57 protein-coding genes and 1 pseudogene (1 of these 58 running past the window's edge) are annotated in these 55,578 nt (G+C 61.1%); 26 read left to right on the top strand and 32 right to left on the bottom strand.

All coding sequences use genetic code 11. The features are described 5' to 3' along the window. Window positions 1-2,616 carry the 5' portion of an excinuclease ABC subunit UvrA gene (gene uvrA, locus U367_RS0118485; protein ID WP_028618130.1) on the bottom strand. The gene continues 219 nt to the left of window position 1, outside the view, so the window shows 2,616 of its 2,835 coding nt (coding positions 1-2,616); it begins with the start codon at window positions 2,614-2,616; its stop codon lies off the left edge, out of view. Window positions 2,617-2,794: 178 nt separating this feature from the next. On the opposite strand from uvrA, the gene U367_RS0118480 reads away from it, so the two are divergent. Further along, entirely contained in the window at window positions 2,795-4,189 is a 1,395-nt protein-coding gene (locus tag U367_RS0118480) for an MFS transporter (RefSeq protein ID WP_010206876.1), read from the top strand. 9 nt (window positions 4,190-4,198) lie between these two features. Continuing rightward, the gene (locus U367_RS0118475) at window positions 4,199-4,714 is read left to right on the top strand and encodes a single-stranded DNA-binding protein (protein ID WP_003232445.1); all 516 of its coding nucleotides are present in this window, start codon (window positions 4,199-4,201) and stop codon (window positions 4,712-4,714) included. Between the two features lie 56 nt (window positions 4,715-4,770). Here U367_RS0118475 and U367_RS0118470 read toward each other — a convergent pair whose 3' ends face one another. Continuing rightward, window positions 4,771-5,691 (bottom strand): LysR family transcriptional regulator, encoded by a 921-nt coding sequence (locus tag U367_RS0118470; RefSeq protein ID WP_028618129.1) that lies wholly within the window; start codon window positions 5,689-5,691, stop codon window positions 4,771-4,773. A 101-nt stretch (window positions 5,692-5,792) separates the two neighbouring features. Here U367_RS0118470 and tam point away from each other — a divergent pair, with 101 nt between their 5' ends. Continuing rightward, the gene (gene tam, locus U367_RS0118465) at window positions 5,793-6,554 is read left to right on the top strand and encodes a trans-aconitate 2-methyltransferase (protein ID WP_028618128.1); all 762 of its coding nucleotides are present in this window, start codon (window positions 5,793-5,795) and stop codon (window positions 6,552-6,554) included. 33 nt (window positions 6,555-6,587) lie between these two features. On the opposite strand, the gene U367_RS0118460 is transcribed toward tam, so the two are convergent. Then, complete coding sequence (locus tag U367_RS0118460) at window positions 6,588-7,139, bottom strand: cysteine hydrolase family protein (protein ID WP_028618127.1); 552 nt, start codon at window positions 7,137-7,139, stop codon at window positions 6,588-6,590. Window positions 7,140-7,235: 96 nt separating this feature from the next. On the opposite strand from U367_RS0118460, the gene U367_RS0118455 reads away from it, so the two are divergent. From U367_RS0118455 to U367_RS0118445, 3 genes are all read left to right on the top strand, one after another. Next, a complete protein-coding gene (locus U367_RS0118455; RefSeq protein WP_028618126.1) occupies window positions 7,236-8,195 on the top strand; it encodes a GlxA family transcriptional regulator in 960 nt (319 codons plus the stop codon). Window positions 8,196-8,366: 171 nt separating this feature from the next. Further along, window positions 8,367-9,476: a DUF3182 family protein gene (locus tag U367_RS0118450; protein WP_028618125.1), complete on the top strand. Its 1,110-nt coding sequence runs from the start codon at window positions 8,367-8,369 to the stop codon at window positions 9,474-9,476. Then, the gene (locus U367_RS0118445) at window positions 9,466-10,221 is read left to right on the top strand and encodes an alpha/beta hydrolase family protein (protein WP_028618124.1); all 756 of its coding nucleotides are present in this window, start codon (window positions 9,466-9,468) and stop codon (window positions 10,219-10,221) included. Before U367_RS0118450 ends, U367_RS0118445 begins: the two co-directional genes overlap by 11 nt. A gap of 5 nt (window positions 10,222-10,226) precedes the next feature. On the opposite strand, the gene U367_RS0118440 is transcribed toward U367_RS0118445, so the two are convergent. The 3 genes from U367_RS0118440 to U367_RS0118430 are packed head-to-tail and all read right to left on the bottom strand — an operon-like array spanning window position 10,227 to window position 13,202. Continuing rightward, on the bottom strand, window positions 10,227-11,174 hold the full coding sequence (locus U367_RS0118440; protein ID WP_028618123.1) for a lysylphosphatidylglycerol synthase domain-containing protein: 948 nt from the start codon (window positions 11,172-11,174) through the stop codon (window positions 10,227-10,229). Beyond that, the gene (gene clsB, locus U367_RS0118435; RefSeq protein ID WP_028618122.1) at window positions 11,164-12,426 is read right to left on the bottom strand and encodes a cardiolipin synthase ClsB; all 1,263 of its coding nucleotides are present in this window, start codon (window positions 12,424-12,426) and stop codon (window positions 11,164-11,166) included. The genes U367_RS0118440 and clsB overlap by 11 nt, the downstream gene beginning before the upstream one ends. Continuing rightward, entirely contained in the window at window positions 12,423-13,202 is a 780-nt protein-coding gene (locus U367_RS0118430; protein ID WP_028618121.1) for an endonuclease/exonuclease/phosphatase family protein, read from the bottom strand. Before U367_RS0118430 ends, clsB begins: the two co-directional genes overlap by 4 nt. 170 nt (window positions 13,203-13,372) lie before the next feature. Between U367_RS0118430 and U367_RS0118425 the strand changes: the two genes are divergently transcribed. Continuing rightward, window positions 13,373-15,457 (top strand): mechanosensitive ion channel family protein, encoded by a 2,085-nt coding sequence (locus U367_RS0118425; RefSeq protein ID WP_028618120.1) that lies wholly within the window; start codon window positions 13,373-13,375, stop codon window positions 15,455-15,457. Between the two features lie 86 nt (window positions 15,458-15,543). Further along, the gene (locus tag U367_RS0118420; RefSeq protein ID WP_028618119.1) at window positions 15,544-16,428 is read left to right on the top strand and encodes a sugar nucleotide-binding protein; all 885 of its coding nucleotides are present in this window, start codon (window positions 15,544-15,546) and stop codon (window positions 16,426-16,428) included. Window positions 16,429-16,541: 113 nt separating this feature from the next. On the opposite strand, the gene U367_RS0118415 is transcribed toward U367_RS0118420, so the two are convergent. The 5 genes from U367_RS0118415 to U367_RS0118395 all read right to left on the bottom strand — a co-directional run bounded on the left by U367_RS0118415 (window position 16,542) and on the right by U367_RS0118395 (window position 20,457). Next, window positions 16,542-17,240 carry an OmpW/AlkL family protein gene (locus U367_RS0118415; RefSeq protein ID WP_028618118.1) on the bottom strand — a complete coding sequence of 233 codons (699 nt, stop codon included), beginning with the start codon at window positions 17,238-17,240 and terminating at the stop codon, window positions 16,542-16,544. A gap of 94 nt (window positions 17,241-17,334) precedes the next feature. Beyond that, window positions 17,335-17,856 (bottom strand): DUF3299 domain-containing protein, encoded by a 522-nt coding sequence (locus tag U367_RS0118410; protein ID WP_028618117.1) that lies wholly within the window; start codon window positions 17,854-17,856, stop codon window positions 17,335-17,337. Between the two features lie 11 nt (window positions 17,857-17,867). After that, the gene (locus U367_RS0118405; protein ID WP_028618116.1) at window positions 17,868-19,133 is read right to left on the bottom strand and encodes an ABC transporter permease; all 1,266 of its coding nucleotides are present in this window, start codon (window positions 19,131-19,133) and stop codon (window positions 17,868-17,870) included. A gap of 1 nt (window position 19,134) precedes the next feature. Then, entirely contained in the window at window positions 19,135-19,845 is a 711-nt protein-coding gene (locus U367_RS0118400) for an ABC transporter ATP-binding protein (protein ID WP_028618115.1), read from the bottom strand. Window positions 19,846-19,851: 6 nt separating this feature from the next. Then, window positions 19,852-20,457 (bottom strand): DUF2796 domain-containing protein, encoded by a 606-nt coding sequence (locus U367_RS0118395; RefSeq protein ID WP_028618114.1) that lies wholly within the window; start codon window positions 20,455-20,457, stop codon window positions 19,852-19,854. Between the two features lie 130 nt (window positions 20,458-20,587). Here U367_RS0118395 and U367_RS0118390 point away from each other — a divergent pair, with 130 nt between their 5' ends. After that, window positions 20,588-20,929: a hypothetical protein gene (locus tag U367_RS0118390; RefSeq protein WP_028618113.1), complete on the top strand. Its 342-nt coding sequence runs from the start codon at window positions 20,588-20,590 to the stop codon at window positions 20,927-20,929. On the opposite strand, the gene trxA is transcribed toward U367_RS0118390, so the two are convergent. From trxA to U367_RS0118375, 3 genes are all read right to left on the bottom strand, one after another. Next, window positions 20,926-21,798, bottom strand: coding sequence for a thioredoxin (gene trxA / locus U367_RS0118385; RefSeq protein WP_028618112.1), 873 nt, complete (start codon window positions 21,796-21,798; stop codon window positions 20,926-20,928). The two genes, U367_RS0118390 and trxA, sit on opposite strands and share 4 nt — an antisense overlap. Before the next feature lie 151 nt (window positions 21,799-21,949). Then, window positions 21,950-22,606 carry a class I SAM-dependent methyltransferase gene (locus U367_RS0118380; RefSeq protein ID WP_028618111.1) on the bottom strand — a complete coding sequence of 219 codons (657 nt, stop codon included), beginning with the start codon at window positions 22,604-22,606 and terminating at the stop codon, window positions 21,950-21,952. Beyond that, window positions 22,603-23,058: a YbaY family lipoprotein gene (locus tag U367_RS0118375; protein ID WP_028618110.1), complete on the bottom strand. Its 456-nt coding sequence runs from the start codon at window positions 23,056-23,058 to the stop codon at window positions 22,603-22,605. Before U367_RS0118375 ends, U367_RS0118380 begins: the two co-directional genes overlap by 4 nt. Before the next feature lie 140 nt (window positions 23,059-23,198). Between U367_RS0118375 and nrdR the strand changes: the two genes are divergently transcribed. From nrdR to U367_RS0118320, 11 genes are all read left to right on the top strand, one after another. Then, window positions 23,199-23,663, top strand: coding sequence for a transcriptional regulator NrdR (gene nrdR, locus U367_RS0118370; protein WP_010206843.1), 465 nt, complete (start codon window positions 23,199-23,201; stop codon window positions 23,661-23,663). Further along, window positions 23,660-24,796: a bifunctional diaminohydroxyphosphoribosylaminopyrimidine deaminase/5-amino-6-(5-phosphoribosylamino)uracil reductase RibD gene (ribD, locus tag U367_RS0118365; protein WP_016978539.1), complete on the top strand. Its 1,137-nt coding sequence runs from the start codon at window positions 23,660-23,662 to the stop codon at window positions 24,794-24,796. Before nrdR ends, ribD begins: the two co-directional genes overlap by 4 nt. A gap of 45 nt (window positions 24,797-24,841) precedes the next feature. Next, the gene (locus tag U367_RS0118360) at window positions 24,842-25,504 is read left to right on the top strand and encodes a riboflavin synthase (RefSeq protein WP_028618109.1); all 663 of its coding nucleotides are present in this window, start codon (window positions 24,842-24,844) and stop codon (window positions 25,502-25,504) included. Between the two features lie 15 nt (window positions 25,505-25,519). After that, window positions 25,520-26,611, top strand: coding sequence for a bifunctional 3,4-dihydroxy-2-butanone-4-phosphate synthase/GTP cyclohydrolase II (ribBA, locus tag U367_RS0118355; protein WP_016978541.1), 1,092 nt, complete (start codon window positions 25,520-25,522; stop codon window positions 26,609-26,611). 90 nt (window positions 26,612-26,701) lie between these two features. Then, window positions 26,702-27,178: a 6,7-dimethyl-8-ribityllumazine synthase gene (ribH, locus tag U367_RS0118350; RefSeq protein WP_003176356.1), complete on the top strand. Its 477-nt coding sequence runs from the start codon at window positions 26,702-26,704 to the stop codon at window positions 27,176-27,178. After that, on the top strand, window positions 27,175-27,675 hold the full coding sequence (gene nusB, locus U367_RS0118345; protein ID WP_010206836.1) for a transcription antitermination factor NusB: 501 nt from the start codon (window positions 27,175-27,177) through the stop codon (window positions 27,673-27,675). Before ribH ends, nusB begins: the two co-directional genes overlap by 4 nt. An 18-nt stretch (window positions 27,676-27,693) precedes the next feature. After that, on the top strand, window positions 27,694-28,659 hold the full coding sequence (gene thiL / locus U367_RS0118340; protein WP_028618108.1) for a thiamine-phosphate kinase: 966 nt from the start codon (window positions 27,694-27,696) through the stop codon (window positions 28,657-28,659). Between the two features lie 66 nt (window positions 28,660-28,725). Beyond that, on the top strand, window positions 28,726-29,445 hold the full coding sequence (locus tag U367_RS0118335) for a substrate-binding periplasmic protein (protein WP_028618107.1): 720 nt from the start codon (window positions 28,726-28,728) through the stop codon (window positions 29,443-29,445). A gap of 230 nt (window positions 29,446-29,675) precedes the next feature. Then, entirely contained in the window at window positions 29,676-30,293 is a 618-nt protein-coding gene (gene ribA, locus U367_RS0118330; RefSeq protein ID WP_016978544.1) for a GTP cyclohydrolase II, read from the top strand. Beyond that, window positions 30,290-30,709 (top strand): nuclear FMR1 interacting 1 family protein, encoded by a 420-nt coding sequence (locus U367_RS0118325; protein ID WP_028618106.1) that lies wholly within the window; start codon window positions 30,290-30,292, stop codon window positions 30,707-30,709. Before ribA ends, U367_RS0118325 begins: the two co-directional genes overlap by 4 nt. After that, complete coding sequence (locus tag U367_RS0118320; protein ID WP_028618105.1) at window positions 30,706-31,491, top strand: cobalamin-binding protein; 786 nt, start codon at window positions 30,706-30,708, stop codon at window positions 31,489-31,491. The genes U367_RS0118325 and U367_RS0118320 overlap by 4 nt, the downstream gene beginning before the upstream one ends. Here U367_RS0118320 and U367_RS0118315 read toward each other — a convergent pair. The 6 genes from U367_RS0118315 to U367_RS0118290 form a co-directional block, all read right to left on the bottom strand. Continuing rightward, window positions 31,488-33,377, bottom strand: coding sequence for a TonB-dependent receptor domain-containing protein (locus U367_RS0118315; protein ID WP_028618104.1), 1,890 nt, complete (start codon window positions 33,375-33,377; stop codon window positions 31,488-31,490). The two genes, U367_RS0118320 and U367_RS0118315, sit on opposite strands and share 4 nt — an antisense overlap. A 118-nt stretch (window positions 33,378-33,495) precedes the next feature. Then, a complete protein-coding gene (dxs, locus tag U367_RS0118310) occupies window positions 33,496-35,394 on the bottom strand; it encodes a 1-deoxy-D-xylulose-5-phosphate synthase (protein WP_028618103.1) in 1,899 nt (632 codons plus the stop codon). A 110-nt stretch (window positions 35,395-35,504) separates the two neighbouring features. Then, entirely contained in the window at window positions 35,505-36,392 is an 888-nt protein-coding gene (gene ispA / locus U367_RS0118305; RefSeq protein ID WP_028618102.1) for a (2E,6E)-farnesyl diphosphate synthase, read from the bottom strand. After that, on the bottom strand, window positions 36,389-36,631 hold the full coding sequence (locus U367_RS0118300; RefSeq protein ID WP_003176346.1) for an exodeoxyribonuclease VII small subunit: 243 nt from the start codon (window positions 36,629-36,631) through the stop codon (window positions 36,389-36,391). The genes ispA and U367_RS0118300 overlap by 4 nt, the downstream gene beginning before the upstream one ends. A gap of 158 nt (window positions 36,632-36,789) precedes the next feature. Continuing rightward, the gene (locus tag U367_RS0118295) at window positions 36,790-37,167 is read right to left on the bottom strand and encodes a MerR family transcriptional regulator (RefSeq protein ID WP_028618101.1); all 378 of its coding nucleotides are present in this window, start codon (window positions 37,165-37,167) and stop codon (window positions 36,790-36,792) included. After that, window positions 37,106-37,750 carry an NAD(P)H-dependent oxidoreductase gene (locus U367_RS0118290; RefSeq protein WP_028618100.1) on the bottom strand — a complete coding sequence of 215 codons (645 nt, stop codon included), beginning with the start codon at window positions 37,748-37,750 and terminating at the stop codon, window positions 37,106-37,108. Before U367_RS0118290 ends, U367_RS0118295 begins: the two co-directional genes overlap by 62 nt. 186 nt (window positions 37,751-37,936) lie before the next feature. Here U367_RS0118290 and U367_RS01000000130205 point away from each other — a divergent pair. Beyond that, window positions 37,937-38,968: pseudogene (locus tag U367_RS01000000130205) on the top strand (PDDEXK nuclease domain-containing protein). Window positions 38,969-38,983: 15 nt separating this feature from the next. Here the strand turns inward: U367_RS01000000130205 and U367_RS0118280 are convergent. The 3 genes from U367_RS0118280 to ycaC form a co-directional block, all read right to left on the bottom strand. Continuing rightward, on the bottom strand, window positions 38,984-39,418 hold the full coding sequence (locus U367_RS0118280) for a hypothetical protein (RefSeq protein WP_028618099.1): 435 nt from the start codon (window positions 39,416-39,418) through the stop codon (window positions 38,984-38,986). 29 nt (window positions 39,419-39,447) lie between these two features. Beyond that, window positions 39,448-40,014, bottom strand: a complete 567-nt coding sequence (locus U367_RS0118275) for a hypothetical protein (RefSeq protein ID WP_028618098.1) — start codon at window positions 40,012-40,014, stop codon at window positions 39,448-39,450. A 150-nt stretch (window positions 40,015-40,164) separates the two neighbouring features. Beyond that, on the bottom strand, window positions 40,165-40,797 hold the full coding sequence (ycaC, locus tag U367_RS0118270) for an isochorismate family cysteine hydrolase YcaC (protein WP_016978556.1): 633 nt from the start codon (window positions 40,795-40,797) through the stop codon (window positions 40,165-40,167). 453 nt (window positions 40,798-41,250) lie between these two features. On the opposite strand from ycaC, the gene U367_RS0118265 reads away from it, so the two are divergent. Then, window positions 41,251-41,487, top strand: coding sequence for a hypothetical protein (locus U367_RS0118265; RefSeq protein WP_028618097.1), 237 nt, complete (start codon window positions 41,251-41,253; stop codon window positions 41,485-41,487). Between the two features lie 274 nt (window positions 41,488-41,761). On the opposite strand, the gene U367_RS0118255 is transcribed toward U367_RS0118265, so the two are convergent. The 9 genes from U367_RS0118255 to exaC all read right to left on the bottom strand — a co-directional run bounded on the left by U367_RS0118255 (window position 41,762) and on the right by exaC (window position 51,014). Beyond that, window positions 41,762-42,538: a LexA family transcriptional regulator gene (locus U367_RS0118255; protein ID WP_028618095.1), complete on the bottom strand. Its 777-nt coding sequence runs from the start codon at window positions 42,536-42,538 to the stop codon at window positions 41,762-41,764. Between the two features lie 214 nt (window positions 42,539-42,752). Continuing rightward, entirely contained in the window at window positions 42,753-43,280 is a 528-nt protein-coding gene (gene ppa / locus U367_RS0118250; protein WP_003219382.1) for an inorganic diphosphatase, read from the bottom strand. 109 nt (window positions 43,281-43,389) lie between these two features. Next, on the bottom strand, window positions 43,390-44,205 hold the full coding sequence (locus U367_RS0118245) for a M90 family metallopeptidase (RefSeq protein ID WP_028618094.1): 816 nt from the start codon (window positions 44,203-44,205) through the stop codon (window positions 43,390-43,392). A 6-nt stretch (window positions 44,206-44,211) separates the two neighbouring features. Then, the gene (locus U367_RS0118240) at window positions 44,212-44,868 is read right to left on the bottom strand and encodes a DedA family protein (protein ID WP_028618093.1); all 657 of its coding nucleotides are present in this window, start codon (window positions 44,866-44,868) and stop codon (window positions 44,212-44,214) included. A 284-nt stretch (window positions 44,869-45,152) separates the two neighbouring features. After that, window positions 45,153-45,611 (bottom strand): GNAT family N-acetyltransferase, encoded by a 459-nt coding sequence (locus U367_RS0118235; protein ID WP_017735604.1) that lies wholly within the window; start codon window positions 45,609-45,611, stop codon window positions 45,153-45,155. 92 nt (window positions 45,612-45,703) lie between these two features. Further along, window positions 45,704-46,537 carry an ethanolamine ammonia-lyase subunit EutC gene (gene eutC / locus U367_RS0118230; protein WP_028618092.1) on the bottom strand — a complete coding sequence of 278 codons (834 nt, stop codon included), beginning with the start codon at window positions 46,535-46,537 and terminating at the stop codon, window positions 45,704-45,706. Then, window positions 46,534-47,928, bottom strand: coding sequence for an ethanolamine ammonia-lyase subunit EutB (locus tag U367_RS0118225; RefSeq protein ID WP_028618091.1), 1,395 nt, complete (start codon window positions 47,926-47,928; stop codon window positions 46,534-46,536). The genes eutC and U367_RS0118225 overlap by 4 nt, the downstream gene beginning before the upstream one ends. Before the next feature lie 52 nt (window positions 47,929-47,980). Further along, window positions 47,981-49,414, bottom strand: coding sequence for an ethanolamine permease (gene eat, locus U367_RS0118220; RefSeq protein WP_028618090.1), 1,434 nt, complete (start codon window positions 49,412-49,414; stop codon window positions 47,981-47,983). 79 nt (window positions 49,415-49,493) lie between these two features. Continuing rightward, window positions 49,494-51,014, bottom strand: a complete 1,521-nt coding sequence (gene exaC / locus U367_RS0118215) for an acetaldehyde dehydrogenase ExaC (protein WP_028618089.1) — start codon at window positions 51,012-51,014, stop codon at window positions 49,494-49,496. 271 nt (window positions 51,015-51,285) lie between these two features. On the opposite strand from exaC, the gene U367_RS0118210 reads away from it, so the two are divergent. The 4 genes from U367_RS0118210 to U367_RS0118195 are packed head-to-tail and all read left to right on the top strand — an operon-like array spanning window position 51,286 to window position 55,494. Further along, on the top strand, window positions 51,286-53,184 hold the full coding sequence (locus U367_RS0118210; protein WP_028618088.1) for a sigma-54-dependent Fis family transcriptional regulator: 1,899 nt from the start codon (window positions 51,286-51,288) through the stop codon (window positions 53,182-53,184). A 57-nt stretch (window positions 53,185-53,241) separates the two neighbouring features. Beyond that, window positions 53,242-54,591, top strand: coding sequence for a UDP-N-acetylmuramate:L-alanyl-gamma-D-glutamyl-meso-diaminopimelate ligase (gene mpl, locus U367_RS0118205; protein WP_028618087.1), 1,350 nt, complete (start codon window positions 53,242-53,244; stop codon window positions 54,589-54,591). Next, window positions 54,588-55,217 (top strand): flavin prenyltransferase UbiX, encoded by a 630-nt coding sequence (ubiX, locus tag U367_RS0118200; RefSeq protein ID WP_028618086.1) that lies wholly within the window; start codon window positions 54,588-54,590, stop codon window positions 55,215-55,217. Before mpl ends, ubiX begins: the two co-directional genes overlap by 4 nt. Continuing rightward, window positions 55,210-55,494, top strand: a complete 285-nt coding sequence (locus tag U367_RS0118195) for a YceK/YidQ family lipoprotein (RefSeq protein WP_028618085.1) — start codon at window positions 55,210-55,212, stop codon at window positions 55,492-55,494. Before ubiX ends, U367_RS0118195 begins: the two co-directional genes overlap by 8 nt. The last annotated feature ends 84 nt before the right edge of the window (window positions 55,495-55,578 follow it).

Raw genomic sequence — 55,578 nt, 5'->3', positions numbered from 1 at the left:
GTCAAGCAGTTGCTGGATGTCCGCGAAGTGCAGGCCGGTGGTCGGCTCATCGAGGATGTACAGGGTCTTGCCGGTATCGCGCTTGGACAGCTCGCGAGACAACTTCACCCGCTGCGCCTCACCACCTGACAGCGTGGTCGCCGACTGCCCCAGCTTGATGTACGACAAGCCCACGTCCATCAGCGTCTGCAGCTTGCGCGCCAACGCTGGGACCGCGTCGAAGAACACCCGCGCTTCTTCGATGGTCATCTCCAGGGTTTCGTGGATGCTCTTGCCCTTGTACTTGATCTCCAAGGTTTCGCGGTTGTAGCGCTTGCTCTTGCATACATCGCACGGCACGTAGATGTCTGGCAGGAAGTGCATTTCCACCTTGATCAGGCCATCGCCCTGGCACGCTTCACAGCGCCCGCCCTTGACGTTGAACGAGAACCGGCCCGGCCCGTAACCCCGTGAGCGGGATTCCGGAACCCCGGCAAAAAGTTCACGGATGGGCGTGAACAAGCCGGTGTAGGTCGCCGGGTTGGAGCGCGGTGTACGACCAATGGGGCTTTGATCAATATCGACCACCTTGTCCAGGTGTTCCAGTCCCTTGATGCTGTCGTGGGCAGCGGCTTCCAGGGTGGTCGCGCCGTTCAGGGCGGTGGCACTCAAGGGGAACAACGTATTGTTGATCAGCGTCGATTTACCCGAGCCGGAAACACCAGTCACGCAGGTCAGCAGACCCAGTGGAATTTCCAGGTCGACATTGCGCAAGTTGTTGCCACGCGCGCCCTTAAGGTGCAACGCCAGCTTCTTGTTACGTGGCGTGCGTTTGGCCGGCACTGCAATCTTCACACGACCAGACAAGTATTTGCCGGTCAGTGAGTCCGGATGAGCCATGACTTCGGCCGGCGTGCCTTCAGCGACTATATGCCCGCCATGCACACCCGCCCCCGGGCCAATGTCGACCACATAATCCGCCAGGCGGATTGCATCTTCATCGTGCTCGACCACGATCACCGTATTGCCGATATCCCGCAGGTGTTTCAAGGTGCCCAGCAGGCGATCGTTGTCGCGCTGGTGCAAGCCAATCGACGGTTCATCGAGGATGTACAACACACCCACAAGGCCAGCACCAATCTGGCTGGCCAGGCGAATCCGCTGGGCTTCACCGCCGGACAAGGTGTCGGCACTGCGATCCAGCGACAGGTAATCCAAGCCAACGTTGACCAGGAACTGCAAGCGCTCGCGGATTTCCTTGAGGATCTTGTCAGCGATTTCGCCACGGCGACCGGTCAGCTTGAGCACACCAAAGTACTCACAGGCATCGCCGATTGGCAGGTTGGTCACCGCCGGTAGTGTCTTCTCGCCCACCCACACATGCCGCGCCTCGCGACGCAGGCGAGTACCACGGCAATCCGGGCACGGCTGGGTGCTGAGGAATTTCGCCAGCTCTTCGCGCACGCTGGCCGATTCGGTCTCGCGGTAGCGACGCTCCAGGTTTGGCACAATGCCTTCGAACGGGTGGGAGCGCTTGACGATATCGCCACGGTCGTTCAGGTATTTGAAGTCGACGTTCTGCGAGCCGCTGCCATGCAGGATGACCTTCTGCTGATCCGCCGGCAGTTGGTTGAACGGCACTTCCAGGCTGAACTTGTAATGCGAGGCCAACGACCCGAGCATCTGGAAGTAATAGACGTTGCGCCGGTCCCAGCCGCGTATCGCGCCCTCCGCCAGCGTCAGGTCGCCATTGACCAAGCGCTTGATGTCAAAGAACTGCTTCACGCCCAGGCCATCGCAAGTCGGGCAGGCGCCGGCCGGGTTGTTGAAGGAGAACAGCTTGGGTTCCAGCTCGCTGATTGCATGGCCGCAAATCGGGCAGGCAAAGCGCGCGGAGAAGATGATCTCTTCGCCCGGCTCGTCGTCCATCGGTGCAACCAATGCAATGCCGTCGGCCAGCTTCAACGCGGTTTCGAAGGATTCCGCAAGGCGCTGCTGCAGGTCGGCGCGCACCTTGAAGCGGTCGACTACTACATCAATCGAATGCTTCTTTTGCTTGTCGAGCTTCGGCGCTTCATCCAGCTCATACAGCTTGCCGTTGATGCGTGCGCGCACAAAACCCTGGGCCCGCAGTTCTTCGAAGACGGAAAGGTGTTCACCCTTGCGCTCACGGATCACTGGCGCCAACAGCATCAGCTTGGCGCCCTCCGGCTGGGCCAGCACCAGGTCGACCATCTGGCTGACGGTCTGGGCTTCCAGGGGAATGTCGTGGTCCGGGCAACGCGGAATACCCACGCGTGCATACAGCAGGCGCAGGTAATCGTAGATTTCGGTAATGGTGCCCACGGTGGAGCGCGGGTTATGGGAGGTCGATTTCTGTTCGATGGAGATCGCTGGCGACAGGCCTTCAATGGTGTCGACGTCGGGTTTTTCCATCATCGACAGGAACTGGCGGGCGTAGGCCGACAGCGATTCCACATAGCGACGCTGGCCTTCGGCATACAGCGTGTCGAACGCCAGGGACGATTTGCCGGACCCGGACAAGCCGGTGATGACGATCAGTTTGTCCCTGGGCAGGGTCAGGTCGATGTTCTTCAGGTTGTGGGTTCTAGCCCCACGAATCAGGATCTTGTCCAAGATGGCCTCGCACGGCGGGCGTGAATAATGCCGGAGTATACGGCTAAAGACTGGATGAATATACACTGTCAAAAGGCCGCTTGCAGCCTTAGATGAAAGCTGCGCGGCAAAGCGCCGCATATACCCTCTCAATCGATGGGACTGGTAGAATCGCCGCCGGTTCACACGAGGTTTTTCCATGCACGATCCCCACAGCGAACGCATGAGTAGCGGCGAGACCCGAGCGGCAAGCGGTCTGGCCCTGGTGTTCGCCTTCCGTATGCTGGGCATGTTTATGGTGTTGCCGGTGCTGGCGACCTATGGAATGGATCTCGCAGGCGCGACCCCCGCATTGATCGGCCTGGCCATTGGCGCCTATGGCCTGACCCAGGCGATTTTCCAGATTCCGTTCGGGATCATTTCCGACCGCATTGGCCGTCGTCCGGTAATCTACCTCGGGCTGATCGTGTTCGCCCTCGGCAGCGTGCTCGCGGCCCAATCCGACTCTATCTGGGGTGTGATTGCCGGACGGATCCTGCAAGGCGCCGGCGCGATTTCCGCAGCGGTGATGGCCTTGCTATCGGACCTGACCCGCGAACAACATCGCACGAAAGCCATGGCCATGATCGGCATGACTATCGGTCTGTCGTTTGCCGTGGCCATGGTGGTCGGTCCCTTGCTGACCCGTGCGTTCGGCTTGCATGGCCTATTCCTTGCCACCGGCGGTATGGCGCTGTTTGGCATCGTGATCGTTGCCTTTATGGTGCCGCGCTCCACCGGCACGCTGCAGCATCGCGAGTCGGGCGTCGCACGCAAGGCGCTCTTGCCGACGCTCAAGCATCCTGACCTGCTGCGCCTGGATTTAGGTATCTTCGTATTACACGCGATGCTGATGTGCAGCTTCGTCGCCTTGCCCCTGGCGCTGGTTGAAAAAGCCGGCCTGCCCAAGGAGCAGCACTGGTGGGTCTACCTCACTGCGCTGCTGATTTCGTTCTTCGCCATGATCCCGTTCATCATCTATGGCGAGAAAAAACGCAAAATGAAACGAATCCTGCTCGGCGCCGTCACGACGCTGATGCTCACTGAGCTATTCTTCTGGCAGTTCGGCGACAGCCTGCGGGCGCTGGTAATCGGCACGGTGGTGTTCTTCACCGCGTTCAACCTGCTGGAGGCTTCATTGCCTTCGCTGATCAGTAAAGTTTCACCCGCTGGCGGCAAGGGCACGGCGATGGGGGTGTATTCCACCAGCCAGTTCCTCGGTTCTGCACTGGGCGGCATCATGGGGGGCTGGATGTTCCAGCATGGCGGTTTGTCGGTTGTGTTCCTTGGATGCGCCGGGCTGGCTGCACTTTGGCTGGCCTTTGCTGTTACCATGCGCGAACCTCCCTACGTCACGAGCCTGCGTTTGCCGCTATCGCCTGAGGCGATCCGCGAAAGTGGTCTGGTAGAGCGCCTCAAGGCAGTCGTAGGGGTAACAGATGCAGTCGTGGTCGCGGAAGAAGCGGCCATTTACATCAAATTGGACACCGAATTATTGGATCGCGCGACGCTCGAGCAACTGGTCAACCCAGTGCCGACAGCGCGCCCAGCCTAGGAGAACGTTATGGCCCGTGGGGTTAACAAAGTCATATTGGTCGGTACATGCGGCCAGGATCCCGAGGTTCGCTACTTGCCTAACGGTAACGCCGTGACCAACCTGAGTCTGGCGACCAGCGAACAGTGGACCGACAAGCAGACCGGCCAGAAGGTCGAGAAAACCGAATGGCACCGTGTGTCGATGTTCGGCAAGGTTGCTGAGATCGCTGGTGAGTACCTGCGTAAAGGTTCGCAGGTGTACATCGAAGGCAAGCTGCAAACCCGCGAGTGGGAAAAAGACGGCATCAAGCGTTACACCACTGAAATCGTGGTCGACATGCAAGGCACCATGCAACTGCTGGGCGGCCGTCCACAGGGCGACCAACAGGGCCAGGGCGGCATGTCCAACTCGGCACCGCGTCCACAGCAGTCGCGTCCACAGCCAAGCCAGCAGCCACAGCGTGAGTCGCGTCCAGCGCCACAGCAGGCCGCTCCGCAGCCGGCTCCGGATTTCGACAGCTTTGATGACGATATCCCGTTCTAGGATTCTAAAGTCCGGAACACGCAAAACCCCCGTTTGGCTCAGGCCTCGGGGGTTTTTTATTGGCCGTGATCAGCGTCAGTCGAAGCGGCGATGACAACCATATCCTTGAACCGGCCTAACACGGCCGAACCGTCATCGATACGCGTCGCCAAATGCAGCGGCGCCACCAGGCTCTGGCACTCCGTCAGCTCCCGATACACGATGCCGTCCCCGCGCAGCCGCTGCATCGACGCTGGCACGATGGACACACCAAGTCCTGCCGCCACTAGGCTCAATGTCGCCGTCATGCGCGGTGCTTCCTGGACCACCTGCGGGCTGAACCCCGCTTCACGACACGCCACCAGAATCGCGTCATACAACCCCAACCCCACGCGACGGCGATAGAGCACGAAGGATTCGGTCGCCAGTGCCTTCAAGGGTAGGGGAGAGCCTGCATCAAGCGCCAGCGGATGCTCGGTGGGCAGCGCCAGCAGCATCGGTTCCACCAGGATGGGTTCGTCCTGCAGCGACTGAGTCCCACTGAGAGGCGAGCGGATAAACGCCGCGTCGAGTTTTTCGTGTACCAAGGCATCCAGCAGTTCGCCGGTGCCAGCTTCCTCCAGCACCACTGTGACGCCGACAAAGGTTTCGCGAAACAGCCGCAGCACACTCGGCACAAAAGGATGCAGCGCCGCCGAACTGGTGAAGCCGATCGCCAGGCGCCCACGTTCACCGCGTGCGGCACGGCGTACCACCTCTGCAATCCCTTCAGCGTGCGCAAGGATCTCCCGGGCTTCATCCAGCAACGCGAGCCCGGCGGTGGTGGGGCGTACACCACGGGGCAGGCGCTCCATCAACACCACGCCCAACTCGGCCTCAAGGTTTTGCAACATCCGCGTCAACGGGGGCTGCTGCATGCCCAGGCGTTCCGCCGCGCGGGTGATGTAGCCTTCTTCAGCGATGGCAACGAAGGCCTTGAGTTGGCGAAGCTCCAGCATAGGAATACTTTTCAGGTATGGGAGGGCTTCAATCCTGGCATTTGTTCTCATGGCTCACAAGATTTACGCTGTGGCCAACCTCAAAAAGAAGGAAAGCCGTGATGACCTGGTCTGCCAAGCAATACACGATGTTTGAACAGCAGCGCACCCGTCCCGTTCGCGACCTGGTGGCGGCCATTCCAAACACTGACGTCCGCACCGCCGTGGACCTGGGCTGCGGCCCCGGCAACTCCACCGAGGTGCTGGCCGAACGCTTCCCGCAAGCCCACGTCACGGGCATGGACAGCTCCGACGACATGCTGGCCGACGCCCGCAAGCGGCTGCCGGCGCTGAACTTCGAGTTGGCGGATATCGGGGCCTGGAGCCCGGCGCAAGCATTCGATGTGATCCTGGCCAACGCGTCCCTGCAATGGCTACCGGACCACGCCACGCTTTACCCCCACTTGGTCCACCAACTGACGCCCGGCGGTACGCTAGCGGTGCAAACCCCGGACAACCTCGATGAGCCCGCCCACCGGCTTGCCCGCGAAGTCGCGGCAGAGGGTCCATGGGCGGCCAAGATCGGAACGGTCAAACACAACGAGCGCCACACCGCGAGCTACTACTACGAACTGCTGAGCAAGCATTGCAGTACGGTCGATGTGTGGCGCACCACCTATCAGCACCCGCTGGTGGATCACGCAGCCGTGGTGGAGTGGTTCAAGGCATCGGCGCTGAGACCGTTCCTCGCGCCTTTGACCGACAGCGAAAAAGCCGCCTTCCTGCAGGAATACCAGGCGCGGATTACACAGGCCTATCCAGCCCTAGCTGATGGCACGGTGTTGCTGCCGTTTCCGCGCCTGTTCATCATTGCCACTGCGTAGGCCGTGGTGACGCTATCGCCGGCAAGCCGGCTCCTACACGGGGGCGAGGAACTCATCGGTCGATACTACGGTTGCGTAGCCGAACGCCAGTGATGCCATGTAAGCGTCATGCACCTGAGCAGCCGGGATCACCTTGCCATTGAACTCCAGATCCCGCGTGGCGCAGGCGTCATGGATCAGCGTGACCTTATAGCCCAGGTCCGCTGCTGCACGTACCACCGCGTCGATGCACATATGGCTCATGCTACCGACCACCACCAGGTCCGTGATGCTGCGTTGTTCCAGCAGTGCGCGCAGGTTGGTTTCGCGAAACGCATTCACAAAGTGTTTAAGCACCACCGGCTCATTGCCTTCGTTCAGCACTTTGCTGTGCAGGTGCGCACCCTCGGAACCCGGCGTGAAGAATGGCGCGTCCTCGGAGGTGAACTCGTGACGCACATGAATCACCGCATCACCCGCCTGGCGAAACGCCTGCAGCACCTGCGCGGCCTTGTCTGCTGCGGCGTCCACGCCGTCGAGTGGCCACTTGCCCTGAGGGAAGTAGTCGTTCTGGATATCGATTAGGATGAGCGCTTGCTTGGCCATGTGTATTGCCTCGTGATGGGTTGATGGGCCCAGTATCTTAGCTGGCGCCTGCACCGGGGATTGGCTGCACCGACAATAACAGGGGGAAAACTGACAATGGCGGTCGTCGAGCTGGGCGTGTTGATCTACCAAGGTGCGCAGTTTGCGGCCGTGCATGGCTTGACCGACTTGTTCGGCGTGGCTAACCGCATCGCCGCCGAGCATCAGTCCGCGCAATTGCCGTTGCTGCGGGTCAGCCATTGGCAGGTGGATGTTACCGGCAAACCGGCGCGCGTATTCAGCAGCCATCCCGGCCCTGACCAGCCGATGATGGCCGTATTGGTGCCGCCGTCGATTGGTGAATTCACCGAAGACCAGGCGCCGCCCGCGTTGCTGGAATGGATCCGCCAGCAACACGCGGCAGGCACAGTACTGGGCGGTGTGTGCATTGGCTCGATCATGCTGGCGCGCAGCGGGTTGCTCGACGGACGCAGTGCCACGACGCACTGGTCTTCCGCCAAATCCTTCGCGGCCCGTTACCCGGCGGTGCGCCTGGAGGCGGATAAGCCCATCGTTGATGATGGCGACCTGATCACCACCGCCGGCTTGATGGCCTGGTCCGAACTCGGCCTGCGCCTGGTCGATCGCCTGATGGGCCCGAGCATCGCGGCCGATACCGCGCGTTTCCTGGTGATCGAGCACAGTGACAGCGCCAGCCAATGCGGCAGCAACTTCGCGCCGATACTCGGCCACGGCGACGCGGCCATCCTCAGGGTTCAGCACTGGCTTCAAGCCAGTGGCGCGGTGGATGTTTCCCTTACGGCAATGGCCCAGGAAGCGGGTTTGGAAGAGCGCACTTTCCTGCGGCGCTTTCGCAACGCGACGGGCTTGAAACCCACCGAGTACTGTCAGCACTTGCGGGTGGGCAAGGCGCGGCAGATGCTGGAGTTTACCAACGGCACCATCGACCATATCGCATGGACCGTGGGTTACCAGGACCCCGGTGCCTTTCGCGCCACCTTCAAGAAGATCACCGGCCTTTCGCCCAGCGACTACCGCAGCCGTTTCGGCGTGTGAATCGTGCAGAACGCCGCCGCGTTAACGCGTCGTCGTGCAGAATAAAACAGGCCAACTGCCATCGGTTTTTCGGCAACTGGTTGATTTGAATGCAATCCCGTGCGAACGCGCCTTGGCTTGATCTCTGCAACGTTCCGTCTACACACATGGCGGGATGGCCAAGGGGGACGCATGACCCCGACTCAACGCAAGAAGCTGGTGGTAGCTCACTCCACACGTGAGGGGGCGCCGCTACATGAGGTCGAAACCAACCGCGCCCTGGCGCGCTGGTTGGCGCAGATTCTCGGGCTCAAATTCGGCGGCAGCTACGACCCTGATCTGCACGCGGGGCGGGCGCTGTACCTGCTGCCCACACAAACCCTGGTCGGTCAGGCCCAGGCGCGAGCGCTGAATATCAAAGGCCCGGAGGATTTGTGGGGCGGTTACGTCGACCACGACTTTATTTGCACCAAAGCCATCAGTCATGGCTTGCTCGGCCCTGACGCTAAAGCGCCGGAAGGTTGGTCGGCGTTGTTCTGCGAGCGTGTACGCAATGTCGTGCTGGACGGCTTGAGCGTCTTCGCACTTGAAGACGCGCGGCTCGCCGCCACACGCTTGCTCCACAGCGGCCCCATCCGCTTGAAACCCGTGCACGCCTGCGCGGGCCGAGGCCAGGAAGTTATCCACAGCCTGGATGAATTCGAGGCCGTGCTGGCGCGATCCGAGGCCGCAAAACTCTTCAACGAAGGGGTTGTTCTGGAGCAGGATCTGCACGATGTGGTCACTCACAGCGTTGGCCAAAGTTTTATCGGCGACCACGTGTTCAGCTACTGCGGCGAGCAATACCTGACGAAAGATGGGCAGGGCGAAGAGGTCTACGGCGGTTCCAACCTGCTGGTCGTGCCCGGCTATTACCAAGACCTGTTGCAACTCGAACTGGCCGACGACGTACGCGAAGCCATCGAACAAGCCCAAGTGTTCGACACGGCCGCCGATGAGGCCTACCCCGGCTTTTATGCCTCGCGGCGTAATTACGACATCGCGCAAGGCCTGGACAGTAATGGCCAACGCCGCAGCGGCGTGCTCGAACAATCCTGGCGCATGGGCGGGGCCAGTAGCGCGGAAGTCGCAGCGCTGCAAAGTTTTATCAACAACCCTGGCCTGCGTGCGATCCATGTGTCCTCGGTGGAAACCTATGTGGACCAACCGCTGCCGGCCAATGCCATCGAGGTGTATCGCGGCCCGGCGCAAAGCAGCGAGTTTCTTCTCAAGTACGTGACGGTTACCTCTTATGACGGCTAGAAGTGAAAGCATTGCGATCGATATCGACGACGAACAGATGAGCGGCACCTTCCTGAGCCCCAAATCCAAAGTCCCCGGCGTGTTGTTTGTGCACGGCTGGGGCGGCAGCCAGGAGCGAGACCTCGAGCGGGCCAAAGGCATCGCCGGCTTGGGCTGTGTATGCCTGACCTTCGATCTGCGCGGGCACGCCGGCACCGGTATTCCATTGTCCCGCGTCACCCGCGAAGACAACCTGCGCGACCTGATGGCGGCCTATGACCGACTGCTGTCCCACCCGGCGATCGACACCTCGGCAGTGGCAGTGGTGGGTACCAGTTACGGCGGCTACCTCGCGGCGATTCTCACCTCATTGCGCCCGGTGCGCTGGCTGGCACTGCGCGTGCCGGCGCTGTATCGGGATGACGAATGGCTCAAGCCCAAGCGTGACTTGGACAAGATGGACCTGATGGATTACCGCAGCACGTTGGTCCACGCCGAAACCAATCGCGCCTTGCACGCGTGTTCGGCGTTTACCGGTGATGTGCTGATCGTCGAATCGGAAACCGATGACCACGTGCCCCATGCCACCATCATGAGCTACCGCGCGGCGTGCCAGCAGACCCACTCCCTGACCCACCGAATCATCGACGGCGCCGACCATTCCCTCAGCGACCCAGTGTCCCAGCAGGCTTACACCTCAATCCTGGTGGACTGGATCACCGAGATGGTGGTGGGCGAGCGGTTGAGCATCATTCAGTCCCGTTAAAGCGTTCAGGCGGGTGTCTTCTTCACCCGCAACGCCTTCGCCTTGGCCTCCACGCCCAGGTACATCACTAGCGCGATCAGCAACGGCAAGATGAAGTAAATCGCCCGATACGCGATCAGCCCGGCAAGCAAACTGCCCCGCGACGCCTCATGCTGCAACAGCGCAATAAACACCGCCTCCAGCACGCCCAGCCCGGCCGGAATGTGGGTGAGCACTCCGGCAATCGCGCTGATCAATAACACGCCCAGCACCAGCGGATAGTCCAGCTTGGCCGGCAACAGGGTAAAAATCACCGCCGCCATCAGCGACCAATTCAACGCGCCCAGCAGCAACTGCAAGCACGCCATGCGCACCGACGGCAGGTTGATTTCCATGCCGCGAATCGTCCACGCACGTTTCTTCGAAAACTGGCAGGCCACCAGATAACCCAGGCTGGCCAGTACCAACAACGCGCCAATGCCCTGCAAGGCCGTGGTGCTGACCTTCCACCCCGGCGGCATGGTCACCAAGCCGCTGCTGAACACCACCCCGGCAATCGCCATGTAGCCAAACCAATTGGTGGCTAGGCTCAGGCCGAGGATCTTGGCGATATTGCCGGTACTCACCCCCAAGCGCGAATACAGCCGATAACGCATGGCGATGCCGCCGACCCACGCGCTCAGGTTGAGGTTGAAGGCGTAGCTGATGATGCCCACTGGCAGGATCTGCTTCCACACCAGGTTCTGGCGAATGTAGGTGCGGCCGATCAAGTCGAAGCTGGCGTACACCAGAAAACTGCACAGCGTCAGCGCGCCTGCGATCACCAGTGTGCGCACCTTGAAGTCGCCCAGGGTCTGCACCACTTCGCTCCAATCGATACGCCGAGCGAGCAGGGTGAACAGCACGATCAGCATCAGGAAGAAGACGATGGTCAGCGGTTTCTTCCAGCGCTTGAATCGGGATTCAGCGGTCATTGGACTGGCTCTCGATGGGTTTCAACCGTGGCTTGTGCGCCGGCAACCATCCCGTCAAGGCCGGGAAGTGGCGCATCACATGAAACACCAGGAAACCCACGGTCAACCGCCACAGCCACAGGCGCGGCTTGCGGTTCTCCGGCATGGTCTGGCAGTGGTCTTTGGCGAGTGTTTCCAGGCGTTCGTAAAGTTGTTGATTGAACGCGCGGTCACGAATCAACACATTGGCTTCCAGGTTCAGCGACAGGCTCAACGGGTCCAGGTTGCTCGAACCCACGGTGCTCCATTCGTCATCCACCAACGCGACTTTGCCGTGCAGCGGGCGCTGGCAGTATTCGTGGATCACTACGCCATCTTTGAGCAGATAGTCGTAGAGCATCCGCGCCGCCAGCTTGGCCAGCAGCACATCGGGCTGGCCTTGCATGATCAGTTGCACCTGCACGCCACGGCGCGCGGCATTGCGGATTTCGCGCAGCAGGCGGTAGCCGGGGAAGAAGTAGGCGTTGGCGATCACCGCACGTGTTTGCGCCTTGCTCAGCGCGTGGATATAGGCTTCTTCAATGTCATCGCGATGCTGCACGTTGTCGCGGTAAATCAAGCGCACCAAGCCATCGCCCTGGTCGGTGGACCACAATGGAGGCCGTTGCTGGCGCCGCCGCCAACCCCGTCGCGTGCGGACTTGGCGACCACTTTGCGCCAAAGCGAAATGATGCAGGTCTGCTACGGCCGGACCCACCACCTGCACCGCGTAATCCTGCTTGGCTTCGGGACCGAAATCTCCCAGGTGATCGGCGGAAAAGTTGATCCCGCCGATAAACGCCACCTCCGCATCCACCACCACAATCTTGCGGTGCAGGCGACGAAACCAGTTGGTGCGAATGCCCAGGGTCTTGGACGCCGGGTCAAACATCTGCACCGTCACGCCGGCGTCCGCCAACTCGCCCAGAAATGACGGGCTCAGTTCGCCGCAACCAAAGCCATCGAGGCTCACCACCACCTTGACTCCACGCTGCGCGGCCTCGATCAGGATGCCGTGCAGCTCATGGCCCACCTTGTCTTCGAAAAGAATGAAGGTCTCCAACAGAATTTCCCGGCGGGCCGCGCGCAGGGCTTCGAACACCTTGGGAAAATACGCCTCGCCGTTCTCCAGTAACTCAACCTGGTTGCCATGCTGCCAGCCGTAGTCCAGGTCGCGGGCCTTGGCTTCGTCCGGCGGCTGGTCGGTGGAGATATGTTCCACGGCCACGTTCATAGCTCGACCTCCACTGACAGCGGCACATGGTCGGACAGGTGCGACCAAGGCCGCGTCGTTAGCACCCTAGGGTTATGCACCTTCAGATTGCGCACATAAATCCGGTCCAGCGGCAGCAACGGCAGGCGCGCCGGGAAGGTGCGTGCGGGTTTGCCCATGGATTCAATAAACACTTCCTTCAAACCGGCCTTGCTCAGGTCGGCCTTCTGGCGCCAATCGTTGAAGTCACCAGCCACCACCAGCGGCGCGTCGGCTGGGATCTCGCTGATGCGCTGCTCGATCAAGCGCAGTTGCTGCTGGCGGTGCACCTCGCGCAAGCCCAGGTGGATACAGATCGCATGGATCTCCTGGCCGGTGCCCGGCAGGCGCAGCACGCAATGCAGCAGGCCACGGTTTTCATGGCCGCGTTGGGAGATATCGAGGTTGTCGTGGCGCACGATCTGGAATTTCGACAACAGCGCGTTGCCGTGGTCGCCGTGGGGGTAGACCGCGTTGCGGCCGTAGGCGAACTGCGGCCAGATGCTGTCGGCGAGGAATTCGTATTGCGGCATGTTCGGCCAGTCGCTGAAGCGCTGTGGATGGCGTTCGTGGGTGCCGTGGATTTCCTGCAAAAACACCATATCCGCGCCCACGCTGCGCACCGCTTCACGCAGCTCGGGCAGGATGAAACGTCGATTCAGGGCGGTAAAGCCCTTGTGGATATTGACCGTCAGCACCGTGAAGCGAGTGATGGCGACGCTGGGGGTGATGGGCACCCAGTCGGGAATCGCAGCCATGATTGCTCCTGTGAAAGAAGTGGGGGCCTGGCCCCCGTTTATGGCTGACTCTGATTTTTGGCTGAAAGTTTCCAACGTCCTACAGACGGCACAATGATGCCGCTGAAGGGGAACGATCAACGCGCAAACCCGTCAGTTCCTTACAGACCCTTCTGAAGGAGATCGGTGTTTTGCTGAATCTAAAGACCGCATTACTGCTCGGCGCACTGCTGTTTTGTGGCAGTGGCGCACTGCAAGCGGCGGCCACCGCGCCGGAACCTGAAGCGCCGGCCAAGCCGGAATTGCTGGTGGAGGGCGGGCTGCTGGGGGCAATCAGTTCCAGCATCGATGATGTCCAGCAAAAGCTCGACCTCAATCAGAATCTGATCGATGAATGGCGCCTGCGCGCGGACCGAGCGGCCGACGAGGTCGGGCGGCTGGTCAACCAGACCGCTGCGCGCTCACCCTGGAGCGTGGCGGGGGATTTCCTGCTGCTGTCCGGCGTGTGGGTTGGCGCTTTTGTGGCGATGACGCTGCTGGGGCGATTTATCGTACAGCGCCTGGGCCGTCGCTCGTTCTTCGAGCGGCGCAAACGTCTGCTAGCGGTGCTCGGGTATGTGATTCCCTATACGACTCCCGCGCTTATCTGTCTGCCGCTGACGCTGTATGTCAGCCACTTTCTGCCCACCTCTGTAGGCCGTGCGCTGGCGCTGTGTTTTGCCTACGCCACCAGTAGCGGTATCTTTTCCACCTCGATGCTGTTGTGCGTCATCGTCATGTTCAATGTTGGCCACAAGCGCCCGGCGGTGCAGATTATTCGCGACTACTGCCCCAAACCGCTGTTCCTGATCGGCTTCCTCGCCGCCCTCAGCGATGCGCTGACCAGCCCGCAAATCGCCCGTCAGTTGGGCGGCAATATCACCAGCAGCATTGCCGTGTTTACCGGGCTGTTTGCGGCGGTGATTTTCGGCATGCTGGTGATCCGCCTGCGTCGTCCGGTCGCCCATCTGATCCGCAATCGACCACTGGCCCAGCGCCTCAAACACCCGGCGTTGCAACAATCGCTGCGGATATTTTCCGGCCTGTGGTATTGGCCGATCCTGTTGATGGTGCTGGTGTCGGCGATCAACCTGATCGGTGCTGGTGACGACAACCAGAAAGTCCTGCGCTGCGCACTGTTCACCACGATCCTGCTGATCGGCACGGTGTTCCTCAGCACGGTGCTGCAACACCTGTTCAAGTCCCGCAGCCAAGTGGCGATCCAACGCAGCAGTGCGTACAAGGAACGCTTCCTCAGCCTGTTGCACGCGATCCTGCGCATTGTCATGGCCATTGCGTTTATCGAAATTCTCGGGCGGATCTGGGGCGTGTCGCTGTTCGAGTTCGCCCAGCGCAACTCGGTGGGCCGGGCCATCAGCGATTCTCTCAGCAGCATCGGCCTGATCCTGCTGATGACGTGGCTGTTCTGGGTGGTGCTCGACACGGCGATCCAGGAAGCGCTGAAACCGCCGGTCAACAAACGCTCCAGCCGCCAACCGAGCACGCGGGTGAAAACCATCCTGCCGCTGCTGCGCAATGCGGTGAAGATCATCCTGGTGGTGATCTGCGCGATCACCACCATGGCCAACCTCGGCATCAACGTCGCGCCGCTGCTGGCCGGTGCCGGCGTGGTCGGCCTGGCCATTGGTTTTGGCTCGCAGCAACTGGTGCAGGATGTAATCACCGGGCTGTTCATCATTATTGAAGACACCCTGTCCATTGGCGATTGGGTGGTACTCGACTCCGGCCACGCCGGCACCGTCGAAGGCCTGACCATCCGCACCCTGCGCCTGCGCGATGGCAAGGGTTTTGTGCACTCGGTGCCGTTCGGGCAGATCAAGGCGGTCACCAACCAGTCGCGGCAATTTGCCTATGCGTTTTTCTCGGTACAGTTCACTTACGACACGGATGTGGACAGGGCGGTGGAACTGATCCGCGAGGCGGGGCAGTCGATCCGTGACGACGTTTTCCTCAAGTACAACCTGCAAGGTCCGCTGGAAGTATTCGGCGTCGACAAGATGGACCTCAACGGCGTGGTGCTCACGGCGCAGTTCCGCACGGTGTCGGGCGGGCAATATGCAGTAAGCCGTGCATTCAACCAACGCTTGAAAAAGCTTGTGGATAACTGTGACCAGGTGCATTTCGCGCAGACTTATCCACAGCAGGTCATGGTGCCTGCGCGGACGGCCCTTGAGCATGAACCTACCGAGGCTGGCGCGAAGATAGTTAATCCGTGACGGTTGCGCTACAAACCCGCAAAATGCAACGATTCTGGCCAAGACCAGAAAACCTTCGTTCCAAACAGACCGGGCCTGCTCAATCTATGCGAATGCGCCTTATGTTACTGGGCGGCGGGAATGCCCTCGGGCAGGCGCTGATTCGCCTCGGTGCAGAGGAAGACATCGGTTTCCTCGCACCCAAACCGCCCCAAGACGGCTGGGATGCCGCGAGCCTCACCCAATTGCTCGACGACACCCGTCCCGATGCGTTGATCAACCTCGCCTACTATTTCGACTGGTTCCAGGCAGAAGCGGTCAGCGAAACCCGCCTGGCTGCCCAGGAATTTGCCATCGAGCGCCTGGCCGAGTTGTGCCAGCACCACAGCATCACCCTGTTGCAACCGTCCAGCTACCGCGTGTTCGATGGCTCCCGCGCCACCGCCTACAGCGAAAAGGACGAGCCGGTGCCCCTGGGCCTGCGCGGCCAGGCGTTGTGGCGCATCGAGCAGAGCGTGCGCGCCACCTGCCCGCAACATGTGCTGTTGCGGTTTGGCTGGCTGTTGGATGACAGTGTCGACGGTACCTTGGGGCGCTTCCTGGCTCGGGCGGAGAAACCGGATGAATTGCTGATGGCCGACGACCGTCGCGGCAACCCGACGCCGGTGGACGATGCGGCACGGGTGATTATCTCGGTGCTCAAGCAGCTCGATTGCGCGGCACCGCTGTGGGGCACTTATCACTACGCCGGCCAGGAGGCGACTACACCGTTGGCACTGGGCCAGGCGATTCTCACTGAAGCGCGCAACTACCATCCGCTGGCGATCGAATCCCCTACCGCCCAGGCGCACGCGGCCCGGCCGGATGCGAGCGAAGAACCGCAACACGCGGTGCTCGCCTGCAAGAAAATCCTTCACACCTTCGGCATCAAGCCACGGGCATGGCGGGCGGGGTTGCCGGCATTGCTGGATCGGTTCTACCGTCATACCTGACCCCCAAGCGCGTAGGAGCCGGCTTGCCGGCGATAGCATCACCTCGGTTTAACTGAAAGACCGAGGTGTCTGCATCGCCGGCAAGCCGGCTCCTACTAGGGGGGCGGTGTGGTTTAGAACTTGTAGCCGATACCCACCATGTAAACCATCGGGTCCACGTCAACATTGACCTTGGCGCGAGTGCCTTGGCCCAGGGCGTTGTTGTCCACAGTCGCCTTGGTGCTGATGTCGATGTAGCGCGCCTGGGCGTTGATCATCCACTTGTCGTTGATCATGTAGTCCGCACCGATCTGCGCGGCCCAGCCCCAGGAATTTTCGGCCTTGAAGTTGCTGAAGCCTGCGCCTTGGGCACGGCTGCCAACGTGTTCGTCGTAGATCCAGGTGTAGTTGATACCGGCGCCGACGTACGGCTGGAAGGCCGACTTGTTGTCCAGCGGGTAGTACACGATGCTCAGGGTCGGCGGCAGGTGTTTCAGGGTGCCGAGCTTGCCGTTCGCGGCGCCGAGGGCGGTGTTCTTGATCTTCACATCATGCTCGAACGGCGTGGCGGCCAGCAGTTCGATACCGACGTGGTTGGTCAGCATGTAGGCGAAGTTCAGGCCCAGTTGGGTATCGCTGCTCATGGTCGCCTTGCCGCCCAGGTTGGCGCCGGCCAATGGGCCCTGGTCAACTTTGACATGGCCGCTGTCCGCCTTCGGGTTCACGGTGATTGCACCGGCGCGCACCAGAATGTCGCCCGCTTCGTGAGCGTGTGCAACGGGGGCGACGAGGGCGAGCGCGAAGAGGGACGCGCCGAGCAGAGACTTGTTCATGGGAGCTCCAAAGGACGTTTAAAAGTTGTACGTCCAATGGTAAAGATCGTTCCGTCCGGTCTTTTGACTCAGCTCAATGAAAGGGCGATCAGCGCTATTCGGGCAGCTCGTACATATAAATTTTCTCAGCGTCCATCTGGTAACCGGCGTCGGCCAGTTCGCTGGTGGACGGTTTGACCTGCATCGCGCCTTCGATCCAGTACGGCTGGTACAGCTCATCGAGCTTCACGCCGATTTCGCTTTTGACATGCACGATCTGGTTCGAGGGTGGCGGCGGTACATGGATGCACGCGCCGAAATACGGCACCAGCAAGAACTCCGTCGTGCGGCCTTCCTCACTGACTTCCAGCGGCACGATGTAGCCCGGCAAGCGGATGTGCTGGCCGTCGAGGCTTTGCACCACCGGGGCGTTGGGCAAGTCCTGCTTGGCCGCTGGCGCTGCCTCGACCGATAACGCATCGGCCATGTTCGACAAGTCGTGCAGCGGTTTCATGTTGGGGATTTCCGGCGGCGCGTCTGGCGGGATCATCTCCTGCCAGGACAAATCCTTGGGCTGATCTTCCGCCCAGGTGGGAACTGCCACCAGCAGCAACAACGCAAATAGCGCACGACGCATCGCAACCTTCCTCATAAACGTATGGACAGGCCATCGGCCAGGGATTGCCGATAGGCGCGCCACGCGGGCACGCTGCCCATCAACAGCGCGGCGGCCAGGATACCGGCGAGCAGCGTCCATTCATATTCGCTCGGCCAGGCCATCGGCAGGTCCAGGCCGCAATTGGCCTGCAAATACCCGCGCGAGGCGGCGATGCACACATACAGTAAACCCACCCCGGCGATTACGCCGGACAGTGCCAGGGCGAAGGCTTCGAAGATCAGCAACGTTGCGATATGCCACGGCCGCGCACCCACCGAGCGCAAAATTGCCATTTCGCGGCGGCGCTCGTTGAGGCTGGTAAGGATCGCCGTGAGCATGCCGATCAAGCCTGTGAGCACCACGAACAGCGAGATCACGAACAGCGCCTTCTCGGCAGTGCCCATCATGCTCCACAACTCTTGCAGCGCCACGCCGGGCAGGATCGCCAGCATCGGTTCGCCACGGAATTCGTTGATCTCGCGCTGCAGGGCAAACGTGGAAATCTTGTTGTTCAGGCCGAGCATGAACGCGGTGATGGCCTGCGGCGTGAGGTCCATGTTGCGCGCCTGGTCGGCACTGATGCGGCCTTTGCCTTGGGCCGGTACGCCATTGTGCCAGTCGATATGGATCGCCTCCATGCCGCCGAGGCTGATGTGCAACGTGCGGTCTACCGGCGTGCCGGTGCGCTTGAGAATGCCGACCACGGTGAAGGGTTTGTCATCGTGTTTCACCAGGCTGACCACCGCCACGCCATGAGCCAGCACCAGTTTGTCGCCAAGTTTGTAATGCAGCGCGTCAGCCACTTCGGCACCGAGCACCACTTCAAACGGGTCGATGGCGAAGGCGCGGCCGCTGGCCAGTTCAAGGTTTTGCTTGCGGCCGTATTGGTAGTGCTCGAAGTAGGATTCGTTGGTGCCCATCACGCGGTAGCCGCGATGGGAGTCACCGAGGGAAATCGGGATCGCCCACTTCACCTGGGGGCTGGCGGCGAAATGTTCGAAGCTGTCCCAGCGGATGTTGTTGGTGGCGTTGCCGATGCGGAACACCGAGTACAGCAGCAGGTTCACCGAGCCGGAGCGCGCGCCGACGATCAGGTCGGTGCCGCTGATAGTGCTGGCGAAACTGTTGCGCGCTTCAACGCGCACACGTTCCACCGCGAGCAACAAGCAGACTGAAAGCGCGATGGCGAACGCGGTGAGGATCGCGGTAAAGCGGCGGTTAGCCAGGCTGGCCATGGCTAGACGGAACAGATACATCTCAAACCTCTGCGGGCGTGGCGGCGCGATTGAGTTCGGCCAGCGACAGGTTGCGGTCGAACAGCGAAGCCAGGCTCTGGTCATGGCTGACAAACAGCAGGCTGGCGCCGGCTTCGCGGCATTCGGCGAACAACAGCTGTAGGAAGGCTTCTCGGGCGTCGTAGTCCAGAGCCGAAGTGGGCTCGTCGGCGATCACCAGCTCCGGCTGGCCAATCAACGCACGGGCGGCGGCGACGCGTTGCTGCTGGCCGATGGACAGCGAGTCGGCGCGGCGATCCAGCAGGTTTTTGTCTTTCAACCCAAGGTGCGCAAGTAAAGCAGCGGCGGCTTGGTCGACACTGCCGTGGCGCTGTTTCGCCCGCTGTGCACGCAACGTGGAAAAGTGGCAGGGCAGCTCGACGTTCTCGCGCACCGACAGGAATGGCAGCAGGTTGAACTGCTGGAAGATGTAGCCGGTGTGGTCGACGCGGAAGCGGTCGCGGGCGCCGGCCGATAGCTCGGTCAGCTCCTGGCCGAGCAGGCGGATGCTGCCCTGGTTGGGTGTCTGCACGCCGCCGAGCAGGCCCAGCAGCGTGGTTTTGCCACTGCCGCTCGGGCCCTTGAGAAACAGGGTTTCCCCCGCTTCCAGGCGGAACGCGGGGATGTCCAGCAACTGGGGGTGACCGGGCCAGTTGAAGCCCAGGTCAGACAGTTCGATCAATGCGTGTGTCATGGGAACTCAGAACTTCAAGGTGGCTGCTGTGGCCGTGGCTTCCACACCTTGCTGGCCACTCGGACCGATCAGTTGTACCTGAATTTTCTGGGTGGCGGGGAAGGTCTTGAACACCTGGGTCAGGTCGAGGTTGCTCAGGGCCGTCGGCGTGGCGCAGGTGAACTGGTAGTGGGCGTGGATTTCGCTGTGGTCGTGATGATGCTCGTGGGCAGCCGCGCCTTTGCCGTCGGTGGCGTGGTCATCATCGTCGTCGTCATGATCGGCTTCCGGCTTGTCACCGAACAACGGGCTGTTGAGTTCCTGGCTGCTGACCACGCAACCGGCGCCCTTGGGCAAGTTGAACAGGGCGACAGGGTTTTCCAGCTGTTTGCGCACGGCGACGACCTTGGCTTTGTCCGCCGGGGTGGTGGCCAGGTGTTCGAAACCCACCAGGTTCATCGCCGGGCTGTCCAGTTCCAGCTCCAGGGCCTGGCCGTCAAGCACTGCGTTGAGACGGCCGACGCCATGTTCGTGGGCGCCAAGGCTACCGTGTTCATGGTCGTGATCATCATGAGCGTGGGCAACCGCCAGTGGCAGCAGGGCAAACGGCAAAGCAAGCAACAGACGGCGCATGAGAAGGCTCCAGAAGATGAAAGTTTTGTTATGTGATCTTATAACAATTGCCGCTGAGTTTGACCGCCCGCTTGGCGTTGCGCAAGCCGCATGGGAGCATGCTTGTCAGAAAAGTGCAGGAGTAAGGACGATGTTGCGAATTCGTGGAACGGTCGGCGACTTGCCGGTGGACTTGACCCTGGAGCTGGACGACGGCGATTGGGCACGGCTGGGCGCGCAGTTGCAGGCGACGCCTGTCCCCGCCGCAGCGACAGTGGCGCCGGTCAAGCAGAATGACGACCTGTGGCAGAATGCCCAGGACCTGTTGCGCAAGGCCGGCCAGCTCAGCGGCCTGGAGTTGCTGGATCAGTTGGAAGGCTTGGCCGGCGATGCGGCGTCAGGCAAGCGCCTGCTGGTGCGCCTGCGCCACAGCTCGAACGTAAAAGTGGCCAGCGGCGCAGATACGCCGCTGTACAGCTGGGTTGGCGATTAGTACAACGCGGCAAACAACTTGCGACGGTACACGGTCACCAGTGGGTGATCATTGCCCAGCAGTTCGAACACCTGCAGCAAGGTCTTGTGCGGCAGGCCTTCGCTGTAGCTGCGGTTGCGGATGAACAGCTTGAGCAGACCTTCGAGCGCCGCGTCGTACTGCTGGCGCGCCAGTTGCTGGATCGCCAGTTGGTAGGCCGCTTCGTCATCCTGCGGGTTTTGCGCCAGGCGGCTTTTCAGCTCGGCGGCATCCGGCAGATCGGCAGCCTGGCGCAGGAAGGTGATCTGTGCCTTGGCCCCGGCGAGGGCGGCTTTGTGGTCGTCGCTTTTCACCGCGTCCAGCACGGTCTGGGCTTCGCCCAGTTCACCGCGCTCGGCCAGGCAGCGTGCGTAGAGGATCAGCGCAGCAGCGTTGGTGTTGTCCTCGCCCAGCACTGTCACCAGCACGGCTTCTGCATCGGTGATGCGACCTTCGGCAAACAACGCCTGGGCCTGCTCCAACGGATCCGCCGCCGCCGGTGGCGGCATCTGTACATGGGGCTCCAGCATCGCGCGCACCGCCGACTCCGGCTGCGCCCCGGCAAACCCATCCACGGGCTGGCCGTCCTTGAACAACACCACTGTCGGCAGGCTTTGAATGCCAAAGCGCGCAACGATATCCTGCTCGGCCTCGCAATCGACCTTGGCCAGCAGCAACTCACCCTGATAACTCTCGGCAACTTTCGCGAGCATCGGCATCAACGCCTTGCACGGCGCGCACCACTCGGCCCAGAAATCCACCAGCACGGGTTTTTCGAAGGAGTTCTGGATCACTGCCTGGTCGAAGGTGGCGGTGGTGACATCGAAGATATACGGCGTGGGTTGACTCATGAGGCGTCTCGAATAAAGCGGGAATGGGGCAACTATAAGGGCTGGCGAGCCTGGCTGAAAGTGCGGCGGATTCGGCACCGCTTTCGCGAGCAAGCCCGCTCCTGCAGGGGGAATGCGGTCACATGTGGGAGCGGGCTTGCTCGCGAAGGTCTCACGAGCGCCGGGAATGGTACAGACTCACCTTGCGAAACTCCCAAGGCTCCGCCAGATCCGGCAACGTCAGCGCATCAAGAATCGCCAGCCGCTGGTAATCCGGGTGCTGGAAGTCGCGCACGCGCGAATCTGCCACCAGCGCTTCGCGGCCTCGGGTCAGGAATTGGTCGAGCAGTGGCAGGTTCGCGCGGTCGTAGAGCACGTCGGCGACCATGATCAGGTCGAAGCGGTCGGCTTCGGCGAAAAAATCGGCGGAGTAGCCCAGCTCCACGTCGTTGAGCGCGGCATTCGCCCGGCAGGCCGCCAAGGCCAGCGGGTCGAGGTCGCAGGCCACTACTTCCAACGCGCCGGCCTTGACCGCCGCAATCCCGGCCACGCCGGAGCCTGCGCCAAAATCCAGCACGCGCTTGCCGGCGACCCACTCGGGTTTCGCCGCCAGGTACCGCGCCAGCGCCAGGCCGCTGGCCCAGCAAAAACTCCAGTAGGGCGGTTCATGCAGGATGCGCTGGGTTTCTTCGGGACTGAAGGCGCGGTCCATGTTGTCTGCATCCAGCAGCCACAACGACAGCTCGGTGCCCGGCAATGGGCAGGGCACCAGCTGCGCGTCGCCGATCAGTTCGCTCAGGGCCGCTTGCAGGTCCAGCGGTGGCGTCATGGTGCCTTGACGAGTTGCAGGGGGCCGGTGGTCTGGGTGATCGCTTGGGTGATGCGCACGGCGGGCAGGTGCAGGATCAGTTGGCCGGACTGGCTCGCGCGCCCGCGCAATTCAACCCGCGCACCGGCTGGGAACGCCTCGGGGTTAAAGCGCAGGCGGAAAGCCAGGGGCTGGCCGTTGCCGGTCAGCACGCTGCTGGCGAGCAATTGCTGTGGGCGCGAACGATCGTCGATCACCAGCAGGGCCATTTCGACTTCGGCACCGGCCGGAATGTTGGTCAGGCTGCCGCTGATTTCCCGCTGGTAGGCGGGCAGGGGGCCCATGTCTTCAATGCCGGGGACTTTTTTCTCTTGTGCCGGCGTGGGCTGAGGTGCGGCCGGCTTGGGGGCTTCGCTGCTGCAGGCGACCAGGAAACTGAACAGGGTGAGCAAAACAAGTGGTCGTAACTGCATGTACGGCTCCAGAAAGGACAAAATCCGTGGCTTTAAAAATATGAAACATAATAGTCAGCCTATATACCGTAAAGGCTATGGCTTGTCTTGCCACAGGGATGCGCTACCATGGCCCTCCCTTTATTTGTTGCCTGCCTACCATGCACTGTCCCTTCTGCGGTGCCAACGACACCAAGGTCATTGACTCGCGTCTGGTCGCCGAGGGCGATCAAGTGCGTCGCCGGCGCGAATGCCTGGCCTGCGGTGAACGTTTCACCACCTTCGAAACCGCCGAACTGGTATTGCCACGTCTGATCAAGTCCGACGGCAGCCGCCAGCCTTTCGACGAAGAAAAACTGCGCGCCGGTATGCAGCGCGCCCTGGAAAAACGCCCGGTGAGTGTTGAGCGGCTGGAGGCGGCGCTGGTGCATATCAAGCACAAGCTGCGCGCCACCGGCGAACGCGAGGTCAAGAGTCTGGTGGTTGGAGAACTGGTGATGGGCGAGCTGCAAAAGCTCGACGAAGTTGCCTACATCCGATTCGCCTCGGTGTATCGACGCTTCCAGGATCTCAATGAGTTCCGCGAAGAGATCGACCGCCTGGCCCGTGAGCCTGCCAAAGAATGAACCCACCGTCTGCCGAACAAGCTGTGCTCGACGCCCATTACATGGCCCGCGCCCTGGAACTGGCGCGCAAGGGCCTGTACACCACCCATCCCAACCCACGTGTGGGTTGCGTGATTGTGCGTGATGGGCAGATTGTCGGCGAAGGCTGGCATGAGCGGACCGGCGAACCGCATGCCGAGCCCAATGCCCTGCGCGCCGCCGGTGCCAAGGCCCGAGGTGCCACGGTGTACGTGACCCTCGAACCGTGCAGCCATCACGGGCGCACGCCGCCTTGCGCTGATGCGTTGGTCACCGCGGGTGTCGCCCGCGTGGTGGCCGGGATGCAGGACCCGAACCCGGAAGTGGCGGGGCGCGGCATGCAGCGCCTGGCTCAAGCCGGTATCGAGGTGCGCAGCGGTGTGTTGGAAGCTGAAGCACGCGCGCTGAATCCGGGTTTCCTCAAGCGCATGGAACACGGCCTGCCCTTCGTGCGTGTCAAGCTGGCGATGAGCCTGGATGGCCGCACCGCGATGGCCAGTGGCGAAAGCCAATGGATCACCGGTCCGGCCGCCCGCGCCGCTGTGCAACGCCTGCGCGCCGAGGCGAGTGTGGTGCTGACTGGCGCCGACACGGTGCTGGCCGACGGCGCCCGCCTGACTGTGCGCGCCGCCGAACTCGGCCTGGATGAAGCCACCACCGCCCTGGCCATGTCGCGCCCGCCGTTGCGCGTGCTGATCGACGGCCGCCTGCGGGTGCCGCTCAATGCGCCGTTTTTCAAGGCTGGCCCGGCGTTGGTCATCACCTGCGTGACCGCGGAAAACCAATTCCCCCGTGGCCCCGAGTGCCTGGTAGTGCCGGGCGTCGATGGCCAGGTCGACCTGCGCTCGGCGCTGGTGGCGCTGGCGGCCCGTGGCGTCAACGAAGTACTGGTGGAAGCCGGCCCAAGCCTGGCCGGTGCATTTGCCCAGCAAGGCCTGGTGGATGAATACGTGATTTTCATCGCCGGCAAGTTCCTCGGTTCCGCCGCGCGGCCTTTGTTGGACTGGCCGCTTGAGAAACTGGCCGATGCCCCCCAACTCAAGATCACTGAAATGCGCGCTGTGGGCGATGATTGGCGAGTCACTGCCATCCCTGTGCCAGCAGCGAGCGTATAATTTTCTGCCTGCGCCCAGCGCGGTAACGTTTTCCAGGAGAAGGCCATGTTCACCGGCATCATCGAATCCATCGGCAGCATTCGTGCAATGACCCCAAAAGGCGGCGACGTTCGCTTGTCGGTTGAAACCGGCAAACTCGACCTTGGCGACGTCAAGCTGGGCGACAGCATCGCCATCAACGGCGTGTGCCTGACCGTCATCGAGCTGCCAGGCAACGGTTTTGCCGCCGATGTCAGCCGGGAAACCCTGGACTGCACCGCGATGAACGACCTCAAGGCCGGTAGCCCGGTCAACCTGGAAAAAGCCCTGACCCCGACCACTCGCCTCGGCGGTCACCTGGTCAGCGGCCACGTCGACGGCGTCGGCGAAGTGGTCGCGCGCAGCGAAAACGCGCGGGCCGTGGAATTTCGCATCCGCGCGCCGAAAGAGCTGGCCAAGTACATCGCCCATAAAGGCTCGATCACCGTCGACGGCACCAGCCTGACTGTGAACGCCGTGAATGGCGCCGAATTTGAACTGACCATCATTCCCCACACCCTCAGCGAAACGATCATGGCCTCGTACCAGCCGGGTCGCCGAGTGAACCTGGAAGTGGACTTGCTCGCCCGTTACCTGGAGCGCCTGTTGCTGGGCGAAAAGGCCGCAGAGCCTGCATCCGGTAACATCACTGAAAGCTTTCTGGCCGCTAACGGCTACCTGAAATCCTGACCAAGGGGGTGCCGCGTGGCGCTCAATAGCATCGAAGAACTGGTTGAAGACATCCGCCAAGGCAAGATGGTCATCCTGATGGATGACGAAGACCGCGAAAACGAAGGCGACATCATCATGGCCGCCGAGGCCTGCCTGCCTGAGCACATCAACTTCATGGCCAAGCACGCCCGCGGGCTGATCTGCATGCCCATGAGCCGTGAGCGCTGCGAGTTGCTCAAGCTGCCGTTGATGGCGCCGCGCAATGGCTCGGGTTTTGGTACCAAGTTCACCGTCTCGATTGAAGCCACCACTGGCGTCACCACGGGCATCTCCGCCGCCGACCGCGCCCGCACCGTGCAGGCCGCCGCCGCGAAAGACGCCAAGGCCGAAGACATCGTCAGCCCCGGCCACATCTTCCCGTTGATGGCCCAACCGGGCGGCACCCTGGCCCGTGCCGGCCACACCGAAGCCGCCTGCGACCTGGCGCGCATGGCCGGTTTCGAGCCGAGCGGGGTGATCTGCGAAGTGATGAACGATGACGGCACCATGGCGCGTCGTACCGAACTCGAAGCCTTTGCCGCCGAACACAACCTCAAGATCGGCACCATTGCCGACCTGATTCACTACCGCATGATCCACGAACGTACCGTTCAGCGGATTGCCGAGCAGCCACTGGACAGCGAACTGGGCCAATTCAATTTGGTGACCTACCGTGATTCAGTGGAAGGCGACGTGCACATGGCCCTGACCCTGGGCAGCATTTGCGCCGAAGAACCGACCTTGGTGCGTGTGCACAACATGGACCCATTGCGCGACCTGCTGATGGTCAAGCAACCGGGCCGCTGGAGCCTGCGCGCCGCTATGGCTGCGGTCTCCGAGGCCGGCAGCGGTGTGGTGCTGTTGCTCGGTCACCCGCTGGATGGCGATGTCTTGCTGGCGCATATCCGCGAAACGGCTGACCACGCGCCGGTGAAAAAACCGACCACCTACAGCATCGTCGGCGCCGGTTCGCAGATCCTGCGTGACCTGGGCGTGCGCAAAATGCGCTTGATGAGTGCGCCAATGAAATTTAATGCGATATCCGGTTTCGACCTGGAAGTAGTAGAATACGTGCCCTCCGAATAAAGGCTGGCGATTTTCGCCCCTTGTTCGCGGTTCAAATATCACTAAGGGACGCGTCATACACGCGTCCCGGCTCTTTAAGAGATTTGTCGAATGACCCTGAAGACCATCGAAGGTACCTTCATCGCCCCCAAAGGCCGCTACGCCCTGGTGGTTGGCCGCTTCAACAGCTTCGTGGTTGAAAGCCTGGTAAGCGGTGCCGTGGACGCCCTGGTTCGCCACGGTGTGAGCGAGAGCGACATCACCATCATCCGTGCCCCTGGCGCCTTCGAAATTCCACTGGTTGCGCAGAAAGTTGCCCAACAGGGTGAGTACGCGGCAATCATTGCCCTGGGCGCAGTCATTCGTGGCGGTACTCCGCATTTCGAATATGTGGCCGGTGAATGCACCAAGGGCCTGGCCCAGGTGTCCATGGAGTTCGGTGTGCCAGTCGCCTTCGGCGTGCTGACCGTTGATTCCATCGAGCAAGCCATCGAGCGTTCCGGCACCAAGGCCGGTAACAAAGGCGCTGAAGCTGCCCTGTCCGCCCTGGAAATGGTCAGCCTGCTGTCGCAGTTGGAGGCCAAGTGATTTCCGACGAGAGCGACAACTTCAACCCGCGTGAGCCACGTCCAGCCGATGCTGGCAAGCCGTCCAAGAACGAGAAGCGTCGCGCTGCTCGTCAGTTGGCGACCCAGGCGCTGTACCAGCGTCACCTGGCGGGCGCTTCGTTGAACGAGATCGAAGCACAGTTTCGCGTCGACAACGACTTCACCTTCGCCGACCTGCCGTACTTCCACGACATCCTGCACGGTGTGCATGCGCACCTGACCGAGATCGACACGGCCTTGGCACCTTGCCTGGACCTGACCATCGAAGAGCTGGACCCGGTTGAACTGTGCGTGATGCGCCTGTCCGCGTGGGAACTGCTGTATCGCGTCGACGTGCCGTACCGCGTGGTGATCAACGAAGGTATCGAACTGGCGAAAGTCTACGGTTCGACCGACGGCCACAAGTTCGTCAACGGCGTACTCGACAAGCTGGCCCCGCGCCTGCGTGAAGCCGAAGTGAAGGCGTACAAGCGCTAAACCGCGCTTGAATCCTTGATGGGCGAGTTTGAGCTGATCCGCAATTACTTCGCCGCCGCGCCCTGTGCGCAAGGCGGCGAAGGCATTGCACTTGGGATTGGTGACGACTGCGCCTTGCTGGCGCTCCCCGCCGGGGAGCAGCTGGCAATCTCCACCGATACCTTGGTGGCCGGGGTGCATTTTGCCGACCCCTGCGACCCGTTGCTGCTGGGCCAGCGCTCGTTGGCCGTGGCGGTAAGCGACCTGGCCGCCATGGGCGCCAACCCCCTCGCCTTTACCCTTGCTCTCACCACACCGACGGTCGATGCCGATTGGCTGCAACGCTATGCCCAGGGTTTGAACCTGATGGCGCAAAGCTGCGGCGTGGGCCTGGTGGGCGGCGATACCACCCGTGGGCCGTTAAGCCTGACCCTGACTGTGTTTGGTCGCGTACCCGCCGGGCGAGCCTTGACCCGCAGCGGTGCGCAGCCGGGTGACCTGCTGTGTGTCGGCGGCGAGCTGGGCAATGCGGCCGGCGCGTTGCCGTTGGTATTGGGCGAGCGCAGTGCTGACGCGGCCATCGCTGATCCACTGCTGGCCCACTACTGGTCGCCGCAACCGCAGTTGGGCCTGGGGCTGGCGCTGCGCGGCAAGGCTACGTCTGCCATGGATATTTCCGACGGCCTCCTGGCTGATTGCGGGCATATCGCCACAGCCTCGGCTGTCAGTCTGTTGATCGAGCGTCAGCGCTTGCCTTTGTCTCAGGCGCTGTTGGCGTTTGTCGGCGATGACGCGGCGCGCATAGCGGCGTTGAGCGGGGGCGATGACTATGTGCTGGTGTTCACCCTGCCACCCGTCGAGCTGGCGCCGTTGCTGGCCGACGGCTGGCCGGTCCATGTGATCGGACGGGTCGAGGCGGGGCAGGGCGTGACACTGCTGGACGCCAACGGGCAAGACATCACGCCAGCCATTCGTGGTTATCAACATTTTCGCGGGATGCCCTGAATCGGCGAGCTGCGCTACCCTCTATAGCGTAATTAAGGATGCAAGGCCCTGTAGGAGGTCGCCACCATGGATGTGCGCCGTTGGCTGCTGATAGTGCTGTGTGCCTTTACGTCGTTGGTCCAGGCACAGGGCGTGCCCGGCAAGGTCATGCTGGCCAGTGAAGAGTGGAACGACTACACCAACAAAGACGGTAGCGGCCTGGCCTGGGACGTGCTGCGCAAGGTGTTCGAACCTGCCGGAATCACGCTGCAGACGCGCTCGGTGCCCTACACCCGCTCGGTCGGCCTGGCCCAGCGCGGCGAAGTGGATGGCTGGGTCGGGTCCTATCGCGATGAAGCCACGGGTGTGTTGTACCCCCACTGGAATTTCGATTCCGACCACATCTACGCCCTCGGCCTGGCCAGCACGCCAGCGCCGACGGTAGCCACGCTGGGCAATTACCGCCTGGCCTGGGTGCGTGGCTACAAGTACGAGGAGTACTTGCCCAATGTGCACCGTTTCAACCAGATCGAGCGCCGCGACGGTATTTTGCCGATGCTGGAACACGCGCGGGCCGACTTCTACATCGATGCGCTGACCGAGGCCAAGTACGTGCTCAATCAGGCAGGTGATCCGTCGAAGTTCGCACTGACTCACATCGCCGAACTCCCGTTATACATCGGGTTTGCCGATAACGAACGGGGCCGCGCCTTGATGGGCGTCTTCGACCAGCGCATGGCGGCCCTGGTGAAAAGCGGCGAGTTAAAGGCGATTTTCGAGCACTGGAAACAACCCTATCCGTTCTAGATCCCCTGTAGGAGCGAGCTTGCTCGCGAAAAACGCAAGCACGCCGCGGTCACTCAGAATGCTTGCGTCATCGTTGACGATTTTTCGCGAGCAAGCTCGCTCCTACATAGAATCAATAAGAAGGCCAATCGAACCTATTGATCTTTATCAGCGATAATTCAGCTTAAGCGTATGTAGGAACCTGCTGTTACAATGGCCGCCATCGTAAAAACTGAAATCAGGAGCACACGGTGCCCGTCGTTTTCGTCGCCGCTTCCAAGCTGCCTACCCCTTTTGCCACGTTCACCATGAACGGCTTTCTCGAAGAAGCCACCGGGCGCGAGCACGTTGTGCTGAGCTTGGGCGATATCGCTGATGGCGCGCCGGTGCTGGGGCGTGTGCATTCCGAATGCCTGACCGGCGACGCGCTGTTCAGCCAGCGCTGCGACTGCGGTTCGCAACTGGAAGCCGCCATGCGGGCCATCGCCCGTGAAGGCCGTGGCGTGCTGCTGTACCTGCGTCAGGAAGGCCGTGGCATTGGCCTGATGAACAAGATCCGCGCCTACGAGCTGCAAGATGGCGGCGCCGATACCGTTGAAGCCAACGAGCGCCTGGGCTTTGCTGCCGACCAGCGTGACTACGCGATCTGCCTGCCGATGCTGGAGCACCTGGGCGTCAAGTCCCTGCGCCTGATGACCAACAACCCGCGCAAGGTCAAAGCCTTGACCGAGATGGGCATCACCGTGGCCGAGCGCGTGCCGCTGCACACCGGGCACAACCCGCACAACAAGCTCTACCTGGCCACCAAGGCCAGCAAGCTCGACCACATGATGGGCAACGAGCACCAGGGCGAGGTCGACCGCGCGTGACCCGAGGCCAGGTGAAACGGCGACTGTCCTTCAGTTGGTGGCAGTACCTGGCCCTGGCGCTGCTCCCCCTGTTTGTGATCAACCTGGTGTTCGGCCAAGCCGAATCCTTGCTCCCGGTGCTGGCCATGCCGTTCTTCATTGCCGGCGTGGCCTCGATGTTTCTCAGCCTGCGTTACTTCCACGGCTATAAGCACGCGTTGATCGCCACCTCCAAAGCCCTCGATACCCCGGAAGAACCGGCTGCCTGGATGACCTTGGCGGCCCGTCGGCGTACGGCGTTGCTGGTGGCAGCCGTCCCGGCCTGGATCGGCGCGCTGGCGGTGTTCGTCGGCCTGGAGGCGGTGCCGCTGTTCCTGCTGGCACTGTCGACGCTGGTGCTGTTCTACCTCTACCGCATCCCCCGTCAACTGGGATGAGACGTCGCTGGCTGGCGGTTTTGCTGCTGGCGTGCTCTGCCCAGGCTTTGGCGGCCGAGCGGGTGGTCAGCCTGGCACCGTCCCTGACTGAAATCGTCGCTGAATTGGGTGCTGCCGACGTGCTGGTGGGGGTACTCGATGGCGGCGATCGTCCGGCTGCGCTGGCGCAAGTGCCGTCAGTGGGGCGTTACGGCCAATTGGACATGGAGCGCCTGCTCAGCCTCAAGCCGGATCTGATCCTGCTGTGGCCCGGCAGCGTCGGCCCGGCCCAGCGTGCGCAGTTGCAGCGGCTGAACATCCCGGTTTATGTCGCTGAGCCCCATAGCCTTGAACAACTCACCACCCAGGTCCAGGCCATCGCCGAGCAATTGGGCCGTGCTGAAGCCGGCCGGCAATTGGCCGCGCAATTACGCCAACGCTTGGTCGAACTGCGTCAGCGCTATCAGCGTGCCGAGCCATTGCGTGTGTTTTACCAGGTGTGGAACCAGCCGCTGTATACCGTGGGCGGCGGGCAGATCATCAGCGATGCGTTGAATGTGTGCGGTGCGCGCAATGTGTTCGATGACCTCAGGCTGCCCGCGCCGCAGGTGAGTATTGAGTCGGTGTTGCAGCGTGATCCCGAATTGATTCTGGTCGGGGATCAAGCACAGAAGGAGGCCTGGAAGGTCTGGCCAGCGATGGCGGAACGGGTGCGAGTGGTGCCGGATAAGGGCCTGGAGCGGCCCAGCGGGCAGATGCTGGAGGCGGTGGCGCGGTTGTGTGAGGTGATCGCGCCTCGCTAGAGGTCCGGCGTCCAAGTCACGCCAACCATCAGCGCACGGCCCTCTTCCCGGTAGCCAAATTGCTGGCCTTGATACTGATACAGCGCCCGGCTGTAGGCTTTGTCCAGCAGGTTATCGACCTTCATGTTCAGCATGATTTCGCGGTTCAGCGCCCAACTGGCGCGCAACCCGAGCAACCCATAGCCACCCAACGGCTGCTGGTTTTTCGGGTCGTCGTAGCTGCTGCTGACTGCCTGCCAGCTGGCGCCGATGCCGAATTGGTCGAATTGGCGATCCAGGTCCAGGCTCACGGTGCGCCTGGCGCGACGCGCCAGCGTACGTCCGGAATCGCGGTCTCGTGGATCAATCATTGCCAGTCCCAAGCTGCTTTGCCAGCCGAACAGCTCTTGCTTGAGCGCGGCTTCGAAGCCGTTGATGCGCGCCGAACTGACGTTTTGCGGGCCGTCGCTGCCGAACACGATCGCATCTTGGATATCGGTGCGGTACAGCGAAGCTTCCAGGCGGCTGGTGTCGCTGAGTTGGCTACGCCATTGCACTTCGTAGCTTTTCGAGGTTTCGGGCTTCAGGTCAGGGTTACTGTTCTTGAAGCCGTATTCGTCCGGGTAGTACAAGTCATTGAACGTAGGGGCGCGGAAGCCCTCGCTGTAGCTCAGCAGCAGATCATTGTCCGAGTTGATCGGTAAGGTCAGGGTGCCGCTCCAGCTGTTCTGCCCGCCAAACTGCTGGTTCTGGTCGCGCCGCAGGCCCAGCTCGGTGGAAAACCCTTCGCCGTGGAAGCGATGCTGCACAAAGGCTGCGCGGTTCCAGCGGCTGTTCTCGGTAAAGGTGGTAGAGCCATGGAGGCGGTCTTCGTACCAGTCACCGCCGAGTATCAGGCTGTTTTGCTCATTCAGTGTCAGATCGTTCTGCCAGTTGATCGAGTCGCGGTAGGTGTTGAACACGCTGAAATCGTCACTGAGGGTGTCGCGCTTGGTATCGCGGTTCTCGCTGTGGCCCAGTTCCAGGCGCGATTGCCAGCGTTCGTTGAGTTTGGCATCCACGTAGCCGCTGGCGCTGCTCACGGTGTAGTCGGTGTAGGGCTTTTGCCCCAGCGTTTGCCCGGTGGCGAAGTCGTAGCGGCCGAAGCTGTTGTCGTACTCCGACTTGCCACGGTTATCCAACAGATTGAAACCCGCTTCCAGCTCATCGTTGAAGGCGTGGCTAAGGTTCAGGCTGATGGACTGGTTGCGGTAGGCATCATGGTCGCCATCGCTGGGAAATGACGTGTGCGTCGAGTTAATTCCGGCGGTCTCATCCAGGCTCGCGCCGAGGTTGAAGCGCGTGTGTTCATCGCCACCGGACAGACCGAGGCTGCGCTCCCAGGTTTGGTGACTGCCAAAGCCCATTTTCAAGCGCGGCTGTAGACCCTGCTCGGCATTACGTCGAGTGAACACCTGGATCACGCCGCCAATCGCATCGCTGCCATAGATCACCGAGCGCGAGCCGCGCAGCACTTCAACCCGTTCAATCTGATCGACGTTCAGGTACTGCAGGCCGCTGTCGCCGGAAGTGGTGTTGGCGATGCGCTGGCCGTCCACCAGCACCAGGCTTTGTGCGGATTTGGTGCCACGGATATAAATCCCCGGCAGGCTGCCACGGCCACCGGTCGGCGCGACTTGTACGCCAGGCACGCGGCTGAGCAGGTCAGTCACGCTGGTGGGTTGCAGGCGGTCGATATCGTCGCGGGTGAAGACGGTGTTGGCGGCGCTGCTGTCGTTGCGGGACTGGACCTGCCGGTTGGCGCTGATGACCACATCGGGGAGTTTCAAGGCGTCGTCGCGGGTGTCGGCGAGCAGGTCGGTGGCAGGCAGAAGAAGAAAGGGCAGGGCAAAGTGCAGACGATTCATGGGCTGTCCATAGCGTTGTAGGTGCCGGCTTGCCGGCGATGGCGGTCTGTCTGACACATTGATGTTGAATGTGCGGCCGCTATCGCTGGCAAGCCAGCTCCTACAAGTGTTCGGGGTGTTACAGGCGGAGTAGTGCCATGCGCTCGCGCACTGACGCTTCAATGCCGACCTCATCCAACCCGCATTCCGCCAGCATCTGCGCAGGCTTGGCGTGCTCGACGTACACATCCGGCAGGCCCAGGTGCAGCACCGACTTGAGGATATTCTCCCGCGCCAGGAACTCGCTGACGGCCGCACCGGCACCGCCCATGATGGCGTTTTCTTCGACGGTCACCAGCAGCTCATGGCTGCCGGCAATCTCACGCACCAGGTCTTCATCCAGCGGTTTGACGAAGCGCATGTCGACCACGGTAGCGTCGATTTTCTCGGCTACTTTCAGCGCTTCCGCCAGTTGCACGCCGAACACCAGGAACGCAGTCTTGCTGCCTTGGCGACGCACGATGCCCTTGCCGATCTCGATAGGCTCAAGGTCTTTCTCGATCACTGCATTCGGGCCATTACCGCGTGGGTAACGCACAGCCGCCGGGCCGTTGTACAGGTGGCCGGTGCTGAGCATCTTGCGCAGTTCGTTCTCGTCGCTCGGTGTCATCACCAGCATGCCGGGGATGCAACGCAGGTAAGACAAGTCGAAGCTGCCGGCGTGGGTCGGGCCGTCTTCGCCCACCAAACCAGCGCGGTCGATGGCGAACAGTACGTCGAGGTTCTGCACTGCCACGTCATGTACCAACTGATCGTAACCGCGCTGCAGGAAGGTGGAGTAGATCGCCACCACCGGCTTGGCGCCTTCACAGGCCATGCCGGCGGCGAAGGTCACCGCGTGCTGTTCGGCAATTGCCACATCGAAGTAGCGCAGCGGGAAACGCTCGCTGAAGGCTACCAGGTCGGAGCCTTCCTTCATCGCCGGGGTAATGCCTACCAGGCGCGGGTCGGCGGCGGCCATGTCGCACAGCCATTCGCCGAACACACCGGAATACTTCGGCCCGCTGGCCTTTTTCGGCGCAGCGGCGGGAGCGTCAAGCGGTTCCAGCTTGGTGATGGCGTGGTAGCCGATCGGGTCGACTTCCGCCGGGGCGAAGCCTTTGCCTTTCTTGGTGACGATATGCAGGAACTGTGGGCCCTTGAGGTCACGCATGTTGCGCAGCGTGGCGATCAGGGTGGGCAGGTCGTGGCCGTCGATCGGGCCGATGTAGTTCCAGCCCAGCTCTTCGAACAGGGTGCCCGGTACCAGCATGCCCTTGGCATATTCTTCGGTACGGCGGGCAATTTCCCACGCGCCAGGCAGACGCGAGAGCACCTTCTTGCTGCCTTCGCGCATGCTGGCGTAGGTGCGGCTGGAGAGGATCTTGGCCAGGTAATTGGACAGGCCACCGACATTGCGCGAGATCGACATGTCGTTGTCGTTGAGGATCACCAACATGTTGGCGTCCACTTCCGGCGCATGGTTCAGCGCTTCGAACGCCATGCCGGCGGTCAGCGCGCCATCACCAATGACCGCAATCGCCTTGCGATCGCTGCCTTGCAGGCGGGCGGCAATCGCCATGCCCAGCGCGGCACTGATGGAGGTGCTGGAGTGGCCGACGCCAAAGGTGTCGTACTCGCTCTCGGCGCGGCGCGGGAAGGCGGCAATGCCGTCCTTCTGGCGCAGGGTGCCCATCTGCTCGCGGCGCCCCGTGAGGATTTTATGCGGATACGCCTGATGGCCCACGTCCCACACCAGCCGGTCATCCGGGGTATCGAATACGTAATGCAGGGCGATGGTCAGCTCGATGACGCCCAGGCCGGCACCGAAATGCCCACCGGTCTGGCCGACCGTGTAGAGCAATTCCAGGCGCAACTCATCGGCCAGGGTTTCCAGCTCGGCTTCACCCAGTCGACGCAGGCCGACCGGCGTGACAGCACGGTCAAGCAGGGGCGTGGACGGGCGCTTGCGGGGAATCTCTTGAAACGTCGTGGGCATCAGGCGAATCGTTATAGGTATAGAAGAGGCGGCAGTTTACCTCAAGCATCGCAAACTGCCCACGCAGAGCACCGAACTTGGCCGATATGCGGCCGCAAAGGCCGCCGTTATCAGTGCCGACGTTCGACGATATACCGCGCCAAGTCACGCAGTGGCTCTGCTGCCGCGTCGAAAGGTCGCAGGGCGTTCAGGGCCTGGTCACGCAGTTCCAGGGCATAAGCCTTGGCGGCTTCCAGCCCAAGCAGTGCCGGATACGTCGGTTTGTCCCGTGCGATATCGGCGCCTTGGCGTTTGCCCAGGGTGGCCGTGTCACTTTCTACGTCGAGAATATCGTCCTGCACCTGGAACGCCAGGCCGATGGCCAGCGCGTAGGTCCTCAACGCCGTCAATTGAGCGCCTTCGGCACGCCCACTGGCCAGCGCGCCCAGATGCACGGCGGCTTCGATCAAGGCGCCGGTCTTGTGGCGGTGCATGTACTCCAGGGCTTGTTGATCGAGCTTCTGGCCGACCGAACCCAAGTCGATGGCCTGGCCACCCACCATGCCGGCCGGACCCGCTGCCACGGCCAGCGCCGTGACCATGCGCAAACGGATCTCGGCGTTGACGCTGCTCAGCGTCGGGTCCAGTAGTGCGCTGAACGCCAGGCTTTGCAGGCCGTCGCCGGCGAGGATCGCGCAGGCTTCATCAAAGGCTTTATGGGTGGTTGGCTGGCCGCGACGCAAATCGTCGTCGTCCATCGCCGGCAAATCGTCATGCACCAGGGAATAGGCGTGGATCAACTCCACCGCACAGGCCGCGCCATTGGCCTGCTCGGCGTCTGCGCCCAAAGCTTCGCACGCCGCATACGCAAGCAACGGACGCACGCGCTTGCCACCATTCATCACGCTGTAGCGCATGGCTTCGTAAAGACGCTTGAGTTCGGGGCTTGGCGCAACAAACAAGGGTTCCAACGCCGCATTGACCCGGGCTTGGCTACTGGCCTGATACGCGTCGATCATTCGGGCTGTTCCGCATCGAAAGGTTCTTCGGCCAACTCCCCGTCACGTTCCAGCAGCACCTGCACCTTCTGCTCCGCCTGCGCCAAGGCGCTCTGGCAGTCGCGGGTCAGGCCGATGCCTTGCTCAAACGCCGTCAACGAGTCTTCCAGCGACAACTCGCCGTTCTCCAGACGCTCGACCAGGGTTTGCAGGTCGGCGAGGGATTGTTCGAAATCGAGTGCAACTTTTTTGCGGGCCATGGCGGCTATTCCGGTAGACGGTAAACCGGCGCGACACTAGCAGACATGGGGATTCTGGGCAAATGAGTGGGGGAGGGTGTTCAGGCGGTGAGCCGAATAAGCGCCCTATTCGGCTCATCAAATGAGCCGAATACCCATTTTATTCGGCTCACCGCCGGTCAGGATCTTTGTGCCATTGACGAGCACTGTTCTTGTGATGTTTTCAACTGTGCTTCAAATGTCTGCAATCCCACGTGCATTTCCTGTAGCGCGGCAATTTTCAGGGCTAGTTCCTGCTTCTTGTCTGCGATTGCCTGGTCCGCCCGCTCCCAAGGCAATACATCGCCTATGTGGCCTGCAAGAATTTCCTGCAACTCCTTGAGCTTGAACCCCAATTGCTGCGCGCACTTGATAAACATCAGCAGCTCAACGTTTTGCGCCGAATAGACCCGGTATTGGCCCTGACGCTGTGGCGCAGGCAGCAGCCCAATTGCCTCATAGTGACGAATCGCCTTGATGGTCGTGCCCGACAACTGCGCGGCTTTGCCGATGTACATGAAAACTCCTTTTTTCCGTTAAAGCGCCGACCTGTTTCAGCCATGTATCCCGCTGCGCCGCAGTGGAGCCCAACACCGGCCCGAACAGCAGCGTCTTTGCAGTCTTGACACCACAAAGCCCCAGCGTGGTCTTGCGCATCTGGTGAATGCCCGGCATGCGATAGAACCAACGGTAATACCATGGCGGCGTGTCCAGGGTCACCAGTAAATGTGCCGTTCGGCCATGGAGCAGTTTGTCAGGAAAAGCCTTGCCCGCTCGGTATTTAAAGGCAAAACCGGGTAGGAAGATTCGGTCGATAAAGCCCTTCATCAACGCCGGGATGCCACCCCACCAGATCGGGAAAACAAATGTCAGGTGAGTGGCCCAGAGGATGTCGGATTGTGCGCTGAGCAGGTCGGGCTCCAGCGGCTGAATCTGGGTGTAACCGTGATGAAGGACGGGGTCGAAAGCCAAGTCGCCCAAGCGTAGGACACGTACTTCATGGCCGGCGTTTTTTGCCGCCTGGATGTAGGTATCGGCCAGGGCTGAACAAAAGCTGGAGGCGGAAGGATGGCCGAGGATCACCAGGGTACGCGGGGTCATGGGGAGGTCCTGAACAGGGCGTTCCAGGGTAAAGGCTGCTGTATAGGGGAGAGTCAAGTCAGTAGTCCGCAATGGCCAGCAGGACGTTTCTGTAGTTATTGAAGGGTCCTTCTTGGAACCACCTTCGCCCCTTGTGACAGTCAATGTGCCTGACTAGCCTGCCTCAAAACTCCAGAGTGACATGGCATGAGCGAACCCTGTATCGGCTTGACTACACCTCCAGCGGGCTACAGTGACTGGCTGACCGACCTGAAAGGCCGTATTCATGCGGCGCAACAGCGCGCAACACTGGCAGTGAACCGGGAATTGGTATTGCTCTATTGGCAGATCGGCCACGACATTTTGACCTGCCAGGCGGAGCAGGGCTGGGGCAGCAAAGTCATAGATCGACTTGCCCAGGATTTGCGTGCGGCCTTTCCCCGAATGAAGGGTTTTTCGCCGCGTAATCTCAAGTACATGCGTGCTTTTGCCGAGGCGTGACCAGATGCTGAATTTGTGCAACAGGCTGCTGCACAATTGCCTTGGGGCCACAATGTGGTGTTGCTCGACAAACTCCCCGGCCCCGAAACCCGCCGCTGGTACATGGCCCAGGCGATAGAGAACAACTGGTCGCGTAACTCGCTGGTGATGCAAATCGAAAACCGCTTGTTGGAGCGCAGTGGCAAGGCGGTCAGCAACTTCGAGACCCACCTGTCCAAACCACAATCCGACCTGGCGCGTGAGTCGCTGAAAGACCCTTACCGTTTTGACTTCCTCAGCCTGGCCCTGGACGCGCAGGAGCGCGACATAGAAAACGCCTTGATCAAGCACGTCACCGACTTTTTGTTGGCGCTGGGCGCCGGTTTCGCCATTGTCGGCCAGCAAGTACTGCTGGATGTCGGAGGCGATGAGTTCTTTGTCGATCTGCTGTTCTATCACGTGAAGCTACGCTGCTATGTGGTCATCGAACTGAAAGCCGGCAAGTTCAAACCCGAGCACCTGGGGAAGCTGAGCTTTTATCTGGCTGCCTTCGATGCCCAGCTTAAACATCCACAAGATGGGCCCACCATCGGCCTGCTGTTGTGCAAGAGCAAGAACGAAGTCGTCGCCGAATATGCGTTGCGCGATAACAATCGACCGATTGGTGTAGCGGAATATCAACTGGTTGAGTCGTTGCCCGCAGAGCTGCGAACCAGCCTGCCAAGCATCGAGCAGATCGAGCGGGAGCTGGCGGGTTAAAACCGACTGATAGCCTCAAAACCCCGGCGGAATATACCCCGGCACAAATGGCACATTCAGGCACTTGCCATGCAGGATCCGGCCATCCTCAATCCGGAACAGCACGATCTTCTTCGCCTTATCCACCGTGGCTTCCAGCTTGCAATCCGAACTGTGCCCGACCTGCTGGTAATACTCCGTGTACACCATCCCGTTCCCGGTGTGATTCATTGAAGTCCCGGCGGCTTCAGTGGTCGTCCATGAAGAGGATTTGTGCCAGGTCATCACCACCTGCGTGTCGCCATTGGGCGCATTCTGCTTCTTCATCGAGTCGGGCTTGCCGAATAAATCCAGCGCCTCTTGCACGTCACGGCCTTCCCAGCGCGACTGTGCAATCAAGTGACACCCGTTTATAAACAGCACGGCGGGCAACAAAAGCCCAGCCAGCAACAGCCTTGTCCATGTAGGCATCGTGAATCCTTCTTGTAGGTGAGTGTTGCTCAGCGCTTGTTGCCCAGCATGTCGTCGAGGTCATCGATCATCTGGCTCTTCTCCTGAGTCGGCCCCAACTGCTCGAACATGGCCTTGGTGGTCTGGATCATCTGCAGGTGGGTCATCTTGCCCATGGCGATGGTGTCCTTGCTCTTGCCCGGTTCGCAGACATACGCGAGCGTACGGTCGAGCCAGAACTCCTTTGGCGTCTGCCACGTGTTGGAGACTTTCAAGTGCGTAAGGGTGTAGGAAAACGGTGCAACCGACTGGCCATTGAGAAAGCGCACCTTGCGCGTGGAGCACTGCACTTCGATGTTGTACACATCGATCATCGGCTTGCCCGGTTCTTCATACACCACCGTGACGGCCACCAGTTTCGCGCCCTTGTTGTGGTTCGACGGCACCACGGAGGTACGGTCGGCCACATACATCACGTTTTTATGGGCGCGGCCGCTGCCGTAGATGATCGACCAGTCGCCGATCGGTGTTTCTTCATCGGCCACTACCGACGTTGTGTTGATCAGCAAGACGGGCAGCAGTGCCAGGCAGCGTCCGACTTTGGTTAAGGTATTCAATAGCGTCCTTCCTTGAGGCTCGAAATAAGCGAAGGACTTTAGTGGTGAGGCGGTGCCGTCACAATTAGGGCGAGTGTGCTAATGGCGCATTGCTAGTTAACCAAAAAAAGCCTGCGTTTTAAGGCAGGCTTAGTGTGTGCAGCGGTTGAGTTAGTCCTTACGCGCCGTCAACGCCGAGTAACCATTCATCAAGTTGCGATAGTTGGGAATGCGCTGGGACAACAGGTTCCCCAGGCCTTCGATATCGTTGCGCCAGTCGCGGTGCAACTCACACGCCACCGAGAACCAGTTCATCAACTGCGCACCCGCTTGCGTCATCCGGCTCCACGCCGCCTGCTGCACCGTGGTATTGAACGTGCCCGATGCATCGGTCACCACAAACACCTCAAACCCTTCCGCCAGCGCCGACAAGGTCGGGAACGCCACGCACACATCCGTCACCACGCCCGCAATGATGATCTGCTTACGACCGGTGGCCTTGATCGCCTTGACGAAATCTTCGTTGTCCCACGCATTGATCTGGCCTGGGCGGGCGATGTAGGGCGCGTCCGGGAACATCTCTTTCAGCTCTGGCACCAGCGGGCCATTTGGGCCTTGCTCGAAGCTGGTGGTGAGAATAGTCGGCAGGTTGAAGAACTTGGCCAGGTCGGCCAGGGCCAGCACGTTGTTCTTGAACTCGTTGGGCGAGAAGTCCTGCACCAGGGAAATCAGGCCGGTCTGGTGGTCGACCAGCAGAACAATGGCGTCGTCTTTGTTGAGGCGGTTGTAGGTTGCAGTGCTCATGGTTGAATCCTTTTATGTTTAGGTTGGTTGGGCGTTGCGTTCAACATGGGCACAGATTAATGGGTGGGGGCTGGGGGATAAATCGGGTGAAACCGGTAATACCGTCAACTCAGAGGTGACAATGGTTGGAGGGCCAGCAGTATCAGTCCCTTTCATTTGAAGGACGTTTCCGAGAGAATCCCAAGCGCATTGCGCCAGCGGGAGTGCGTGACTAGGCTGCGGGTCGTCATTGGTTTATTCAGTGATCGGGTTTAGTCGCCCGGACTTCGCTAGGCGCACGCGCCATCCCAAAGACAGGTGTCTTCTCACCTGCACTTTATGGTGGCTGTGCGCAGGGCACCTCCGGGTGCGCCGGTGCCTAGCGGCCGGTCGACTAACCTGCGTACAGCCGCCACCTCTACTCGTTTAGTCGCGAAAAGACGGTGGTATTCACTTACCGCTAGAGGTTTTGCTATGGATAACGATTGTTCGGATTCACGCTCGTCGCGTGCAGCCAACCCATTTGTAGTCAATGAAGAATTGAGCTTTGAGGATGCCTGGGTGCGTGTGGCGGAGTTGCTGCAGTGTGCGGTGGCTACGTCGCAGGTACTTGGGGAACCGCTGGGTGCGCCACAGAGGGCGGTGATGCATTTGGTGGAGTTGGCGAAGATGGTGGCGGATCGGGCGGTGGAGTGTTTGCAGCCTAGCTAAACTGCCCGCTTTGGGTCATTCAATTGTCCAATAGCCTGTTGGACAATTGACTTGGGTTTCTTGCAGACATTAAAAAGCCGGCTTGTGGCCGGCTTCTCGGGGACTGCTTCAGCTTGTTTTTGACAAGCCTCACCAGCCTTCAAATCGCTCAGCCCACGTTGCGTCGGGCTGAATAGTAGGGGCATCAGCGGGAACTCCTCCGCATCGCCGAGCAGGGTGAATAGCCTAAAGCCACCCCCTGCCAAATGTGCGGCGCATGATACCCACATTCACCTCAAATGCCCACCTCCGGATCCGATTTAGAGCCTTCCCAGCCCAATAAGTGCTCATCGAGCGGCACGGGCGGGCGGCGGTTATTCAGCGTGGACCACCAGAACACCCACCCCACAATCTGGAAGTTCTGCTCAAACCGTTGCTCGTACGTCAGGTACTCGTCCGGATGTTCAGCGTCATTGTGACTACGCATCCGCAACCCACCCCCAGGTCGCTTGTAGAGGTATTTGATGCGGAGCATGCCGTCGTGTTCAAAGGCGTAGATTTCGCCGTCGAAGATTTGGGTGCGGCCTCGGTCGATGGCGAGGGTGGCGCCTTGTTGGATGATGTCGATCATGCTGTTGTCGACCATGTAGGCGCCCAGGGCGCGGTCGGGGTTGACGGTGAGGGCTTGCAGGATGTGCAGGGTGACGCGGATGCGTTCGGTGGAGATGAATGAGGGGTGGAGGTCGATCTCCACGTCGATTTTTTCTGGATGACAGGCGGGGCCTGTGAGGTATTTGCCGCTTCCTTCGCGGGTGGTGGGCAGTCCTTTTCGGGTCGTCGGGCCTTCCAGCAGGAAGTTGGCCGGTGGGTGTTTGGGGCCTTCGCCGGTGCGCAGCCAACGGCTGGAGATGCACAGCAGTTCTGCGATCTCGTTGAGTCGGCCCATGGGTACACCGCGCTTGAACCAGTTGTTCACGTGTTGAGGCGTGACGCCGCGGTTCTTGGCGAAGTCGGAGGCGGAAAGATGGACTTCCCGCAGTAGCGCTTTTAAACGATCACCTGATGTATTCATAAACACAAAGCTTACTGACCGGGAAAACAGATCAAATAAACCATGCGTTGAGTTGGTCATGTAGGTCTTTGCTTAGTTGTAGTCTGATACGTCGGATTAAAACTTAAATTAAACATCTTCTATAAATAATTGAACTTGCTGTTTAATTTTTCCCACAAAAAAAGCCCCGAATGATCGGGGCTTTTTCAATTGCCGGGGCAATGAGGAGCGGGTATCAGCCTTTGTAGGCAGCGACCGACTTCAGGATCTCGGCGCGGGCGGCATCTGCGTTGCCCCAACCGTCGATCTTCACCCATTTGCCTTTTTCGAGGTCTTTGTAGTTCTCGAAGAAGTGTTTGATCTGCTCCAGCAACAGGGGCGGCAGGTCGGTGTATTCCTTCACGTCCACGTACAGCTGGGACAGCTTGTCGTGTGGCACTGCGATAACTTTGGCATCGCCGCCGCCGTCGTCGGTCATGTTCAGGATGCCGACTGGGCGCGCGCGGATTACCGAGCCTGGGGTAACCGGGTAAGGGGTTACGACCAGCACGTCGAGGGGGTCACCGTCGTCGGCCAGGGTGTTGGGGATGAAACCGTAGTTGGCCGGGTAGAACATCGGGGTGGCCATGAAACGGTCAACGAACAGGCAGTCGCTGTCTTTGTCGATTTCGTATTTGATCGGCGCGTGGTTGGCCGGAATCTCGATGGCGACGTAGATGTCGTTCGGCAGGTCTTTGCCAGCCGGAATCTTGCTGTAGCTCATTGGGCGTTGCCCCCGTTAATTGGCCATTAAACATGGCCGGATTGGCCTAAAAGTGGCGGCGATTATAGGCACATTCTGACGCCGATGCCATGCGCCAGACGTCGTACGGTCATTCGTCTTGTGGCTGGTAGCGCGGGTCGCTGGCTTGCAGTTGGGTGAGGCGGGCCAGCGGATCCTGGCGATAGAAGCGGCTGAGTTGCGCGTACACCTGGGGATAGTGGCTGACCAGCAAATCCGGGGCGCTGAAAAAATATTCGCTGGTGACGGCAAAGAATTCAGCCGGGTTTTCGGCGGCGTAGGGGTCGATCTCAGTCTCGGCGTCCGGGTTGGCGTCCAGCTGACGGTTGAGGTCGTCGTAGGCGCTCTGCATCACGCTGGCCCATTCCTGCACGCGCATGTCGTTGTGCAGCGGCGGCAGGCCGTTGGCGTCGCCGTTGAGCATGTCGAGCTTGTGTGCCAGTTCGTGAATGACCAGGTTGTAGCCTTCCCAGTTGCCACTGGCCAGCACACCGGGCCAGGCGAGGATCACCGGGCCCTGTTGCCAGGCTTCGCCGCTGTGTTCGCCGTCCCATTCGTGTTCGATGCCACTGCTGTCGCGATGGCGCTGCGGGCTGACGAAGTCGTCGGGGTACAGCACGATTTCGTGGAAGCCCTGGTACCAGTCGAGGTCACCCAGATTCATCAGCGGCAGTTGCGCCTGGGCGGCGAGCAGCAGGCGTTGTTCCTGGTGCAGTTCGACGCCGGGCAGGGCGGTCAGGTGTTTTTCCGCAAGAAACACCACGCAGGCTTCGCGCAGCCACTGGTCCTGCTCGGCACTGATGCCGTCGAGGAAGGTCAGGTGGTGGCGCACCCGCTGCCAGGTGTCTTCGGCAATCGGGTGCTTGGCCAGCAAGCGCCGGCGACGCCAGGCGCTGAGGGACCACATCGCAGGTTACTGCGGCTTGGCTTCGGAGGATGTGCGGCCAAACCGGCTGCGGAACACACCAATGATCATCGGCACCAGCGAGAGCAGGATGATGAACACCACCAGCAGCGACAGGTTTTTCTTGATAAAGGGCACGTTGCCGAAGAAGTAACCCAGGGTCACCAGGCCACCGACCCACAGGATGGTGCCGAATACGCTGAAGCCGAAGAAGCGCGGGTAGGGCATTTTCGCGATGCCGGCAACGAACGGCGCGAAGGTGCGCAGGATCGGCAGGAAGCGCGCCAGGGTTACGGTTTTGCCGCCGTGCTTGTCATAGAAGTCGTGGGTCTTTTGCAGGTAGTCGCGGCGGAAGATTTTCGAGTTCGGGTTGCTGAACAAGCGTTCTCCTGCCGTTCGTCCAATTACATAATTGGTGCTGTCGCCCAGGATCGCCGCCAGCATCAGCAGGCCGGCCAGCAGCACCGGGTCCATGCCGCCGCCTGCGGCCACGGCGCCGGCGATGAACAGCAACGAATCACCCGGCAGGAACGGCATGACCACCAGGCCGGTTTCGCAAAAGATGACCAGGAACAGAATGGCGTAGATCCACGGACCGTAATTGGTTACCAGCAGGTCGAGGTAGACGTCGAGATGCAGGATAAGGTCGAGCGGGTTGAAATCCATGGATGGCACCTGTGTGAATGGCCCGGCTCAGCAGGCCTGTGCGGAAGCTCGGGTAATAAGGCTACAAGTGTATGCCGCAATTCTTACAACCCTGAAAGGTCCGCATTATACGGATTGAGCGGTGAAAAGCGTGTTGGTTTTGTAGCGGGGGATGTCGCAATGCCGCGGCGGTCGCTGCTCACCTGTAGGCGCTGGCTTGCCAGCGATGCAGGCGCCTCGGTGTAGCAGTGAGACCGAGGTGATGCTATCGCCGGCAAGCCGGCTCCTGCAGGTGATGGGGGTGTTCAGTCTTCGCTGATCGGCAATACGTAGTTCTTGAACTCCGTATCTTCGCGAAACCCAATCGACTCATAGGTCTTCTGCGCCACTTCATTGTCGCTGCTGGTCGATACCCGCAACCGTACCGCGTGGGTCTCCTTGGCCATTTTTTTCGCCGTGCGCATCAGGTTATCCGCCACCAGTTGCCGGCGTGCGTCTTCAGCCACATAGATGTCATTGAGGATCCACACCCGCTTGAGCGACAACGACGAAAAGCTCGGGTACAGCTGGCAAAAGCCCAGCAGTTTTTTGTCGTCATCATCCGCCAGAGCCAGGTAAATCACCGATTCCTTGCGGCGCAGGCGCTTCTCCAGAAAGGCCCGTGACGAATCCGGGAAGGGCAAGGCCCCGTAGAACTCACGGTATTTGACGAACAGCGGGGTCAACAGGTCCAGGTGTTCCAGGGTCGCTTGAGTAATCCGCATGCCAGGCCTCAACTTCCAAATGGGGTATGACCACACAAGCGGCCGTGACTCGATGCTGCCTAATGGCGCGAAAAAGCGCAATCGTGCCGCGATCAGTCATCCGGTGAACTGAGCAGGAAATTGCCTTTCATCAGGTCCGGATCATCCGATTCAATGGTCTGGACCTGCGCTTCGTCCTTGAGATTGACCCCCGACAGCTGGCGACGACACGCCTCTCGCATCAAGTACAGCAAACGGTGGGCGGCCATGCCATAGCTCAGGCCTTCCAGGCGCACATTGGAGATGCAATTGCGATAGGCGTCGGTGAGGCCGACCTTGGGGTTGTAGGTGAAGTACAGCCCCAGGCTGTCCGGTGAACTGAGCCCCGGCCGTTCGCCGATCAGGATCACCACCATCTTGGCACCAAGCAATTGCCCGATTTCATCGGCCACCGCCACGCGGCCTTGTTCCACCAGGATGACCGGCGACAAGGACCAACCTTCCCCGTGGGTTTGTTCTTCCATGCGTGTCAGAAAGGGCAGGGTATGTTTATGCACGGCCAGGGCGGATAAACCATCGGCCACCACCACGGCTAAATCCACGCCGCCGGGGTTGGCTGACGCATGGTCGCGCAGCGCTTGGGCGGATTCATCACTCAGGCGCCGACCCAAGTCCGGGCGTTGCAGGTAGCTGTGTCGGTCGGCAGCGGCACTGTGCAGCAACAGCGATTCACGCCCGCGCTCGGCCAGCTGGCTGCTGAGGCCCGCATGGTCAAAAGGTAAATGCACCGCGTCCCGCGCCTGGGCGTGGGCAAACTGAAAATCCAGCTGCGCATTGGTAGGAATGCTGGTGCCGGTGCGGCCCAGGGCAATGCGCGCCGGGGTCAGGCGGCGCAGTTCCAGCCAGGGGTTGTCAGGCAGGTCGAGTTGCACGGGCGGCTCCTTCATCCCAGTTGCGCCAAAGCTTGGCGAAAGGCCGGTGGCAGGCTGTTGCCGAAGTGCACCTTGCCGTCGGCTTGCGTGAAAATACCCATTTTTGCCAGCCACTGTTCAAACTCCGGCGCCGGTTTTAAACCCAATGTTTGCCGGGCGTAGAGCGCGTCGTGGAACGAAGTGGTCTGGTAGTTGAGCATGATGTCGTCGGAGCCGGGGATGCCCATGATGAAGTTGATCCCGGCCACGCCCAGTAGGGTCAGCAGGGTGTCCATGTCGTCCTGGTCGGCTTCGGCGTGGTTGGTGTAGCAGATGTCGCAACCCATGGGCACGCCGAGCAGCTTGCCGCAGAAGTGGTCTTCGAGGCCGGCGCGGATGATCTGCTTGCCATTGTAGAGGTACTCCGGACCGATAAATCCTACGACGGTATTCACCAGAAACGGTTTGAAATGTCGGGCTACCGCGTAGGCGCGGGTCTCGCAGGTTTGTTGGTCGACGCCAAAGTGCGCATTGGCCGACAAGGCGCTGCCCTGGCCGGTCTCGAAATACATCAAGTTCTGGCCCAACGTGCCGCGATTGAGGCTTAAACCCGCCTCGTAGCCTTCCTGCAACACGCTCAGGCTGATGCCGAAACTGGCGTTGGCCGCCTCGGTGCCGGCGATCGACTGGAATACCAGATCCAGCGGCACGCCACGGTTGATGGCCTCGATGGAGGTGGTGACGTGGGTGAGTACGCAAGCCTGGGTCGGAATCTCATAGCGCTGAATGATCGCGTCGAGCATCTCCAGCATGGCGCAGATCGAGGCGATGCTGTCGGTGGCCGGGTTGATGCCGATCATGGCGTCACCGTTGCCGTAAAGCAGGCCGTCCAGAATGCTCGCGGCGATGCCCGCCGGTTCGTCTGTAGGATGGTTCGGTTGCAGGCGTGTGGATAAACGCCCGCGCAGGCCCATAGTGCCGCGAAATTGCGTGACCACGCGGATCTTCTGCGCCACAAGCACCAGGTCCTGTACGCGCATGATCTTGGACACGGCGGCGGCCATCTCTGGTGTCAGACCTGGCGCCAAGGCGCGTAAGGAATGTTCGTCGGCCGCATCGCTGAGCAACCAGTCGCGCAGACCGCCCACGGTCAAGTGGCTGACCGCGGCAAACGCTTGTTTATCGTGGGTGTCGATGATCAGGCGGGTGACTTCGTCGCTTTCGTAGGGGATCAGCACTTCTTGCAGGAAGTGCTTCAGCGGGATATTTGCCAGCGCCATCTGCGCCGCCACCCGTTCACCGTCGTTCTGTGCGGCGACGCCGGCCAGAAAGTCCCCGGAACGCGCGGGGCTGGCCTTGGCCATCACATCCTTGAGGCTGTCAAAACGGTAGGTTTGTGCACCGACCGCGTGGGAAAAGCTTGCCATACAGTGTCTCCTTGACGACGCGGGCGGCTGCCCGCGTCGAGGTTTACGGCAGTTAGTGCAAGGCGGCCTCTGCGGCCTGGATCGCCGCGAATTCTTCTTCAGGCGTGCCTGCTACCAAGTGATGCCGGCTGTAGAAAGCAAAGTAAGCAATTAATACTCCATAGATGATCGCGGCGCCAATCACCACCCGTGGATCCACCAGAAAGCCCGCTACCACGGCCACGCAGGCCAGCACCAGCGCAACGCCGGAGGTAAAGATGCCGCCCGGTGTGCGGTACGGACGGTCCATTTTGGGGCGACGGATGCGCAGGGTGATGTGCGCGGCCATCATCAGCACGTAGGAAATGGTTGCGCCAAACACCGCCACCAGAATCAGCAGGTCACCCTGGCCGGTCAGCGACAAGCCAAAGCCGATGATGCCGGGGATCACCAAGGCCAGTACCGGCGCCTTGCTTTTATTGGTCTGGGACAGTTTGCGCGGCAGGTAGCCGGCGCGGGACAGTGCGAAGATCTGCCGCGAATAGGCGTAGATGATCGAGAAAAAGCTCGCGATCAGGCCCGCCAGGCCGACCAGGTTGACGAAACTGCCCATCCAGGTCGAGCCGCCGTAAGACAATGCCAGTGCTTCAACCAGCGGGTTGCCGGATTTGATCAGCGCGTAAGTACCCGCGCCGCCCGGTGCAATCACGAGGATAAGCAGGGCAAAACTGGTCAGCACCACAATGGCGCCGATCAGGCCGCGAGGCAGGTCGCGTTTTGGGTTCTTGGTTTCTTCGGCGGCCAGGGGCACACCCTCTACCGCGAGGAAGAACCAGATGGCATAGGGAATTGCGGCCCACACACCTACATAGCCAAACGGCAGGAAAGTGCTGGCGCCCTTGGCCTCGGTCACCGGAATGTCCAACAGGTTGGCGACATTGAAGTGCGGCACCATCGCGACCAGGAACACACCCAATGCAATTGCGGCCACGGCGGTGATCACAAACATCAACTTCAGGGCTTCGCCCACGCCAAAAATGTGGATGCCGATAAAGATGATGTAGAACGCCAGGTAAATCATCCAGCCGCCGATACCGAACAGCGACTCGCAATACGCGCCGATAAACACCGCGATGGCAGCGGGGGCGATGGCGTATTCGATCAGGATCGCAGTGCCCGTGAGAAACCCGCCCCACGGCCCGAATGCGCTGCGGGCAAAACCGTAGCCGCCGCCAGCGGTAGGAATCATGGAAGACAGTTCGGCCAGGGAAAAACACATGCACAGGTACATGGTGGCCATCAGCAATGTGGCGAGGAACATCCCGCCCCAGCCGCCTTGGGCCAGGCCGAAGTTCCAGCCGGCGTAGTCGCCGGAGATCACGTAGGCAACGCCGAGGCCGACCAGCAACACCCAGCCGGCGGCGCCTTTTTTCAGTTCGCGTTGTTGGAAGTATTGAGAGTCGACTTTTTCGAAGTCGACGGAGGATCCAGTAGGTTCGCTAGGCATGAGAAGTACCGTCCGTTCTTATTGTTTTGGTTGAGCGCGAACAGGCGTGGGCACCGGTAGACCGGTGCCCACGAGAGGGTCAGAAGAAACCGAGTGGATTAATGTCGTAACTCACCAGCAAGTTCTTGGTCTGCTGATAGTGATCCAACATCATCTTGTGCGTCTCACGGCCCACGCCGGACTTCTTGTAACCACCAAACGCGGCATGCGCCGGGTACAGGTGATAGCAGTTGGTCCACACGCGGCCCGCCTTGATCGCGCGGCCCATGCGGTAGGCGCGGTTGATGTCGCGGGTCCACACGCCGGCGCCCAGGCCGAACTCGGTGTCGTTGGCAATTGCCAGGGCTTCGGCTTCGTCCTTGAAGGTGGTGATGCTCACCACCGGGCCGAAGATTTCTTCCTGGAATACGCGCATTTCGTTGGTGCCCTTGAGCAGGGTCGGCTGGATGTAATAGCCGCCGGCCATGTCGCCGGTGAGCTTCTCGACCTTGCCGCCGGTCAGCAGTTGCGCGCCTTCGCCTTTGGCGATTTCCAGGTAGGACAGGATCTTGTCGAACTGCTGCTCGGACGCCTGGGCGCCGACCATGGTGTCGGTGTCCAGCGGGTCGCCGCGTTTGATCGACTCGATTTTCTTCATCACGACTTTCATGAAGTCGTCGTAGATCGACTCTTCCACCAGCGCACGGGAAGGGCAGGTGCACACTTCACCCTGGTTGAAGAACGCCAGCACCAAGCCTTCAGCGGCTTTCTCGATAAAGGATGGCTCGGCTTTCATGATGTCGGCGAAGAAGATGTTCGGCGACTTGCCGCCCAGTTCCACGGTGGACGGAATGATGTTCTCGGCCGCCGCATGCATGATGTGCGAGCCGACGGGCGTCGAGCCGGTGAAGGCAATCTTGGCAATGCGCTTGCTGGTGGCGAGGGCTTCGCCGGCTTCTTTGCCGAAGCCTTGAACCACGTTCAACACGCCAGGTGGCAACAGGTCTCCGATCACCTCCAGCAGCACGGTGATGCCCAGCGGGGTTTGCTCGGCGGGCTTGAGCACCACGCAGTTACCGGCGGCCAGGGCCGGCGCGAGTTTCCACGCGGCCATCAGGATCGGGAAGTTCCACGGGATGATCTGGCCGACCACGCCCAGCGGTTCATGGAAGTGGTAGGACGCGGTGTGTTCGTTGATTTCGGCGCTGGTGCCTTCCTGGGCGCGGATGCAGCCGGCGAAGTAGCGGAAGTGGTCGGCGGCCAGTGGGATGTCGGCGTTGAGGGTTTCACGCACGGCCTTGCCGTTGTCCCAGGTTTCGGTGATGGCCAGCAGTTCGAGGTTCTGTTCGATGCGGTCGGCGATTTTCAGCAGGACCAGCGCGCGGTCCTGGGCCGAGGTCTTGCCCCAGGCGTCGGCGGCGGCATGAGCGGCATCCAGGGCCTTGTCGATGTCTTTGGCGGTGGAGCGCGGGAATTCGGCGATTGCCTTGCCATTGACCGGCGAGGTGTTGGTGAAATAGTTGCCGTCGACCGGCGCAACGAACTCGCCACCGATGTAGTTGCCGTACTTGGCCTTGAACGAAACGATGGCGCCTTCAGTACCGGGGTGTGCGTAACGCATGGTGGGTATCTCCTGGCTTTTATGTTTATTCGGAGTGCAGCGCTGCTGCGCTTACAAAGCGTAGAGCAAAGGTTGGGCCACCGCTTCGCCCGCCAGGTAAATCAACGGGTTAGGCTTTGTAGCAAGGCGTTGCTGTGGCAGGCGCGATACAGGCGATGTGACAGTTTGTGCCACAAACGGTACAGCCTGTGACCGGTGGGTCGCCCTGGGATTGCATTGGCTGGATGGCTGGGGGATGCTGGCAGTTCTCACGCAGGGAGAATAATAAGAAATGCACAACGATCATTTCAGTCGCCATGCCCAGCAAGTCCTCACCGTGGCCCATGGCCGCGACCCGTCCAGCGATCCATCCATCGCCCGCTCCTGGCTGCGTTGCCTGGAGGACTACCACCTCGACCCTGCGCAAACCATTGCACCCACTGTGCTTGAACATGGTCGCTTGCTGGAAAGCCGCGAGCGTCTGCAGCAAGTGCTGCACATCGCCGGCAGCGAGATGAACAGCTTGCATCAACAGCTCTCGGGCGCCGGCCATGCGGTGTTGCTTACGGATGCGCGCGGGGTGATCCTCAACTGTGTCACCGCGCCGTCCGAGCGCAAGATTTTCGAGCGCGCCGGGTTGTGGCTGGGTGCGGATTGGAGCGAGGCCTGCGAAGGTACCAATGGCATCGGCACCTGCCTGGTGGAGCGCCAATCCCTGACCATTCATCGTGACGAACACTTCCGTGGCCGGCATACCGGGCTGACCTGCTCGGCGAGCCCGGTGTTCGACCCTCATGGGGATCTGCTGGCGGTGTTGGATGTGTCCTCGGCGCGGGAGGCGGTGTCGCGCCAGAGCCAGTTCCACACCATGGCGCTGGTGAACCTGTCGGCGAAGATGATCGAGAGTTGTTACTTCCTGCGCCATTTCGAAAACCATTGGCTGTTGCGTTTTCACCTGCAGGCCGAGTCGGTGGGGCTGTTCAGTGAAGGGCTATTGGCGTTCGATGGCGAAGGGCGAATTTGCGCAGTGAACCAAAGTGCCCTGAACCTGCTTGGGCAGTTGCGGGGCGGTTTGCTGGGACAGCCTGTGGAGGGGTTTTTCGACTGTTCCCTGGATCAATTGCTCGGCCGCGCCAGCGCCAATGCCACGGCCAGTTGGCCATTGCGCACCCGCGATGGTCGACAACTGTTTGCCGCATTGCGCGGGCAAGTGCGCAGCGTACCGGCGCCTTTCATCAAGCCTGCGCCTGCGCCGTTGCCCGGCATTTGCCTGGGCGATCCGACGCTGCAACAAGATTTTCGCAAGGCGCTGCGGGTGTTCGAACGCGATGTCCCGTTGTTGATCAACGGCGAAACCGGTTCCGGCAAAGAAGCCTTCGCCAAGGCGGTGCACCTGGCCAGCCAACGTGCCGACAAGGCGTTCGTCGCACTCAATTGCGCCGCCATCCCGGAAAGCCTGATCGAGAGCGAGCTGTTCGGCTATCGCGGTGGCAGCTTTACCGGTGCGCGCAAAGAGGGCATGCAAGGCAAGTTGCAGCAAGCCGACGGCGGCACCCTGTTCCTCGATGAAATCGGCGACATGCCCCTGGCGTTGCAAACCCGGCTGTTAAGGGTGCTGGAGGATCGGCTGGTGGTCCCGCTCGGCGGTGAGCCCCAGGCAGTGAACGTACGAATTATCAGCGCCACCCACCGGAATTTGCTGGAGCGTGTGCAGGACGGCAGCTTCCGCGAAGATTTGTATTACCGGCTCAATGGCCTGGAAGTCGGCTTGCCGCCTTTGCGCGAGCGTAGCGATAAGTCCCAGCTATTGGATTTCCTGCTGGCCCAGGAGGCCAATGGTGAGTCGGTCGCCCTCGACCCGTCGGCGCGTGGGGCGTTGTTGGCGTTTGCCTGGCCGGGTAACGTCCGGCAGTTGCGCACGGTACTGCGCACCCTGGTGGCGCTGTGTGAGGGTGGGCGTGTCGGCCTGGAGGATTTGCCCGCGCAGATTCGTCAGGCCCGACCCGTGTCGGTCACGCAGGCCAAATCGATGGAATCGCCGTTGGAAGACGCCGAGCGCCTTGCATTGCTCACTGCTTTACAGCAACAACGTTGGCACATGACGCACACGGCAGAGCAACTGGGCGTCAGCCGCAACACACTGTATAGAAAGCTGCGCAGGCACGGCATCGCACGTCACGCCCTCAGCTAAAGGGTGCGATTTTCGCCCCCCTGCGCTAACCTGCCTCGATGTTTTACGAGGTCGACTATGCACATTCATATTCTCGGTATTTGCGGCACGTTCATGGGCTCGATGGCAGTACTGGCCAAAGAGCTGGGCAATCACGTGACAGGCTCCGACGCCAATGTCTATCCGCCCATGAGCACGCAACTCGAGGCCCAGGGCATCGAGCTGACCCAAGGCTACGACCCATCGCAATTCGATCCGGTCCCGGACCTGGTGGTGATCGGCAACGCTATGTCGCGTGGCAACCCGGCGGTCGAATACGTACTCAATAAAGGTTTGCCTTATGTGTCCGGCCCGCAGTGGCTGGCCGACCATGTGCTGCAAGGCCGCTGGGTACTCGCGGTTGCGGGCACTCATGGCAAGACCACCACCAGCAGCATGCTGGCCTGGGTGCTGGAACATGCGGGCATGAGCCCGGGCTTCCTGATCGGCGGTGTACCGCAGAACTTCTCGGTGTCGGCGCGCCTGGGCGATACGCCGTTCTTCGTGATCGAGGCGGATGAATACGACAGCGCCTTCTTCGACAAGCGCTCCAAGTTCGTTCACTACCGCCCGCGCACGGCGATCCTGAACAACCTGGAATTCGATCACGCCGACATCTTCCCCGATCTGCCGGCCATCGAGCGTCAGTTCCACCATTTGGTGCGCACTATTCCAAGCGAAGGCTTGGTGATCCACCCGACCACTGAGCCTGCCCTGCAGCGTGTGATCGAGATGGGCTGCTGGACCCCGGTGCAAACCACCGGCGCGGGCGGGCAGTGGCAGGTCAAGCTGCTCAGCGAAGACGGTTCCAGATTTGAAGTGCTGTTCGAAGGCCAAGCCCAAGGCATCGTCGAATGGGACATGACCGGCCAGCACAACGTCGCCAACGCCTTGGTCACCCTCGCAGCTGCGCGGCATGTAGGCGTGGTGCCGTCCATGGGCATTGCAGCGTTGAGCGCTTTCAAAAGCGTAAAGCGCCGCATGGAAAAAGTCGCTGATGTGAATGGGATTACCATTTATGACGACTTTGCCCACCACCCCACTGCCATTGCTACTACGTTGGATGGCCTGCGCAAACGGGTCGGTGATGCGCCGATCATCGCGATTGTCGAGCCGCGCTCCAACTCCATGAAGCTCGGTGCCCACCGCGATGGCCTGCCGGAAAGCGTCAACGATGCCGACCAAGTGGTCTGGTACGCGCCGGCCAACCTCGGTTGGGACCTGCCGGCGATTGCTGCCCTGTGCACTGTGCCGTCCATCGTCTGCGACTCCATCGAAGGCATCATTGAACACGTCAAGCACCAGGCCAAGCCGGGCACCCACGTGGTGGTCATGAGCAACGGCGGTTTTGGTGGCCTGCACGGCAAACTGGCCGAGGCGCTGAAATGAGTGGCCCGGAACGCGTCACGCTGGCGATGACCGGCGCCTCCGGTGCGCCTTATGGTTTGCGCCTGCTGGATTGTCTGGTGCGTGAAGACCGTGAGGTGCACTTCCTGATCTCCAAGGCCGCGCAACTGGTGATGGCCACCGAGACCGACGTGGCGCTGCCGCCCAAGGTACAGACGATGCAGGCCTTCCTCACCGAATACACCGGTGCGGCGGCGGGGCAGATCAAGGTGTATGGCAAAGAGGACTGGATGTCGCCCGTGGCGTCTGGTTCGGGTGCGCCGGCAGCGATGGTGGTAGTGCCGTGTTCCACCGGAACCCTGTCGGCGATTGCCACGGGTGCCTGCAACAACCTGATCGAGCGCGCAGCGGACGTGACCTTGAAGGAGCGCCGCCAGTTGATCCTGGTGCCCCGTGAAGCGCCGTATTCGAGCATTCACCTGGAGCACATGCTCAAGCTGTCGAACATGGGCGTGACGATTTTGCCGGCCTCGCCGGGTTTCTATCACCAGCCGCAGACCATCGATGACCTGGTGGATTTTGTGGTGGCGCGCATTCTCAACCTGCTGAACATTCCCCAGGACATGCTGCCGCGTTGGGGCGAGCACCATTTGAGCAGCGATGAATAAGGCGCTGCTGATCGTGCTGGCGCTGCAACTGACGGGCTGCGCCACGGCGCGCACGTTGGACGCGGCGCAACCTGGCGCGCCGGTGGTGTATGCCGGCACGCGGTTGGATTTGTATGCAATGAATGGCGGTTGCTGCGCCAAGGACCGATTTGGTGCCGAGGCGCCGGCTTATCCCGGTGTGGATCTGCCGGCGAGTGCGTTGCTCGATACGTTGTTGTTGCCGCTGTCGGTGTTGACGGTGTTGGGCGTTGGCTTCAATGCCACAGGCGGTTTGTAGGAGCGAGCTTGCTCGCGAAGATCGTTAAGGAAAGCGCGGGTGTCCTGGAAGAACTCGGCGCCTGGGCGTTCTTCGCGAGCAAGC

It is taken from the genome of Pseudomonas canadensis, assembly GCF_000503215.1.
Lineage (GTDB): Bacteria > Pseudomonadota > Gammaproteobacteria > Pseudomonadales > Pseudomonadaceae > Aquipseudomonas > Aquipseudomonas canadensis.
The sequence above is the reverse complement of the archived record's forward strand: the minus strand, read 5'-3'. Positions and strand labels throughout refer to the sequence as shown.

Bases quoted from the DNA above. Each gene is read 5' to 3' on its own strand.
- U367_RS0118315 (WP_028618104.1), bottom strand. From the start codon at position 33,377: ATGAATCGTCTGCACTTTGCCCTGCCCTTTCTTCTTCTGCCTGCCACC.
- U367_RS0118360 (WP_028618109.1), top strand. From the start codon at position 24,842: ATGTTCACCGGCATCATCGAATCCATCGGCAGCATTCGTGCAATGACC.
- U367_RS0118335 (WP_028618107.1), top strand. From the start codon at position 28,726: ATGGATGTGCGCCGTTGGCTGCTGATAGTGCTGTGTGCCTTTACGTCG.
- U367_RS0118295 (WP_028618101.1), bottom strand. From the start codon at position 37,167: ATGTACATCGGCAAAGCCGCGCAGTTGTCGGGCACGACCATCAAGGCG.
- U367_RS0118280 (WP_028618099.1), bottom strand. From the start codon at position 39,418: ATGCCTACATGGACAAGGCTGTTGCTGGCTGGGCTTTTGTTGCCCGCC.
- trxA (WP_028618112.1), bottom strand. From the start codon at position 21,798: ATGAGTCAACCCACGCCGTATATCTTCGATGTCACCACCGCCACCTTC.
- U367_RS0118245 (WP_028618094.1), bottom strand. From the start codon at position 44,205: ATGTGGTCCCTCAGCGCCTGGCGTCGCCGGCGCTTGCTGGCCAAGCAC.
- tam (WP_028618128.1), top strand. From the start codon at position 5,793: ATGACCTGGTCTGCCAAGCAATACACGATGTTTGAACAGCAGCGCACC.
- U367_RS0118300 (WP_003176346.1), bottom strand. From the start codon at position 36,631: ATGGCCCGCAAAAAAGTTGCACTCGATTTCGAACAATCCCTCGCCGAC.
- U367_RS0118380 (WP_028618111.1), bottom strand. From the start codon at position 22,606: ATGACGCCACCGCTGGACCTGCAAGCGGCCCTGAGCGAACTGATCGGC.
- U367_RS0118375 (WP_028618110.1), bottom strand. From the start codon at position 23,058: ATGCAGTTACGACCACTTGTTTTGCTCACCCTGTTCAGTTTCCTGGTC.
- U367_RS0118400 (WP_028618115.1), bottom strand. From the start codon at position 19,845: ATGACACACGCATTGATCGAACTGTCTGACCTGGGCTTCAACTGGCCC.
- U367_RS0118450 (WP_028618125.1), top strand. From the start codon at position 8,367: ATGACCCCGACTCAACGCAAGAAGCTGGTGGTAGCTCACTCCACACGT.
- U367_RS0118430 (WP_028618121.1), bottom strand. From the start codon at position 13,202: ATGGCTGCGATTCCCGACTGGGTGCCCATCACCCCCAGCGTCGCCATC.
- eat (WP_028618090.1), bottom strand. From the start codon at position 49,414: ATGCCTAGCGAACCTACTGGATCCTCCGTCGACTTCGAAAAAGTCGAC.
- U367_RS0118240 (WP_028618093.1), bottom strand. From the start codon at position 44,868: ATGGATTTCAACCCGCTCGACCTTATCCTGCATCTCGACGTCTACCTC.
- U367_RS0118445 (WP_028618124.1), top strand. From the start codon at position 9,466: ATGACGGCTAGAAGTGAAAGCATTGCGATCGATATCGACGACGAACAG.
- ubiX (WP_028618086.1), top strand. From the start codon at position 54,588: ATGAGTGGCCCGGAACGCGTCACGCTGGCGATGACCGGCGCCTCCGGT.
- eutC (WP_028618092.1), bottom strand. From the start codon at position 46,537: ATGAAGGAGCCGCCCGTGCAACTCGACCTGCCTGACAACCCCTGGCTG.
- ppa (WP_003219382.1), bottom strand. From the start codon at position 43,280: ATGAGCTACAGCAAGATTCCGGCTGGCAAAGACCTGCCGAACGACATC.
- U367_RS0118440 (WP_028618123.1), bottom strand. From the start codon at position 11,174: ATGACCGCTGAATCCCGATTCAAGCGCTGGAAGAAACCGCTGACCATC.
- U367_RS0118455 (WP_028618126.1), top strand. From the start codon at position 7,236: ATGGCGGTCGTCGAGCTGGGCGTGTTGATCTACCAAGGTGCGCAGTTT.
- U367_RS0118470 (WP_028618129.1), bottom strand. From the start codon at position 5,691: ATGCTGGAGCTTCGCCAACTCAAGGCCTTCGTTGCCATCGCTGAAGAA.
- ribD (WP_016978539.1), top strand. From the start codon at position 23,660: ATGAACCCACCGTCTGCCGAACAAGCTGTGCTCGACGCCCATTACATG.
- thiL (WP_028618108.1), top strand. From the start codon at position 27,694: ATGGGCGAGTTTGAGCTGATCCGCAATTACTTCGCCGCCGCGCCCTGT.
- U367_RS0118420 (WP_028618119.1), top strand. From the start codon at position 15,544: ATGCGAATGCGCCTTATGTTACTGGGCGGCGGGAATGCCCTCGGGCAG.
- nrdR (WP_010206843.1), top strand. From the start codon at position 23,199: ATGCACTGTCCCTTCTGCGGTGCCAACGACACCAAGGTCATTGACTCG.
- U367_RS0118475 (WP_003232445.1), top strand. From the start codon at position 4,199: ATGGCCCGTGGGGTTAACAAAGTCATATTGGTCGGTACATGCGGCCAG.
- U367_RS0118320 (WP_028618105.1), top strand. From the start codon at position 30,706: ATGAGACGTCGCTGGCTGGCGGTTTTGCTGCTGGCGTGCTCTGCCCAG.
- exaC (WP_028618089.1), bottom strand. From the start codon at position 51,014: ATGCGTTACGCACACCCCGGTACTGAAGGCGCCATCGTTTCGTTCAAG.
- U367_RS0118290 (WP_028618100.1), bottom strand. From the start codon at position 37,750: ATGACCCCGCGTACCCTGGTGATCCTCGGCCATCCTTCCGCCTCCAGC.
- U367_RS0118235 (WP_017735604.1), bottom strand. From the start codon at position 45,611: ATGCGGATTACTCAAGCGACCCTGGAACACCTGGACCTGTTGACCCCG.
- U367_RS0118265 (WP_028618097.1), top strand. From the start codon at position 41,251: ATGGATAACGATTGTTCGGATTCACGCTCGTCGCGTGCAGCCAACCCA.
- ribH (WP_003176356.1), top strand. From the start codon at position 26,702: ATGACCCTGAAGACCATCGAAGGTACCTTCATCGCCCCCAAAGGCCGC.
- U367_RS0118255 (WP_028618095.1), bottom strand. From the start codon at position 42,538: ATGAATACATCAGGTGATCGTTTAAAAGCGCTACTGCGGGAAGTCCAT.
- U367_RS0118390 (WP_028618113.1), top strand. From the start codon at position 20,588: ATGTTGCGAATTCGTGGAACGGTCGGCGACTTGCCGGTGGACTTGACC.
- U367_RS0118410 (WP_028618117.1), bottom strand. From the start codon at position 17,856: ATGCGTCGTGCGCTATTTGCGTTGTTGCTGCTGGTGGCAGTTCCCACC.
- U367_RS0118460 (WP_028618127.1), bottom strand. From the start codon at position 7,139: ATGGCCAAGCAAGCGCTCATCCTAATCGATATCCAGAACGACTACTTC.
- U367_RS0118415 (WP_028618118.1), bottom strand. From the start codon at position 17,240: ATGAACAAGTCTCTGCTCGGCGCGTCCCTCTTCGCGCTCGCCCTCGTC.
- ispA (WP_028618102.1), bottom strand. From the start codon at position 36,392: ATGATCGACGCGTATCAGGCCAGTAGCCAAGCCCGGGTCAATGCGGCG.
- ycaC (WP_016978556.1), bottom strand. From the start codon at position 40,797: ATGAGCACTGCAACCTACAACCGCCTCAACAAAGACGACGCCATTGTT.
- U367_RS0118405 (WP_028618116.1), bottom strand. From the start codon at position 19,133: ATGTATCTGTTCCGTCTAGCCATGGCCAGCCTGGCTAACCGCCGCTTT.
- dxs (WP_028618103.1), bottom strand. From the start codon at position 35,394: ATGCCCACGACGTTTCAAGAGATTCCCCGCAAGCGCCCGTCCACGCCC.
- U367_RS0118480 (WP_010206876.1), top strand. From the start codon at position 2,795: ATGCACGATCCCCACAGCGAACGCATGAGTAGCGGCGAGACCCGAGCG.
- clsB (WP_028618122.1), bottom strand. From the start codon at position 12,426: ATGAACGTGGCCGTGGAACATATCTCCACCGACCAGCCGCCGGACGAA.
- U367_RS0118195 (WP_028618085.1), top strand. From the start codon at position 55,210: ATGAATAAGGCGCTGCTGATCGTGCTGGCGCTGCAACTGACGGGCTGC.
- U367_RS0118210 (WP_028618088.1), top strand. From the start codon at position 51,286: ATGCACAACGATCATTTCAGTCGCCATGCCCAGCAAGTCCTCACCGTG.
- U367_RS0118395 (WP_028618114.1), bottom strand. From the start codon at position 20,457: ATGCGCCGTCTGTTGCTTGCTTTGCCGTTTGCCCTGCTGCCACTGGCG.
- mpl (WP_028618087.1), top strand. From the start codon at position 53,242: ATGCACATTCATATTCTCGGTATTTGCGGCACGTTCATGGGCTCGATG.
- U367_RS0118225 (WP_028618091.1), bottom strand. From the start codon at position 47,928: ATGGCAAGCTTTTCCCACGCGGTCGGTGCACAAACCTACCGTTTTGAC.